This window comes from Streptomyces sp. NPDC058796 (genome assembly GCF_042745235.1).
In the GTDB taxonomy this organism is placed as follows: domain Bacteria; phylum Actinomycetota; class Actinomycetes; order Streptomycetales; family Streptomycetaceae; genus Streptomyces.
On record NZ_JBHYOP010000002.1, the window covers coordinates 443,919 to 500,309 of the forward strand.

Genomic DNA, 56,391 nt, shown 5'->3' on the forward strand with positions numbered 1-56,391 from the left:
CACGAATCGCTCAACGCGTCCGGGCTGGCACTGTCCGTATCGCGCAGGCGGGCCGGGGCTCAGGACGCCCGCAGGAAGGCGGAGTGAGCCGCCTTGCCCAGAAAGGTGAAGCGCGTGCCGCCCTTCAGGTGCTCGTCGAGGGCCTCCTTGATACCCGGCCAGGCGGGGTCGCCGAAGTCGTCCAGGACGACCACCGCGCCGGGTGCGGCGATCTCCTCGGCCCACTCGAGGTCCCGGCCAACGCCCTTGGCCGAGTGGTCGCCGTCGACGACGATCACGCCGTACGCGCGGTCGGAGACCGCCGCCCGGGTCTCGGGGTCCTCCGAGTAGCCGCGGCGGACGCGGGCCGCCGCGCCCGCCGGACCGGCGAGGGCGAGGTTGGTGCGCACGGCCTGCTCGTCGACGGGGGTGCCCGTCGGGTCGGGGCGCGGGTTGGTGCCCGGCTGGAGCTGTACGCCGGCGAAGGGGTCGACGATGGTCAGGCTCGGGCTGCGGCCGGCGCGCTCCATCATCCGGACGAGGCCGGCGGAGAACATGCCGTACAGCGTGCCTATCTCCAGGACCTCGTCGTTCGGCGGGTCGAGGAGCGGGATCGTGCCGAGTTTGCCGCAGATGTTCATGGTGCCGCCCGCGACCCGGCCCACGCCCAGCGACTCCAGCGCCACGAGCAGCCGGTAGGCGGTGGCCACGTTGCGGACCGCCGCGTCACGGTCGCCGGCCAGGGCGGCCACCTCGGCGTGCAGGCGCTTCAGCGGGCCGTCGGCCACCACGCGGCTCAGGCCTCGCCCGGGGGAGCCGAGCAGCAGTTCGTTGCTGAGCCGGTGCGCGGAGGCCTCCCGGACCGCCGAGCGGACCTGTTGCTCGACGCGCCGGTCGATGCGCTGGTCGACGAGGTCGGCGACGGGGCGCAGCAGACGCCGGGAGACCGGATTGCGGAGCAGGGGGCGGCTGTTCATGGGCAACGACCTCAATCCGTCACGGAGGTGAACGTGTGGGTACGCGGAACGCCAGTGGGGTGGACGGGGCCAGACTAGGGAGGTCGGCGTCCGGAAACGGAGCCGTCGAACATGCCGCCGGTCGAACTTCTGCCGAACGCCGCATGACGGAACGGTGGCGGCACCCCCGGTTCACCGGAACGTCACGCGCGCGTGGCCGATGTTCACGCGGGACGGCTTCCGGCCGTGCGCGGCGCCCTCATAGCCTGCACCGATGTGCGCCGCGCGGGCGCCCGGCAGCGGGAGCGCGCGGCGCGGACCTCCGTCCCCCCGGCCCCGCCGCAGACCGGCGGGCCCGCGCGTCCAATCCGGGAGTGACCACCCATCGCCGCCGAGCCCCTGACCGCCACCGAGTCCCCGCGCACCCCCGCCCCCGCCTCCGTCACGGCGGGGACACCGGCCCCGCGCCCCCGGGGCGGGCACCGGTACGACATCGACCTCGTCCGGGTCCTGGCCTCGGTCGGGGTCATCGTCTGCCACGCCGCGGGCGAACTGATGAAGGCCGTGGACCGCACCCCGGCCGAGGGCGGGCCCGTCTACTGGACCGCGCTCGCCGGGGACGCGCTGAGCCGGTGCGCCGTGCCGCTGTTCTTCGCGATCGCCGGCTGGGTCGTGCTGAGCGGCGCGCCGCCGCGGGACGGCGGGCAGATCCGCAAGCGGCTGACCCGGATCGTCGTCCCGATGGCCGTGTGGACCGCCGCCTACCTCGCCTGGGACCGGGTGCGCGACACCAACACCGACCCCACCCGCGACCTCGCGTGGGACGCGCTGTTCGGCTCGGTGCGGCCCGCCTTCCACCTCTGGTACCTGTACGCGTACGTCCCGGTGATCCTGCTGCTGTCGGTGGCCGTCCTCGTCCGGGCCGGCAAGCGGCCGTGGGGCGCGGGGGCCGCCCTGCTCGCCCTGGCGCTGGCCCCGACCCTCCTCGGCGACCTCGGCCGCCTCCTCGACGTCCGTCTCCCGCCCTTCGCCTGGCAGTTCGGCGTCTACCAGATCGTCTACGCGGTCGTCGGCGCCGTCCTGCTGTCGCTGCCGGGCTCCGCCGTCGCGGGCCGTCGCAGGCGCGTGCTGTGGCTGGCCGGCGGGCTGTGCGCGTGGGCGGCGGTGGCGGTGTACGAGCACCGGGTGCACTTCCCGAGCCCGTACGCCTCGCTGGTGGTGGCGCTGCTGGCGGGGACGCTGCTGATGGCCCTCAACCGGATCAGGGTGCCCGAACGGTTCCGCCCGCTGCTGGGCAGGCTCGCCGGGGCCTCCTTCGGCGCCTACCTGGTGCACCTGCTGTTCCTGGAGGCCGTCGCCCCGCGCCTGGTCTCGGCGGAAGCCGGGTGGCCGGCGGCCGTGGCCGGGCTCGCCGGGCTCACGGCGGTCACGGTCGTGCTGTCGTTCGCCGCCGCCCTGTTGTGGACGCGGCTGCGGCTGGGCCGCTGGCTGGGCTGAGCCGGACGGGGCGCGGCCCCGCGCCCCGTCCCGGTCCTACCGGGTCACTTCTTCCCGGCGCCGCGCCGCACCGCCCTGCGCACCACGCGCCGGGCCCGCCGCACCTGGAGCTTCGCGCGCAGCTGCGGGCGGCTGCCGGGCAGCCCGAGCTCGGTCAGCCGCAGCTCGGGGAAGTAGTGGCCGGGGGTGGCCGCCAGGTTGGCCCGCAGCCAGGTCTCCGTCGGCTCGCGCAGTTCCGCGTACGTCTTGGGCTGCATGCAGAAGCCGATCGCCCGCATCAGCGGGGAGAGCGTCCCGGGGGCCGTGCCGACGAGGGCCGGGGTCTGCCCGCGCTCCAGGTCGGGCACGAGGTGGTCGACGACGGCCAGCGGCACCCGGTTGCTGTTCGGGTAGGGCGTGAGCCGCTCCATCACCAGCGCGGTCCCCACCCGGGCGACGGGCACGCCGTAGTACACCGAGGCGGTCACCATCGCCGTCGAGAAACAGCCGACGACGAGTTCGGGCGCGCAGTGGTCGTACAGCGTCTCCGCGAGCAGGGGCGCGTCCAGGACGGTGAGCCGCACGCCCGCGTCCGCCGCCGCCTTGCTCAGCGCCGCGGTGTAACCGGCGGGGGCGGTCGGGTGGGGCTTGAAGACCACGGACCGGTGCCCGGCGCGCGCGGCACCGGTCAGCATGCGGACGTGGAGGTCCTCTTCCTCCTCCGCGCTCAGGATGTTGATCGCCGCCAGGTACTGGCCGAGCAGGACGGCCGTCGGCTTCTCCCGCACCACGGACGGCAGGCGGGGGTCGTCGGCCGCGTCCCGGGAGATCTCGTCGAGCACCGCGCGGAAGGCGTCGTCGGGGACGATCTCCGGCTCGACCCCGAACTCGGAGAGCAGCAAGGGCCTCAGACCGGGTATCAGGTCGAGATGGAGCAGCCGCCGGATGCGGCGGGCGAGGGTCAGGGGCAGCTTCTCGCGGGTCGGTCCGTAGCTCATCAGGCCGTCGGCGTAGACGTGCAGGGCCGCCTCGGAGAAGATCGCCGCCAGCGCGCGGGCCGGGTTGACCTGGATGGACTCGACGGCGAGCTCGATCAGGTCCCGCTCGCCGATGCCCCAGGCGAGCCGGAAGGCCTTCTGCCACAGCACCGTGTCGTTGCCGCGCGGGCCCCAGGCGCTGGGGTGGTGCGGCCGGATCGCCTCGTTCCAGCTGACGACGGAGTCGAACCGGCCGGATATTCGCTCGTACCCGTGCATCTCGTCGAGACGCAGCGCGGTCTCGGGTATGGCGGCGTTGTTGGAGACCAGCAGGACGCGGTGGACCCCGTCGCGCGGTCCGAACAGGCCCGCGTCGAGCGCCGCGGCGAGGGTGGCCGCCCCGTACAGGGTGGAGACCTGGAAGATCTGGGTCTTGTGAGGCATGGGTCAGGCAGCCTTCCGCCCGTCACGCAGGCGGCCGAGCAACCTGCTCCGAGTCTTGTCGATGGTGCGCAGGGTCTCCTCCAGCACGTGCTGGGGCATGCGGTGCAGCGCGTCCCGCGCCTCCCGCCGCAGCCGGTGGGCCGCCGAACTCTCGTACTCGCTCACCTTGCCGAGGTGGAAGGCGATCATCGCGCAGTACGTCCGTACGGCCTTCGGGAGGAAGCGCTCGGCCTCCGGGTCCGCCAGCAGGTCCTTCAGCAGCATGTCGTAGGCCGGGATGAAGTCGAGCTGGCGGGCGTCCTTGATCTGGGTGAGGGAGGTGGCCACGCCCCGGCGGTAGAAGACCCCGTGCAGACCGACGGACGCGTACGACGTCGCCTTCAGGTGCAGGCGCCAGATCCACAACCGGTCCTCTGCCGTGCGCAGTTCGGTCGCGAAGCGCATCCCGCCGTCGTCGAAGAGGTGCCGGCGGTAGATCCCCGCCCAGACGAAGGGATAGTCGACCATCGTCTCCATGTGGGGCGGCGCTATGCCGTCGCGCGGGTCCATCACCGTGTTGCGCGCCGGGGCCGGGGGCCGTCGGATCACCCGCTCGGTCCCGGTGGCCTGCACGTGGTCGGTGCGCGCGAAGTCGCAGCCCAGCTCCTCCACACAGGACACCAGGTCGGCGAGGTACCCCGGCCCGTACCAGTCGTCCCCGTCGAGGAACGTGACGAAGTCGCCCCGGGCCGCGTCGATCCCGCTGTTGCGGGCCTGGGCGATGCCCATGTTCCGCTCGTGCCGGATCACCCTGGCGTCGGCGCGTCCCTCCGCCCAGCGGTCGACCGCCCATGACGTGGCGTCCGTGGAGCAGTCGTCGACGAGCAGGAACTCGAAGTCCGGGTCCGCGTTGTTGGCGAGACTTCGCAGAGTGCTCTCGGCGAATGCCTCCACATTGTGCATGGGGACGACGACGGACAGTTTCGGCACGCGGGCCTCTCACGCTCGAAGGTCGGGGATTGGAACAGGCTAACTACGCGCCCGGAGCCGGCGGTGACGCACGAGTCGCGGGGAGGCGAAATCCATTCGCAGCGGAAATGAATTCTTGGTGTCCCTTGTCGAATTCGTGAGTCGCGCCGGGCTCCCGGTGTTCTGCGCTCACCCTCCGATCGACCGCCGCAGGGACCGCGCCCGCCGTACCACCTTGCGCGCGGCGGCGTTGTGCGGCAGGAAGCCCAGGCGCGCCGGGATGCCGCCCGGCAGACCCAGCGAGGTCAGCCTCCGCTTCTTGAAGTACCGCCAGGTCCGGGCGTCCAGGTGCTCGCGCAGGTACTCCTCGGCCGCCGGCCGCAGCTCCGGCAGCACCTTCGGCTGCATCGCGAACCCGACGGCCCGCACCAGCGCGGCGAGGGCGTCCACGTCCATGCCCGGCCGGCCGTCGGCCACGGCCGCCGCGTCGGCCAGGTCGGGGAGCAGCGCGTCCACGACGGTCGCGGGCACGCGGTTGCTGTTCTCGTACGGCGTCAGCCGGTCCAGCAGCGTCTCGGTGCCGGCCCGGGCGACCGGCAGCCCGTACAGCGCGGACGCGGTGAGCAGTGCCGTGGAGAAGCAGCCGGCCACCAGCGCGGGGCGCATCCGCTGGAACAGCACCTCCGCGAGCACCGGCGTGTCCACCACCGTGAGGTCGACACCGAGCCGGGCGGCCTCCCCCTCCAGGGTGCGGGTGAAGCGGGCCGGGGCCGTGGGGTGCGGCTTGAACACCACGCGGGTGTGCCCGAGGGCGGCGACGCCCGTCAGCATCCGCACGTGCAGGTCTTCCTCCTCCTCGGGGGAGAGGATGCCCAGCGCCGACAGGTACTGGCCGAGCAGGACGGCGGGCTCCTCGACGTCGGGCAGCCCGGCGCCGGTGCCCGCCACCTGCGCCAGCACCTTCGTGAACGCCGCGGCCGGCACCACCTCCCGCGCCACGCCGAACTCCGAGAGCAGCAGCGGCGTCAGCCCCGGCACCAGGTCGAGGTGGAGCAGCCGCTCCACGCGCGTGCCGACCAGCGGGGCGAGCTTGGTGCGGGTGGGCCCGTAGCTCATCAGGCCGTCCGCGTAGACGGTCAGCGGCGCGTCGGTGAAGATCTGCGCCACGCCGAGCGCCGGGTGCACCTGGATCGACTCCACGGCCAGCGCCACGTCGTCGTCGCCCAGCGACCAGGCCCGCCGCAGGTGCCGCTCCCACAGGGGCACGTCGCCGGAGCGCGGCGACCAGTCGGAGGGGTGGAAGGGGAAGACGGCCTCGTTCCACGACACCACGTCGTCGAACCGGCCCCGCAGCTGCTCGAAGCCCGGCATCGCGTCCACGGCCGGCGTCGTCTCGGGCGTCGCCGCGTTGTTCGAGACCAGCAGGATCCGCCGGTCGGCCGCGTCGAAGCAGCCGGAGTCCAGGGCCGCGGCGAGCGTGGCCGTGCCGTACAGCGTCGAGGCCAGGAAGATCTGCGTGGTCACGCCGCCGCCTCCGCTTCCCGCCGGGCCGCCCCCGCACGGCGCCGCAGCCGCCGCAGCCGCGTGGCGCGCTCGGCGTCCATCGAGTCCAGCACCTCGTCGAGCGCCTGCTGCGGCATCCGTCCGAGCGCCGCCGCGCTCATCACCTTCAGTTTCCGGGCCACGGCGGGCTCGAACCTTTCGATCGCACCGAGATGGTGGGAGATGATCGCGCAGTACGTGCGTACCGCCTTCGGCACCAGCCGCCCGGCGTCCGGGTCGCCGGCGGCCCCGGCGAGCACCTCGTCGAAGGCGGGGATGAAGTCGAGCTGACGGACGTCACCGATCTGGGTGAGCGAGGACGCCACCCCGCGCCGGTAGAAGACGCCGAGCAGTCCGGTCACGGCGAAGGACTCCGCCTCCCGGTGCAGCTTCCAGATCCACGGCCGGTCCTCGGCCGTGCGCAGCCCGTCGGTGAAGTGCAGCAGACCGCGCTCGGCCAGCCTGCGGTGGTAGACGCCCGCCCACGCGTAGGCGTAGTCGACGGAGGTGGTCCGGTGCGCGGGCAGGATCGCGTCGCGGGGCCGCAGCGCCGTGTTGCGGCGGCCGTGCGGCACCCGGTGCAGGGTGCGGGACCGTCCCGTGCACTGCACGTGGTCGGTGCGTACGAAGTCGACGTCCAGCCGTTCGATCGCGTCCACCAGCCGGGCGCAGTGGCCCGGCGCCAGCCAGTCGTCGCCGTCCAGGAAGGTGAGGTACTCGCCGCGCGCCCGGTCGATGCCGGTGTTGCGGGCGGTGGCCAGGCCGCCGTTCCGCTCGTGTATGACCAGCACCGCCCCCGGCAGCTCCCGCTCGGCGCGGGCCAGGAGGTCCACGGTCCCGTCGGTGGAGCAGTCGTCGACGAGAATGAACTCGAAGTCGTCCCGCGCGTTGGCGAGCAGACTCCGCAGGGTGTCTGGTGCGTATTGCCGCACGTTGTAGAACGGCACGATGACGGAGAGCTTGGGCACGTCACCGACGTTATGCGGCGGCCCGGCATTCAGCTTTACTCGCACCTTGATATGAGGTGAACGCGGCGTGGCGAAGCAGTGAAGCGAACATTTTTCCGGGCGCCGGGCAGGCCGATTCCCCGTTCGGCGATGTGCTGTTCACCATTTGTTGGATTCCGGTTGGGCGGTTCCTAGAAATGGATTCCTAGCGTCTACGGCGTGCCAGCAAGTACGACGAAGGCCCTGCGAGTCGCCGTCCTGGCGGACTCCGACACCCGGTGGAAATGGGGCGCGCTCACCGCGAGCCGCATCAGCCCCGAATCCCCCGAGGACACGGACATCCGCCTCGACGGCTACCTCCTGCGCGGCCGAGCCACCCCGACCCCCCGCCAGCTGACGGAAGTCGGCGTCACCGCGGACTCGCTCCGCGAGGTGACCGCCGTCGAGTTCCTGCGCGCCATGGGCGACGCGACCGGCGAGGACTCCTACGACGTCCTCGTCCTCGCCCTGGTCGGCGGCGGCGTCCAGGCGATGCTGCACGGCCTGGGACGGGTCTGGCAGGACCGCGCCGAGCGGCCCGTGGTCGTCACCGGTTACGTCGGCGTCGTCTACGAGAAGCTCGCCGACGGCCTGCTGCTGCGCCACGGTGCCGACGTCGTCCTCGCCAACTCCCGCCAGGACGCGGACCGTTTCCGGGCCGTGTACGAGGGGGTCGGCGCCGACGCCTCCGCGGTGACCGAGGTCGCCCTGCCCTTCCTCGGCGGAGCCGCCTACGCGGGGGAGCCCGGGGCCGGTGAACGTCCCTACACGGTCGTCTTCGCCGCCCAGCCCTCCGTGCCGGACAACCGCAGGGACCGTACGTACCTCCTCGAACGGCTGATCCGGCACGCCCGCCGGCACCCCGGGCGGGAAGTCGTGCTCAAGCTGCGCTCCAAGCCCGGCGAGCACACCACGCACATCGAGGAACTGCCGTACCAGAAGCTGGTGCAGCGGGCCGACCCACCGCCCAACTTCCGCCTGATGTACGGCCACATGGGCGAGGTCCTGGACCGCACCGACCTCCTGGTCACCATCAGCTCCACGGCGGCCCTGGAGTCCCTGCACCGCCGCATCCCCACGGTCGTCCTGACCGACCTCGGTGTGCGCGAGGCGCTCGGCAACCACCACTTCGTCGGCTCCGGCTGCCTCGCCTCCTGGGACCAGCTCGACGAGGGCCACCGCCCGGTGCCCGACGCGGAGTGGGTCGCCCGGCAGGGCGTGGCGGCCGACGGCGGCGCCTACGAGACCGCCTTCGACCGGGCCAGGGAGCGCATCGCCGCCCTGCGCGGCCGCCCCGGCGGCCTGCCCCCGCTCGCCCCGTACTACACGACCGCCACCGCCCCCGGTTACCTCCCCGGCATCCTCGCCCGCCACCACCTCGCCCCCGACGGCACCCCGCTGCCGGGCGCCCCCGCCGCCGACAAGGCCCCCGGCCCGGTCCGCCAGGTCGTACGCCGCGCCGCCCGCGGCGCCTACCGCCACGGCGTCCAGCGCGTCGCCCCGGTGATCCGCCGGATGGGGGAGCTGTGACCGGGCCGACGACCGGGACCGCCGGGGTTCCGCGGTCTTCCTCGGTCCTGCGGTCCACATCGATACCGCAGCCCCTTGCTGGACCTGCTGGGCCTGCTGGGCTCGCAACGCCGGGGGCTTCTCCGAACCCGCGACCCCGCGCGGCCGTACCGACGGCCCCCTCCACCCCCGTGTCCCTCCCGCAAGGAGCAGACCCCATGTCCAACCCGGAAGCGGGACGAGGCGCTTCGATGCGCCGAGTGCTCGCGGTGATTCCCGCGCGCGGCGGCTCCAAGGGCGTGCCCGCGAAGAACCTCGCCCCGGTCGGCGGCGTGCCCCTGGTGGCCCGCGCCGTCCGCGAGTGCCGGGCCACCCGTCTCGTGACGGACGTCGTGGTCTCCACCGACGACCAGACCATCGCCGCCGCGGCCCGCCAGGCCGGCGCCGAGGTCGTGCTGCGGCCCGCCGCCATCGCCGGGGACACCGCCACTTCCGAGGCCGCCGTACTGCACGCCATGGACGCCCACGAGGCCCTGCACGGCGCCGCCGTCGACGTGGTGCTGCTCGTGCAGTGCACCAGCCCCTTCATCGTCCGCGAGGACATCGACGGGGTGGCCGGCGCGGTCGCCGAGAAGGGCGCCGACACCGCGGTGACCGTCGCGCCGTTCCACGGCTTCGTCTGGCGCGACGGCGACGGCGAGGAAGGTCCGGAGGAGGGCGGCTACGGCGTCAACCACGACAAGACCTACCGCCCCCGCCGCCAGGACCGCCCCCAGGACCTGCTGGAGACCGGCGCCGCCTACGCCATGGCCGCCCCCGGCTTCCGCGAGCACCGGCACCGCTTCTTCGGCCGCACCGAACTGGTCCGCACCGACCCCGCCCGGGTCCTGGAGATCGACGACCCGCACGACCTGGCCCGCGCCCGCGCGCTGGCGCCCCTCTTCGACGCCGCGCGGCCCGGCGCCCTCGCTGTGGAGCCTCCCACCCGCCTCCCCGCAGCCGCCGACATCGACGCGGTGGTCCTCGACTTCGACGGCACCCAGACCGACGACCGGGTGCTGATCGACTCCGACGGACGGGAGTTCGTCTCCGTGCACCGCGGCGACGGACTCGGCATCGCCGCCCTGCGCCGCAGCGGCCTGACGATGCTCATCCTGTCCACGGAACAGAACCCGGTCGTCGCCGCCCGCGCACGCAAGCTCAAGCTCCCCGTGCTGCACGGCATCGACCGCAAGGACCTCGCCCTCAAGCAGTGGTGCGAGGAACAGGGCATCGCGCCCGAACGCGTGCTCTACGTCGGCAACGACGTCAACGACCTCCCGTGCTTCTCCCTCGTCGGCTGGCCCGTGGCGGTCGCCAGTGCCCACGACGCCGTACGCGGCGCGGCCCGCGCGGTCACCACCGTCCCCGGCGGTGACGGCGCCATCCGGGAGATCGCGAGCTGGATCCTCGGCCCCTCACTCGACGTACCCGACTTCCCCGACGTACCCGACTCCCTCGAATCCCCCACGATCACCCAGTCCAAGTAAGGAAATCCCCGCCATGAGCACCAACTCCCGCATCCGCACCTTCGGTACGCGCGAGGCCGGCCCCGGCCGCCCCGTCTACATCACCGGCGAGATCGGCATCAACCACAACGGCGACCTCGAGAACGCCTTCAAGCTGATCGACGTGGCCGCCGAGGCCGGCTGCGACGCCGTCAAGTTCCAGAAGCGCACCCCGGAGATCTGCACCCCGCGCGACCAGTGGGACATCGAGCGCGACACCCCGTGGGGCCGGATGACGTACATCGACTACCGCCACCGCGTCGAGTTCGGCGAGGACGAGTACCGCCAGATCGACGACTACTGCAAGACCAAGAACATCGACTGGTTCGCCTCCCCGTGGGACACCGAGGCCGTCGCCTTCCTGGAGAAGTTCGACGTCCCCGCCCACAAGGTCGCCTCCGCCTCCCTCACCGACGACGAACTGCTGCGCGCCCTGCGCGCGACGGGCCGCACGGTCATCCTCTCGACCGGCATGTCCACCCCGAAGCAGATCCGCCACGCGGTCGAGGTCCTCGGCTCCGACAACATCCTCATGTGCCACGCCACGTCGACGTACCCGGCGCAGGCCGAGGAGCTGAACCTCCGCGTCATCAACACCCTCCAGCAGGAGTACCCGAACGTCCCGATCGGCTACTCCGGTCACGAGACCGGCCTGCAGACCACCCTCGCCGCCGTCGCCCTCGGTGCCACCTTCGTCGAGCGCCACATCACCCTCGACCGCGCCATGTGGGGCTCCGACCAGGCCGCCTCCGTCGAGCCGCAGGGCCTGACCCGCCTGGTCCGCGACATCCGCACCATCGAGGCCTCCCTCGGCGACGGCGTGAAGAAGGTCTACGACTCCGAGCTCGGCCCGATGAAGAAGCTGCGCCGCGTCCCCGGCGTCGTCGCCGAGGCGGAGATCGCCGACGCCGCGGGCGAGCCGGTCACCGTCTGACCGCCCGGCCCGACACCCCACCACGCCCTCACCACGGGACGGTCCCACACCGATGAGCCCCCGCGCCGGGAACGCCGGCCCCCGCACTCTCGCCTTCGTCGAGAGCCCGGTACAACTGCTGAACGTGCTGGAGTGGGCGCACACCCGCGCACCCGGCGCGGAGCTCACCCTCGTGGTCCTGTCCCCGGTCGATCCGATGACCCGGGGCCAGCTGCGCCGCATGGCGGAACTGGCCCGGCAGGAAGGGCACGAGATCCGCTGGGAGGAGGCCCGCGGCGGCGCCACGGCCCCCTTCCGCACGGTGGGCGGCCTGGCCGGCGCGCTGCGCCGGGCCGACCGGATCGTCATGGGCGACCCGTTCTCCCGCTACGTACAACTGCTCCTGACCATCACGCGCGCCCACGACCTCGTCGTGGTCGACGACGGCACGGCCACCATGGAGTTCGTCACCCAGCTGGCGCACGGCGAGCGCCTGGTCCGCTGGCACCGCAAGGGCAGCCGGCCCGGCCCCCGCGACCTCCTCTTCGCCCCCGTGTCACGCTCCGCCCGCCACCGCCTGACCCCGACCCCCGACCGCCAGGTCTCCGTCTTCTCCTCCATGCCGATCGAGGACATCCCCGACGGCGTCACCGTCACCGCCAACGACTTCGCCTGGACCCGCGCCCGCTTCGGCCCGCCCCGCATCACCAAGGGTGCCGACATGGTCGGCACGTCGCTGGTGGAGACCGGTGTCGTGGACGCCGACCGCTACCTGGACGCCGTACGCGCCCTGGCGAGGACCCACGGCGCGGCCCGCTACTTCGCCCACCGCCGCGAGGGCACGGAGAAGCTCCACCGGCTGGCCGTGGAGACCGGCCTGGAGATCGTCCGCCCCGACCTCCCCCTGGAGCTGATCGCCCGCCGCGGCCCGATCGGCCGCACCATCCTCAGCTTCCCCTCCACGGTCGTCCACACCCTGCCCCTCGCCCTGGCCGGCACCGAGGCCCGCGTCGCCGTCTGCGACATCGACCCCGCCTGGCTCACCGAGTCGGCCTCCCCCCGGGCCCGCGGCTTCCTGAACGGCGTGACCGGCTCGGCCCGGGGCGCGCACCGGCTGTCGGCGGTGGTGGGGTAGTTCCGGGTGTCGGCGGCGGACGGGGCGGATGAGTAGCCGCGCTCATGCCGTCGTCCGGCCGCCGGCCGGAGGCTGGTTCCATGAACGTGACACGGAACGTCGAACCCCGCGACCTCGCCGACTGGCCGGTGTGTCGATTCCTCGCCCTGTTCTTCTGGAGCTGCTGGGACCCCTCGCCGGAGCCGCCACCCTGACGGTGTTCCTCTGCCTCGACCGCTCCCGTACATGACCTCCGACGCCGACAGCCGGGGCTCGGGGGAGCGTGGAGGGGGCCCGGCGTGGTAACCGTGAGGGAGAGGACTGATCCCTCATGATCGGCTCGGTCGGAAAGGCGGCCGAGCTTACCCAGGCAAGATGATGGCTATGCGTAGGGCGGCCCAGTTTTCTTCCCCTGAGGGGCTGAATTTTTGTTGATCGTGGGTCCACCGGTCGCTCGGGCGCCCTACGCTGCAAAGGGTGAACGTGTTGATGTCCCCAGAGACCGAGGCCGACACTCCCGGTGAATCCGTGCTGCCCGGCACTTTGCCGGACGTGCTCCGTGCGGAGCTCGTCGCCTTCCGCCGCGACCTGCACATGCACCCCGAGCTGGGCAACCAGGAGTTCCGCACCACCGCGGCGATCAAGGAACGGCTGGAGCGGGCCGGCCTCAAGCCGCGGGTGCTCCCCGTCGGGACCGGGCTCGTCTGCGACATCGGCACCAACACCGACTCGGGGCGGTGGACCGGCGGCCCCCGCATGCTCGCCCTGCGGGCCGACATCGACGCCCTGCCCATCCCGGACACCAAGAGCGAGTGCGAATACCGCTCGCGCGTCCCCGACCGAGCCCACGCCTGCGGACACGACGTGCACACCACCGTCGTCCTCGGCACCGGGCTCGTCCTCGCCGCCCTGCACGAGCGCGGTCTGCTGCCCCGGCCCGTGCGGCTGGTCTTCCAGCCGGCCGAGGAGGTGCTGCCCGGCGGCGCCGCCGACGCCATCGAGGGCGGCGCGCTCGACGGGGTGCGCCGCATCCTGGCCGTGCACTGCGACCCCCGGGTGGACGCCGGCCGGATCGGTCTCAGGGTCGGCCCCATCACCTCCGCCTGCGACCGGCTGGAGGTCTCCCTCGACGGCCCCGGCGGACACACCGCCCGCCCGCACCTCACCACCGACCTGGTCACCGCGGCCGCCCGCGTCGTCACCGACGTACCGCCACTCGTCGCCCGGCGCGTGGACAGCCGCAGCGGCCTCGCCCTGACCTGGGGACGGATGGAGTCCGGCCACGCGCCGAACGTCATCCCGCAGCACGCCGAACTCGCCGGGACCGTCCGCTGCCTCGACCTCGACGCCTGGCGGCAGGCCCCCGACCTGGTGGTCGGCGCCATCGACGAGATCGCCAACCTCTACCGTGCCAAGTCCGAGATCACCTACGTCCGCGGCGTGCCCCCGGTCGTCAACGAGGTCACCAGCACCGAACTGCTCCAGGCCGCCATGGTCGCGCGGCGCGGTACGGACTCCGTCGAGTCCACGGAGCAGAGCCTCGGCGGCGAGGACTTCTCCTGGTACCTGGAGCACGTGCCCGGCGCCATGGCCCGCCTCGGCGTCCGCCCGCCCGGCGAGCGCGTGATCCGCGACCTCCACCAGGGCGACTTCGACGTGGACGAGGCGGCCATCACCGTCGGCGTGGAGATGTTCACCGCGGCGGCGCTGATCGACGCCGTGCAGTGAACCCCCGGGGCCCGGCACCCGCCCCCCGAGGTTGCGGCCCCGGCGGGCCGGGGGCAGCCTGATGCACAAGCGCACGAGGCCGCGCCGCACGCTCCTGGCACGCGCGAAGCACACCCCTGGCACCCCGCGGCACGAATGGATAACGGCGCCGCGCAACCCCGTTCCCAGGAGTTTCTACGCGCGTTAATCTGCGCCGAACCGAGCACCCGCTGCGGGGCTTTGGAGAATGGGGAACTTCAGATGCGTCGGACATCGAGACTGACCCGCGCCGCGGTGGGGGTCGCGTCGCTCGCACTCGCCGCCACGGCCTGCGGCGGCACCAGCAGCGAAAGCAACAGCGGTGACGAGGGAGGCAAGGACGACAAGGGCCTCGCCATCGCCTACGACATCGGCGGCGAGGGCGACCAGTCCTTCAACGACGCCGCCCACGCGGGCCTGGAGAGGGCGGAGAAGGAGTTCGGCTACAAGACGGCCGCCGTCGAGCCCACCGAGGGCGAGACCGACGCCGACAAGGAGCAGCGGCTCTCCTCGCTGGCGAAGCAGGGCTACAACCCCGTCATCGGCGTCGGCTTCGCCTACGCCCCGGCGATGAAGACGGTCGCCGAGAAGTACCCGGACACCACCTTCGGCATCGTGGACTCGGTGGTCGAGGCCAAGAACGTCGCCTCCCTCGTCTTCGCCGAGAACGAGGCCTCCTACCTCGCGGGCGTCGCCGCGGCCAAGGCCACCAAGACGAACGTCGTCGGGTTCGTCGGCGGCGTGGACGTCCCGCTGATCCACAAGTTCGAGGCCGGTTACGAGCAGGGCGTCAAGGACACCGACCCCAAGGTCGAGGTCGTCTCGCAGTACCTGACGCAGACCGCGGAGGAGGGTGGCTTCTCCAGCCCCGACAAGGGCCGCGCCGCCGCCGAGGGCCAGATCGAGAAGAAGGCCGACGTCGTCTACCAGGCCGCCGGCCTCTCCGGGCAGGGCGTGATCGAGGCCGCCGCGAAGGCGAAGGTCTGGGCGATCGGCGTCGACTCCGACCAGTACGAGCAGGAAGCCCTCGCGGCGTACAAGGACTACATCCTGACCTCCGCGCTCAAGGACATCGACGGCGCGGTGTACGCGCTGGCGAAGTCGGTCGAGGACGGCAAGCCGCTGACCGGCGTCCAGACCTTCGACCTGAAGTCGGACGGTGTGGGCCTGTCCGACGCCAACCCGAAGTACGCCGAGGTCCCGGGCCTGACGGACGCCGTGGCGAAGGCCAAGGAAGGCATCATCTCCGGCTCCATCAAGGTGAGGACGGAGTAGCCCCGCGCGGCAGCGCACAGCAGCACGCCGAAGCGGGCGGGCGTCCCCCGGCGCCCGCCCGCTTCGGCGTGCCGCGACCGGTCGTCCCGCCCGCCCCGGCGTCACTCTCCGCCGTCCCCCGTTTGCGTCCGGCAAGCCCCGCACGCCCGCCCGGACCCCCTTGCTCACGGGCGGATAACAAGAAGGACAGAAGGGGTTTTCAGGCAGGTCTACGCGCGTTAATCTGCGGCGAAGCCAGCGCCGTACCCGAACCGTCCCCGGCGCTTGTACGACAGGAGCACCAGACATGCGCCGGATTTCCCGGATCACGGTCGCAGGCGCAGCGACCGCCTCCCTGGCCCTCGCCCTGACCGCCTGCGGCGGCACCTCGACTTCCTCCGGGTCGTCGGAGTCCAAGGGCGACAAGGGTCTCGCCATCGCCTACGACGTCGGCGGTGAGGGCGACCAGTCCTTCAACGACGCCGCTCACGCCGGCCTGCTGCAGGCGGAGAAGGAGTTCGGCTACAAGACGGCCGCCATCGAGCCCACCGACGGCGAGACCAACGCCGACAAGGAGCAGCGCCTGGTCTCCCTGGCCAAGCAGGGCTACAACCCGGTCGTCGGCGTCGGCTACGCGTACGCCGCCGCGCTGAAGAGCGCCGCCGAGAAGTACCCGGACACCACCTTCGGCATCGTGGACGACGCCACGATCGAGGCCGACAACGTGGCCGACCTGGTCTTCAACGAGGAGCAGGCCTCCTACCTCGCCGGTGTCGCCGCCGCCAAGAGCACCAAGACCAACACGGTCGGCTTCGTGGGCGGTGTGGACATCCCGCTGATCCACAAGTTCCAGGCCGGCTACGAGCAGGGCGTCAAGGACACCAACCCCAAGGTCAAGGTCATCTCGCAGTACCTGACGCAGACCGCGGAGGAGGGCGGCTTCTCCAGCCCCGACAAGGGCAAGACCGCCGCCGAGGGCCAGATCGAGAAGAAGGCCGACGTCGTGTTCGCGGCGGCCGGTCTCTCCGGCCAGGGCGTGATCGAGGCCGCCGCCGCCAACAAGGTGTGGGCGATCGGCGTCGACTCCGACCAGTACAAGCAGGACGCCCTCGCGAAGTACAAGGACTGGATCCTGACTTCGGCCACCAAGGACGTCGCCAAGGCGGTCTACAACCTCGCGAAGTCGGTCGAGGACGGCAAGCCCGAGACCGGTATCGTTCGGGGCGATCTGAAGTCCGGCGAGGTCGGCCTCTCGAACTCCAACCCGAAGTTCGCGGACAACGCCGAACTCCAGGAAGCCATCAAGACGGCCAAGGAGAAGATCGTCAGCGGCGAGATCAAGGTCAAGAGCAGCTGATCACCAGCAGTACCTCGAACAGCGTGTAACCGCGGTGGTCGCACCGCTCGACGGGGTACGGGGAGGCCGCCCCCCGGGTCCCTCCCCGTACCCCGTCGTGTCGATGTGCCGCCGCCGCTTTTAGATGCCGTAGGGGCGCTACGCGCGTAGACGGCCCCCGTCCCCAGGAGAGTGCGCCATCAACGCGTCCAGCAGCCCTCCGGCCAAAGCGGCGGTCAACGAATCGGTGACCGCCGTCGAGCTCGCCGGGATCACCAAGCGGTTCCCCGGTGTCGTGGCCAACCACGACATCCACCTCACCGTCCGCAAGGGCACCGTCCACGCCCTCGTCGGCGAGAACGGCGCCGGCAAGTCGACCCTGATGAAGATCCTCTACGGCATGCAGAAGCCGGACGAGGGCACCATCACGGTCGACGGCGAGCAGGTGAGCTTCTCCTCGCCCGCCGACGCCATCGTCCGCGGCATCGGCATGGTCCACCAGCACTTCATGCTCGCCGACAACCTCACGGTCCTCGAGAACGTGGTCCTCGGCAGCGAGAGGCTGTACGGCATCGGCGCCAAGGCCCGCCGCAAGATCAAGGAGATCTCCGAGCGCTACGGCCTCGGCGTGGAGCCCGACCGCCTGGTCGAGGAGCTCGGCGTCGCCGCCCGCCAGCGCGTGGAGATCCTCAAGGTCCTCTACCGCGGCGCCCGCACGCTGATCCTCGACGAGCCCACCGCCGTCCTCGTGCCCCAGGAGGTCGACGCGCTCTTCGACAACCTGCGCGAGCTGAAGGCCGAGGGCCTGTCGGTCATCTTCATCTCCCACAAGCTGGGCGAGGTCCTCTCCGTCGCCGACGACATCACCGTCATCCGGCGCGGCACGACGGTCGGCACCGCCGTCCCGTCCGAGACCACCCCGCGCCAGCTCGCCGAGCTGATGGTCGGCAGCGAGCTGCCCACCCCCGAGACCGCCGAGTCCACGGTCACCGACCGCGAGGTCCTCGCCGTCGACAAGCTGCGCCTGGCGGCCCCCGGCGGCAAGGCCCTCCTCGACGACATCACCTTCACCATCCACGCCGGTGAGGTGCTGGGCATCGCCGGCGTGGAGGGCAACGGCCAGACCGAGCTGGTGGACGCCCTCATCGGCCTGCGACACGCCGACTCCGGCACCATCCGCTTCCTCGACGAGGACATCACGGCGCTGCCCACCCGGGGGCGCCGCGAACAGGGCGTCGGCTACATCCCCGAGGACCGACACCGCCACGGCCTGCTCCTGGAGGCCCCCCTCTGGGAGAACCGCATCCTCGGCCACGTCACCGAGAAGCCCAACAGCAAGGGCGTCTGGCTCGACCTCAAGGGCGCCCAGGACGACACCCGCCGCATCGTCGAGACGTACGACGTCCGCACCCCCGGCATCGACGTCACCGCCGCCTCCCTGTCCGGCGGCAACCAGCAGAAGCTGATCGTCGGCCGCGAGATGAGCCACAAGCCGCGCTTCCTCATCGCCGCCCACCCCACCCGCGGTGTGGACGTCGGCGCGCAGGCCGCCATCTGGGACCACATCCGCGAGGCCCGCCGCGAGGGCCTGGCCGTCCTGCTGATCTCCGCCGACCTGGACGAGCTGATCGGCCTGTCCGACACCCTCCGGGTGATCTACGACGGCAGGCTGGTCGCCGACGCCGACCCGGCCACCATCACCCCCGAGGAGCTGGGCTCGGCGATGACCGGCGCCGCCTCCGGACACCTCGAACACGAAGAGACCCCGACCGACGCCGGTCAGGGCGCGGAAGACGAGGCCCGCTGATGAAGAAGTTCGACAAGGAGCGCGTGCTCCTCGCGGTGGCCGGCCCGGTCATCGCGCTCGCCGTGGCCTTCGTGCTCAGCGCGATCGTCCTGATCGCCTCGGGCAAGAACCCGGTCGAACCGTTCGCCCTGATGTTCGAGCAGGCCGGATTCTCCGACATCCAGGTCCTGATCATCAACCAGGCGTCGATGTACTACATCGCGGCCCTCGCGGTGGCCATCGGCTTCCGGATGAACCTGTTCAACATCGGCGTCGACGGCCAGTACCAGCTCGCCGCCATGATGGCCGCGATCGTCGGCGCCCACGCCAACCTCCCGGCCTTCCTCCAGATCCCGCTGCTCCTGCTGACCGCCGTCCTCACCGGCGCCTTCTGGTCCGGCATCGCCGGCGTCCTCAAGGTGACCCGGGGCGTCAGCGAGGTGGTCGCGACGATCATGCTGAACGCCATCGCCACCTCGGTCATCGGCTACCTCTGGCTGCCCGACGTCTTCGGCGTCAAGATCGGCAACAACAACACCACCGGCGAGATGCACGAGTCCGGCTGGATCCCCGGCATCGACATGGGCGCGGCCGGCGAGATCTACGGCCTGGTGATCCTCGCCGTCCTCCTCGGCATCGGCTACTGGGTCGTCCTCAACCGCACCCGCTTCGGCTTCGACCTGCGCGCCTCCGGCGCCTCCGAGTCCGCCGCCGCGGCCAGCGGCGTCAACCCCAGGCGCATGGTGCTCACCGCGATGCTGCTCTCCGGCGGTCTGGCCGGCCTCGCGGGCCTGCCGATCCTCCTCGGCGACACCCACACCTACAGCCTCAACTTCCCCACCGGCATCGGCTTCCTCGGCATCGGCATCGCCCTGCTCGGCCGCAACAGCCCCGTCGGCATCGCCTTCGCCGCCCTGCTGTGGGCCTGGCTCGACAAGGCCAGCCCCGAGCTGGACTTCCACGGCTACGACAAGGAGATCGCGGTCATCATGCAGGGCCTGATCGTGCTCTCGGTCGTCGTCTCCTACGAGGCCGTCCGCGAGTGGGGCCTGCGCCGCCAGCAGCGCCGCGTCGGCGCGGAGCTGGCCGCCGGCCACGTCCTCGGCGCCACCGACAACACCAAGAAGGAGGTGGCTGGCCGATGACCACCGCAACCGACCTCAACCAGCCCACGCTGGAGCACGGGGCCCCGGCCGGCCGCCGGATCTCGCTGCCCGTCCTGCTGCTGATCATCGCCGGTGCCCTGGCACTGACCTCCATCGTCCGCCTGATCACCGGCGCCAACGGCATCACCAACGTCAGCCAGATGTCCACCGCGCTCCAGCTCGCGGTGCCGATCGGCCTGGCCGGTCTCGGCGGCCTGTGGGCCGAACGCGCGGGCGTCATCAACATCGGCCTCGAGGGCATGCTGATCCTCGGCACCTGGTTCGGTGCCTGGGCCGGCTTCCAGTGGGGCCCGTGGACCGGCGTCCTGATGGGCATCGTCGGCGGCGCGCTCGGCGGCCTCCTGCACGCCATCGTGACGATCACCTTCAACGTCAACCACATCGTCTCCGGCGTGGCCATCAACATCCTCGCCCTCGGCGCCACCCGCTACCTCGCCCCGCTCGCCTTCGAGGGCCACCAGGGCGGCTCCGCCAAGCAGTCCCCGCCGGTCGACTCGCTGGGCCACTTCTCGGTGCCAGGGCTCTCCGACGGCCTGGAGAGCCTCAACGACCAGCACTGGTTCTTCGTCTCGGACATCGCCGGCCTGCTCGGCGGCCTGGTCACCGACGTCTCCTGGCTCACCCTGATCGCCGTCGCCCTGATCCCGGCCAGCTGGTACATCCTGTGGCGCACCCCGTTCGGCCTCCGCCTGCGCTCCTGCGGCGAGAACCCGGTCGCCGCCGAGTCCCTCGGCGTCAATGTCTACAAGTACAAGTACCTCGCCGTGATCATCTCCGGTGGTCTGGCCGGCCTCGGCGGCGTCTTCCTCTCCATCGTCGCCAACCCCTTCTACCTGGAGGGCCAGACCAGCGGCCGCGGCTACATCGGCCTGGCGGCGATGATCTTCGGCAACTGGATGCCTGGCGGCCTCGCCATCGGCGCCGGCCTCTTCGGCTACACCGACAGCCTCAACCTGCGCGGCGGCTCCGCCAACGTCCACGCCCTGCTGCTGCTCGGCGCGCTGCTGCTGGTCGCCGGCGCCATCTGGCTCGCGGTCCGCAAGAAGTACGTCAAGGCCGCGATCACCGTGGTGATCGGCGCCCTGGTCTTCGCCTGGTACGCCACCACCGACGACGTCCCCAACCAGGTCGTCTCCGCCACGCCGTACGTCATCACCCTCGTCGTCCTCGCCCTCTCCGCCCAGCGGCTGCGGATGCCGAAGGCGAACGGCATGCAGTACCGGAAGGGACAGGGCAAATGACCGACGTCGACTGGGGCGCGCTGCGCACGGCGGCCCGCGAGGCGATGGACCGCGCCTACGCCCCCTACTCCGGGTACGCCGTCGGCGCCGCGGCCCTGGTCGACGACGGCCGCACCGTCACCGGCTGCAACGTCGAGAACGCCAGCTACGGCATCGGCCTGTGCGCCGAGTGCGGTCTCGTCTCCCAGCTCCAGCTCACCGGCGGCGGCCGGCTGACGCACTTCGTCTGCGTCGACGGCCACGGCGAGATCCTCGTCCCGTGCGGCCGCTGCCGGCAGCTGCTGTACGAGTTCGGCGGCCCGGAGATGCTGCTGGAGACCCCGGCGGGGATCGTCCCCCTCTCGGAGATGCTCCCGCAGGCCTTCGGCCCCGACCACCTCACCACGTAAGGAAGCGAGCCTCCATGGCCATGGACGTCATCTCCGTCATCCGCACCAAGCGGGACCGCGGCGAACTCAGTGCCGAGCAGATCGACTGGGTCATCGACGCCTACACGCGCGGCGAGGTGGCCGACGAGCAGATGTCCTCGCTCGCGATGGCGATCCTGCTCAACGGCATGAACCGCGGCGAGATCGCCCGCTGGACGGCCGCGATGATCGCCTCCGGCGAGCGCATGGACTTCTCCTCCCTGTCCCGCCCGACCGCCGACAAGCACTCCACGGGCGGCGTCGGCGACAAGATCACCCTGCCGCTCGCCCCGCTGGTCGCGGCCTGCGGCGCGGCCGTCCCGCAGCTCTCCGGCCGGGGCCTCGGCCACACCGGCGGCACCCTGGACAAGCTGGAGTCCATCCCCGGCTGGCGCGCCCTGCTCTCCAACGAGGAGATGATGGACGTCCTCGACGGAGTGGGCGCGGTGATCTGCGCGGCCGGTGACGGCCTCGCCCCCGCCGACAAGAAGCTGTACGCCCTCCGGGACGTCACGGGCACGGTCGAGGCGATCCCGCTGATCGCCTCCTCCATCATGTCCAAGAAGATCGCCGAGGGCACCGGCTCCCTGGTCCTTGACGTGAAGGTGGGCAGCGGCGCCTTCATGAAGACCGTCGAGGACGCGCGCGAGCTGGCCTCCACGATGGTCGGCCTCGGCACCGACCACGGCGTGAAGACGGTCGCGCTCCTCACGGACATGGCGACCCCCCTCGGCCTCACCGCGGGCAACGCCCTGGAGGTCCGCGAGTCGGTCGAGGTCCTGGCGGGCGGCGGCCCGGCGGACGTGGTCGAGCTGACGTTGGCCCTGGCCCGCGAAATGCTGGACGCGGCGGGGCTGCCGGACGCCGATCCGGCGAAGGCCCTCGCCGACGGCTCCGCGATGGACGTCTGGCGCCGCATGATCGCGGCCCAGGGCGGCGACCCGGACGCCCCGCTGCCCACGGCGAAGGAACAGCACGTGGTGAAGGCGGGTGCCTCCGGCGTCCTGACCCGCCTCGACGCCTACGGCATCGGCGTCGCCGCCTGGCGCCTGGGCGCCGGCCGCGCCCGCAAGGAGGACCCGGTGCAGGCCGCCGCGGGCGTCGAACTCCACGCCAAGCCCGGCGACACGGTCACCGAGGGCCAGCCCCTCCTGACCCTCCACACCGACACCCCGGACCGCTTCGAGTACGCGCTCGCGGCGGTGGAGGGTTCCTACGACGTGGCTCCGGCGGGCACGGACTTCACGGCGACGCCGGTGGTGCGGGAACGTATCGCCTGACCAGGGGTTTCCTCGATCGGGTGAACGGGACCGGCGGATGTCCGCCGGTCCCGTTCGGCATGTTGACTGACGGGATGCGGGAATTCGAGGGCGACTGCATCCTGGCCGACAACGCGTGGGACGAGATCGTCTGGGTCCGGCGTCAGACGGAGGCGCCGAAAGGGTGCAAGGCGGAGATCGTCGAAGGGCTCATCACGGTCACGCCCCTCTCATCCGTCGCGCACAACGGCGTCGCCGAACGCGTGCAACGACGCCTCTACGACGTCATCCCGGAAGACGGGGGCATCTACCAGCGGCTCCCGCTCGCCGCGCCCGGTCGACTCGGTCTCTTCGAGCCGGACCTGGCTGTGGTGCCGGAGGCGTTGCTGCGCGAGGGAGACGAGCACCTGATCCCCGCGTCCGAGGCCGAACTCGTCGTGGAGATCGTCTCCTATCGGGTTCTGTACGCAGGGAAAGTCGGCGATCCCGTCGTGCTGCCGGCGCCCTTCCAAAGCGCGCTGGCCACCAGCGAGTTTCCTGGACGCTGACTCACCCCAGAACCGCCGCCACCCCCACCAGCACCGGCACCGAAACCACCGTCGACACGAGAATCGCGTCCCGCGCCAGCCGCTCGCCCACCCCGTACGTCGACGCGTACGTGTACAGGTTCTGTGCCGCCGGAAGCGCCGACGTCACCACCACGTCGAGCAGTTGGGCGCCCCGCAGCCCGAACACTCCGGACGCCAGCGCCCAGGCCACCGTCGGCTGCCCCACCGTCTTCAGCGCCACCGCCAGCAGCACCGGCCGCCGTTCCACGCCACGCAGCGGCACAGTGGAGCCGCACAGGCCGATGCCGAAGGCCAGCAGGACCGCCGGGACCGACATGTTGCCGATCAAGGTCACCGGATCCATCACCGCGTCCGGCACGCGGACACCACTCGCGGCTACCGCGACTCCCGCGAGCGAGCCCAGCGCTATCGGATTGCGCAGCGGCGTCAGCAGCACCCGCCACAACGGGCCCGTCCCGCCCCCTCTCGACAGGTCCAGGATCGTCACCGCCACCGGTGTCACCAGCACCAGCTGGAACAGCAGCACCGGCGCCACCAGCGAGGCGTCGCCCAGGACGTACACGGCGATCGGGATGCCGAGGTTGCCGGAGTTGACGTAGCCGGAGCAGAGCGCGCCGATCGTCGTCCGGCCCCCGCCCCAGCGCCGCGCGACGCCCACGGCGACGAAGACCCCGGCCACCACCACCGTCGACAGCGCCGTGACCAGCAGCCGGCTGGAGAAGATCACCGACAGGTCGGCCGTCGCGAGGGTCGTGAACAGCAGGGCGGGGGAAGCCACGTGGAAGGCGAGCTTCGTCAGGACCTCGCGTCCCTGGGGGCCGAGGTGGCCCCGCAGGCCGAGCACATAGCCGACGGCGATGACGACCGCGATCACGGCGAAGCCGGTCAGTACCCCTTGCACGGCACCTCCCCGCCGCGCGGACGGGCCTGGGACGGCAGGGCACGGGGCGGAGATACGTGGGGCATGCAGCAAACCCTCCGGCGGAGGCTGTGCGCACGTCAATGTGATCTCTGCCGGCGGCCACCGATGAGTTCCCGGCCCGCCCGGGGTCTACCGCACGTGGACGCCGTGACACCCGCCGTACTCGTGCTGCCGGGGCCTGTCTCCCGAGGGGAGACACCCCGGCTCTGCGACGAGGTGCGCGCGCTGATGGAAAGCACCCGGGCCGGGGTGGTCGTCTGCGACGTGGGCGGGCTGGGACCCCCGGGGCTCGCCGTCGTCGATCTGCTGGCCCGCCTGGAACTCGCCGCCCGGCGGGCCGGGGGCCGGATCCGGCTGCGCGACCCGGATCCCGCGCTACACGCCCTCCTCGACCTCGTCGGCCTCCGCTTCGAGACGGAGCGGCAGGTCGAACAGCGGGAACCACCGCTTGGTGTCGAGGAAGCAGTGGAACCCGGTGATGCGGCCGTCTGAGATCTCCAGCACCTGGACCGCCCACGGCGCGTAGCCGCCCGCCTCCGGGTCCGGCTTGTAGTGCGCGAACGCGGGCAGCCCGTTGGCGTTGACCGGCAGCAGCCGCGAGTTCGCGCACGCGGCGCCGAGGGTGGTCATGAAGCCGGTGATGTCCGCCGAGCCGGACAGCCACAGGTCGAACGGCGGCATCGTCATGATGGCGTCCTCGTGCAGCAGCGCTGTCAGCGCCGTCATGTCGTAGCCCTCGAAGGCCGCGACATAGCGCTCCAGGAGCTTCTGCTGCTCCTCGTCCAGCGGGTCCGAGACCGCCGCCCCCTCGCCGTGCTCCGCCCGCTCGGCGAGGGTGGCGCGGGCCCGCTGCAGGGCGCTGTTGACCGACGCGACCGACGTGCCGAGCAGCTCGGCGACCTCACTCGCCTTCCACGCCAGCACCTCGCGCAGGATCAGCACCGCCCGCTGCTTGGGCGGCAGCTGCTGGAGCGCGGCCATGAAGGCCAGCCGCACCGATTCCTTGGCGACCGCGGCCTCGGCCGGGTCGGCGGTCGTGGGCAGTACGCGGGCGTCCGGCATCGGCTCCAGCCAGGTGTTGTCCGGGCGGGGGGAGAGGGCGGCCTGCGCGAGGGGCGTGGAGTCGGTCAGGTCCATCGGGCGGGCCCGCTTGTTGCCCGCGGTCAGCATGTCCAGGCAGACGTTGGTCGCGATGCGGTAGAGCCAGGAGCGGAGGCTGGAGCGGCCCTCGAACTTGTCGTAGCTCCGCCAGGCGCGGACCAGGGTGTCCTGGACCGCGTCCTCGGCCTCGAAGGAGGAGCCGAGCATCCGGTAGCAGTACCCCGTCAGCTCGACCCGGTGCTTCTCCAGCGCGGCATCCAGTTCCGTCGTCACGGTGCCGTTGGTCATCGTCCACCCACCCCTGTGGCCTTCCCGTCGTGCGCGTCTTCGCGCCTCGCACTTCGGAAGCTACCGCAGGGGACTGACAATGGCCTGTGCAGTCAGGAAAACCGCAGGTGGACGAGGTGTGCCTGACGGCGTGCCCGGAGCGCTCAGGCCCGCGCCGGCACGCCCCCGCCCGTGCGCCGTGCCGCCAGCGACCCGGCCACCGTGATCGCCACGACGCCCAGCACCGCCAGCAGCCCGACGCCGACCGTTCCGGCCCAGCCACTGGAGTGGAAGGCCATCGCGCCGACCGTGCTGCCCGCGCTGGAGCCGATGTAGTAGGCGGACTGGTACAGCGCCGAGGCCTGCGCGCGGCCGTGCGTGGCCGTCCGGCTCACCGCCGAGGAGGCCACCGCGTGCCCGGCGAAGAAGCCCGCCGTGATCAGCACCAGGCCCAGCAGGACCAGCGGGAGGGAGGGGGCGAGGGAGAGCAGCAGGCCCGCCGCCGTCGTGCCGCCGCCCAGGTACAGCGCCCCGCGCCGGCCGAGGCGGCCCACCAGGCGGCCCGCCGTGGACGCCGAGACCGTGCCCACCAGGTACACCAGGAAGATCGACCCGATGAGGCCCTGCGGCAGTGAGAACGGCGCCTCCGCCAGGCGGTAGCCGATCACCGTGTAGACGCCGCCGAACACCGTCATGAACAGCGCGCCGATCGCGTACAGGCGGCGCAGCAGCGGGTCGGCGAGGTGGTCGCGGACCGTGCGGGCCAGCACCCGCGGGCGCAGCGAGCCGGCGGTGAAGTGCCTGGGCGCCGGCAGCAGCATCCGGAAGGCCACGGCGCACGCCACGGCCACCACGCCGATCACGCCGACGGCGACCCGCCAGCCCCACTCCTGGGCGACCCAGCCGGTGATGACCCGGCCGCTCATCCCGCCGACGCTGTTGCCCGCCACGAACAGGCCGATCGCCGTGACCAGCGCCCGGGGGGTGACCTCCTCCGCCAGGTACGCGGTCGCCGAGGCGGGCAGCCCCGCCAGCGCCGCACCCTGCACCGCCCGCAGCGCGACCAGCGCCGGCAGCGACGGGGCGAAGGGGACCAGCAGCCCGACGGTCACCGCGACCGCCAGGGACGCCGTCATGACCGTACGCCGTCCGAACCGCTCCGACAGCGCGCTCATCGGCAGGACGAACACCGCCAGGCCACCGGTCGCCGCCGCCACCGTCCAGCTCGCGTCGCCCGCCGTGACACCCATGTCGCCGGAGATCAGCGGCAGCAGCGCCTGGGTGGAGTAGAGCAGCGCGAAGGTCGCGACGCCCGCGAGGAAGAGGGCGAGGCTCATCCGGCGGTAGCCGGGGCCGCCGGGGGCCATGCGCGATGCGTGGACGTCGGGTGCGGAGACGGAAGCGGAGGCGCCCACGGTGGTGGACGCCCCGGTATCGGCGGGAGTCATACCGGGACCGTACGGAGGCCGCGACTCATCCGTCCAATGCATGGAATGGTCATAATCGTTCCCATGGTGCATCAGCAAAGCTCACAGGCGCGCCTGTCACCTTCCGGTGACACAGAAGACATCGTCGCGCTGCTCGCGCCCCGCCTGGCGCACTTCGCCGGCGTGGCACGTACCGAGCACGTCACCCGCGCCGCGCAGGAGATGAACGTCCCCCAGTCGACGCTCTCCCGGGCCCTCGTCCGGCTCGAAGCGGACCTGGGCGTCGACCTGTTCGTCCGCCGCGGGCGCACCCTCGCGCTGACCGTCGCCGGGCGCACCTTCCTCGGCTCGGTCGAGCGCGCCCTCGCCGAGGTCGAGCGGGCCGCCGAGGAGGTCCGCGCGGACGCCGACCCGGCCACCGGCAAGGTCGCCTTCGGGTTCCTGCACACCATGGGCGCCGAGACCGTCCCCGGTCTGCTGCACGCCTTCCGCGCCGACCACCCCCGGGTCCGCTTCAGCCTCGTCCAGAACTACGGCGAGGCGATGCTGGAACGCCTGCGCGCCGGGGAACTCGACCTGTGCCTGACCTCCCCGGTGCCGGACGCCCCCGACCTGGTCGCCCGCCGCCTGGACGAGCAGAAGCTGCGCCTGGTGGTCCCCGCCGACCACCCGCTGGCCGGCCGCCGGCGCATCCGCCTCGCCGAGGCCGCCGACGAGAACTTCGTGACCCTGGAGCCCGGCTACGGCCTGCGCCGCATCACCGACGCCCTGTGCAAGGAGGCGGGTTTCCGGCCCCGGGTCGCCTTCGAGGGGGAGGAGGCGGAGACCCTGCGGGGCCTGGTCGCCGCCGGCCTCGGCGTCGCGCTCCTGCCGCCGCCCGCGGTGCCCCGGCCCGGCGTGGTGGAACTGACGGTCACTGCGCCGCGCGCGGCCCGGGAGATCGGCGTGGCCTGGCTGGCGGGGCGCACGGACACGCCCCCGGTGGCGGCGTTCAAGAAGTTCCTGCTGTCGAGGAGGGGCCACCTCCTCCCGGACTGACCGCGGCGTACGGCTATCGCCGCAACGACTTCCCGAACCCCACCGCCAACGGCATCCGCAGTCCCAGCGGCGGGGGAGCGGCCAGCGCGTCCTCCAGTGGGCGGGAGAAGGACTGCCCGAAGAGCGCGCCCAGCACGAAGTCCTCCGCCAGCGCGGCCACTTCCTCCCGGTAGTGGCGCAAGCCGTGGCCGTCGGAGTGGACTTCGAACCGGCACACGGCGCGGTTGGCCTTCTTTGCCCGGGAGGCCAGCCGGAACGACAGCTCGGGGTCGCTGCGTTCGTCGTTGGTGCCGTGCACGATCAGCACCTGCCGCCCGGTGAGCTGCTTCACCGGCTCGGGGGACGCGGCCATGTCCTCGTCGGGCAGCCAAGGGGCGATCGCCAGCACGGAGTTGACGGCCTCGTGCCCGGCCGCCCGCAGCGCGGCCCGCCCGCCCATGCCGAGGCCGGCCAGGCAGACGGGCACGTCGCCGTAGCGCCGCACGGCCTCGCCGGCGGCCCACTCGGCGTCGCGGGCCAGGTGGGCCTCCGCACCGTTCCAGCCCCGGTAGCGGTAGTGCACGACATGCGTGGCCAGGCCCTCGTCCCGCCCCGCGCGCGCGAGCCGGCGCCCGAGCGTGCGCACGGAGGCCGCCGCCAGCAGCGGAGACGGTTTGCGGCTGGACACCTCGTCCCCGGCGGGGAGCAGCAGCACCACCCCGCTCACCGCCGTCCCCTCCGGACCGAGCGTTCGCCCCAGCCGGGCCCGACGGGCCGGCGTCGCTTGCTGTGCCATGGCAGAACATTCTCAGAAGACCGGGTGTACGCCACCCGTCATCGCAGTCACCGTTACATATCGACCGATCCGTAAAGCCCGCCCTCGTCGCCGCGTTCGACCGGGTCCGGGCGTTCGCCCGGTGCTCTACGCGCGTAGGAGTTAGAGTGCGGAAATGACGAGCCAGAGCACCGCGAAGACCAGCGCGAGGACACCGACGCCGGACCACATCCGCCGGGCGCCGAAGGTTCTGCTGCACGATCACCTCGACGGCGGGCTGCGCCCCGGCACGGTCGTCGAACTCGCCCACGCCACGGGCTACTCGAACCTCCCGGAGACCGACGCCGACCGGCTCGGCACCTGGTTCCGCCAGGCGGCGGACTCCGGTTCGCTGGAGCGTTACCTGGAGACCTTCTCCCACACCGTGGGCGTCATGCAGACCCGCGACGCCCTGGTCCGGGTCGCCGCCGAGTGCGCCGAGGACCTCGCCGAGGACGGCGTCGTCTACGCCGAGGTGCGCTACGCCCCCGAGCAGCACCTGGAGGGCGGTCTCAGCCTCGAAGAGGTCGTCGAGGCCGTCAACGAGGGCTTCCGGGAGGGCGAGCGGCGGGCCCGGGAGGGCGGCCACCGCATCCGCGTCGGCGCCCTGCTCACCGCCATGCGGCACGCCGCCCGCGCCCTGGAGATCGCCGAGCTCGCCAACCGCTACCGCGACCTCGGCGTCGTCGGCTTCGACATCGCGGGCGCCGAGGCCGGCTACCCGCCCACCCGGCACCTGGACGCCTTCGAGTACCTCAAGCGGGAGAACAACCACTTCACCATTCACGCGGGTGAGGCCTTCGGCCTGCCGTCCATCTGGCAGGCCCTCCAGTGGTGCGGCGCCGACCGGCTCGGGCACGGCGTGCGCATCATCGACGACATCCAGGTCCACGAGGACGGCACGGTCAAGCTCGGCCGGCTCGCCTCGTACGTACGGGACAAGCGCATCCCCCTGGAGCTGTGCCCCAGTTCCAACCTCCAGACCGGCGCGGCGGACTCGTACGCCGAGCATCCGATCGGCCTGCTGCGACGGCTGCACTTCCGTGCCACGGTGAACACGGACAACCGGCTGATGTCCCACACCAGCATGAGCCGCGAATTCGAGCACCTTGTCGACGCGTTCGGTTACACGCTCGACGACATGCAGTGGTTCTCCGTCAATGCGATGAAATCAGCGTTCATTCCTTTCGATGAACGACTGGCCATGATCAATGACGTCATCAAACCCGGATATGCGGAGCTGAAGTCCGAATGGCTGTTCCAGCAGACTGCTTCCACCAGGGCGTTTGTCGAGGGCGAGGGCTGATCGACGGGGGACGGTAATACGGAAATGCGGACGGGCTTTCACAATCCGTCCGCATTTCGATGTTTGCCGCGGGGGGTGATGCGTGTTTACGGTCAAGGACCGCTCACATCCCCGTCATCCCATTCGAGGACGCATTTCATGAAGCAGTCTGCTGCCAAGACCCTCGGCGTCGCCGCCCTCGGTGCCGCCTTCGCCGCCGCCGGCGCGGGTGCGGCCACCGCGGCCCCCGCACTCCCGGACACCGCCCAGACGGTGGACTCCGTCGCCCGGACGCTCCCGGCGGAGACCGTCTCCCAGGTGGTGCCCGGCGCCGGCAACATCGTGGAGCAGGGCCGCCAGGTCTCCGCCACGGGTCTGACCGCCGCGCAGCCGGTCGTCGAGCAGGTCGTCGAGCAGCAGCTCTCCGAGGGTCCGACCAAGCCGGTCGCCGGGCTCCTCGGCGGTCTGCCTGCCAAGGGCCTGCCCACCCAGGGCCTGCCGGTCAACGGCCTTCCGATCGGCGGCTGACCCACAGCTCCAGACGCGCCGGAAGGGGCGCACCCGGTGTTCCCGGGTGCGCCCCTTCGGTGTACCAGAGGGGAGGTACGTCAGTCGGGCGCCGTCACTTTCGACGCGGGCCGGTCACCAGGCCGTCCGCGCGGCCTTCTCTTCGGACGGCAGCAGGATCCACAGCGCCAGGTAGAGCAGGAACTGCGGGCCGGGCAGCAGGCAGGAGGCCACGAAGATCACCCGCATCGTGGTGGTGGAGGTGCCGAAGCGCCGGGCCAGCGCGGCGCACACTCCGCCGATCATGCGGCCGTGGGTGGGGCGGGCGAGGCGGGACATCGCGGCTCCTTCGTCAGCGTGTGGCGGGGTCTGCCTGTCGGCTTCCCCTTCATCTGCCCTCCACGCTACGGAGACGAACGGAACAAAGCGTCGCTCTACGGGGCGATACCGACCCTGGGAATCGTCGGGGTCCGTCCCTGAGCGGGCTCCTCCTGGGGGAGGTCCTCCCGCGGCGCCCGCTCGGACCAGCGACGGATCCGGGCGCGGCCCGCGGGTACGACGGCGAGGTGTACGAGGGCCACGCCCGCCGTGTTCAGCAGCAGCGAGTCGACGTCGACGACCTGGCCGGGCACCCCGGTCTGCAGCAGCTCGATGCCCAGTGACAGCAGCGCCGCCGCGGCCGTGGTGCGCAGCAGCGAGCCCAGCGGAGAGACGCCCAGCCGGCCGCCCGCCACCGGCAGCAGCACGCCCAGCGGCGCCAGCAGTGCCAGCGACCCGCCGATGGCCCGGGCGGCCGCGGGCCAGCCCAGCTCCAGATCGGCGCGGATCCCTTCGAAGGGGTGCAGGTTCGGCGGCAGCACCCAGGGCACGTCCAGCGGCCGCAGCGTGTACCAGGCGACGAACGCGAGATGTGCGACCAGGAGGACACTTCCTGTCACACGGATGCGGAGCGCGGCGCTGCCGCCGAGGAACCCATGACGCTGCACGCCCCCCTAGACGCGGCCGCCGCCGCGCGCGGTTCCGGCCCCTCCCACGCAAGGGTGAGGCTTGCGCCACACGGCCCACGTCGCACGGTCCTTGCGTTCGGTGCCGCACGGTCCTCGCGGGCGGTGTCGGCCGGTCCCGTGGTCCCGGGGTCGGTGTCGGCTGCTCCCGCGGTTCAGGTCGTACGGTCCCTGCTGGGCCGTGCCGTGCAGGGCAGTCAGGCGGCTCGCGCGGCCCGGTGCACGCCTCCGCTGCCCTGGGGGGCAGCAGCCTCCCCAGCCCCGGTCACGGGCACCGCGCTCCACAAGGCGGCCCCGCGTCTCACGGGACACCGCCGGCCTCCACGGAACGGCCCGGCGCCCCCGCAGCCCCTCCGGCCCGTCAGCCGCCGGTGACCTCGGTGGACGGGGGCTCGTTGCTGCCCGGCCGGGCGCGGACCTCGTCCGTGCAGGAGTAGCGGCGGGCGGGCGCGTCGGAGGGGCCGGCCAGGATCACGGAGCCGTCGCCCTCGGCCGCCGCCGAGTCGGAGAAGGTGCACACCACCTGGGCGAGCGCGTACGGGGTGAGGTCGTCGGGGGCGGTGCCCAGGCGCAGCGTGTCCTCGGGGTCTCCCGGCCGTGGGCCGCTCACGGTGATCCCGTCGCGCACGTCCGTCGTGTACCCCGCCTGCTTCTCCGCGGCCGACGGCGACTGAGCCAGCTCGTCGAGCAGCCCCTGGGCAACCCGCGCCCGCCGTCCGGAGTCCGCCGCGGCCTCCGGAACGCGTACCGTCCGGTCCACGGCCACCAGAGACGAGCCGCACAGCAGGAACACCCGCACCGGCATCCCGGGCGCGGCCTGCTCCGCCGCGTCCGGACCGGCGAGCGAGCAACGCGCCCGCGAGGGCGCCGGACCGAAGTCCGTGGGCACCTCGGTGGCGCGGATGCCGCACCCGGTGAGCAGCAGGGCCGGCACGGCCCACAGAACCGCCCCGCGCAGTGCCGGCCGACGGCGTACGGTCATCAGACCTGTCCCTTCGGGTCCTCGCCCTTGCTCTCGTCCTCCGGGGAGCTGTCGTCACCGTCCGCCGGCGGCGACGGGTCCTGCGGCAGCCGCAGCACGAACACCGCACCCCCCTCGGGATGGTTCTCGGCGCTGATCTCACCGCCGTGGATGTGCGCGTTCTCCAGGGCGATGGACAGGCCGAGCCCGCTGCCCTCGGAGCGGGGCCGGGACGCGCTCGCCTTGTAGAAGCGGTCGAAGACGTGCGGCAGGACGTCCTCGGGGATGCCGGGCCCGTGGTCCCGTACCCGGATGACGATCTCGTCGTCCGCCCGCGCCACCGACACCCTCACCGGCGACCCGCCGTGCTTGAGCGCGTTGCCGATCAGGTTGGCCAGGATGACGTCCAGCCGGCGCGGGTCGAGCCGCGCGTGGATGCCGCGCTCGGCGTCCAGGTCGACGGCGTCCAGCCAGGCGCGGGCGTCGACGCAGGCGGTGATCTGGTCGGCCACGTCGACGTCGTCGAGGACCAGCCGGGCGGTGCCCGCGTCGAAGCGGGTGACCTCCATCAGGTTCTCCACGAGGTCGTTCAGCCGCCGCGTCTCGCTGACCACCAGCCGTACGGCGGGCTCGACCATCGGGTCGAAACTCCCGCCCTCGCCCTCACCCTCGTACTCCAGCTCCTCCTCCAGCACTTCCGTCACCGCGGTGAGCGCCGTCAGCGGGGTGCGCAGCTCATGACTCATGTCCGCCACGAAGCGCCGCGACGCCTGCTCCCGGCCGGCCATGTCCGCGACCCGCTTCTCCAGGTTCTCGGCGGCACTGTTGAACGTCCGGGACAGATCGGCCAGTTCGTCGGTGCCGGAGACCCGCAGCCGGGTGTCCAGCTTGCCCTCGCCGAGCCGCCGCGCCGCGACCCCCAGCCGGTGCACCGGCTTGAGCACGGTCGTCGCCAGCGCCTGGGCGAGCAGCGCGGAGCCGAGCAGCGCGAGCCCGGTGGCGATCCCCAGCGACCAGGCCAGCGAGTTCAGGTCCTTGGCCTCCGGCTCCAGCGACTTGAGCATGTAGCCCGTCGGCCCGCCGCCGATCACCTTCGTGCCGGCCACGAGGTACGGGGTGTCGTCCTCGGTGGTCCGCTGCCAGTACAGGTGGTACGGGTGCTTGTTGGCCGAGGTGAGCTTCTGCTCCTTGTTCACCGCGGTGCGCAGCGACTCGGGCACGTCGGCCAGCGAGAAGCCGCCCAGCCCGCCGGAACTGCCGTACACGGTCTTCCCGTCGGAGTTCTCGGCGACCAGCAGCACGCTGAACCGCTGACTGCTGTTCGCCATCTGCTCCGCCGTGTGCTGCAACTCGTCCTGCGAGGGGTGCTCCGGCAGCGCGCCCGCGCGGTTCTGCATCTCCTGCTCGAAGCCCCGCAGCACGGCGTCCTGGGCACGGGTCAGCACCGCCTCCCGGTTCAGCCAGTAGGCGATGCCGGACGCGGAGACGGCCGCGGTGAGCGCGACCAGACCGAAGACGAGGACGAGCCTGAGACGCAGACTGGTGAAGCGCAGCCCGGACCAGACTCCCTTGCGAGCCGCGGCCCAGCCGCGTGAACCCCCCTGGTGTTCCTGTGTCACTGAGGCGGATCCAGCCGGTAGCCGACACCCCGCACGGTACGGATCAGGGTCGGGGACGACGGCACGTCCTCGACCTTGGCGCGCAGCCGCTGCACGCAGGCGTCCACCAGCCGGGAGTCGCCGAGGTAGTCGTGCTCCCACACCAGCCGCAGCAACTGCTGGCGGGACAGCGCCTGTCCGGGCCGCCGGCTCAGTTCGAGCAGGAGCCGCAGCTCGGTCGGCGTGAGCTGGAGGTCCTCCCCGTTCTTCGTCACGGTCATCGCGGAACGGTCGATGACCAGGCTGCCGAAGCTCGCCGAGTCGCTGGACTCCCGCTCCCCGCGCCGCAGCACGGCCCGGATACGGGCGTCCAGCACCCGGCCCTGGACCGGTTTGACCACGTAGTCATCGGCGCCCGACTCGAGACCGACGACCACGTCGATGTCGTCGTTGCGCGCGGTCAGCAGGATGATCGGCAGCTGGTCGGTGCGCCGGATGCGCCGGCACACCTCGAACCCGTCGATGCCGGGCAGCATCACGTCCAGCACGATCAGGTCCGGCCGCTGCTCGCGCAACAGCTTCAGACCGTCCTCACCGCTGGCAGCGGTGGCCACCCGGTGACCCTGGCGCGTCAGTGAGAGCTCCAGGGCCGTGCGGATGGCGTCGTCGTCCTCGATCAGCAACAGGGAAGGCACGGGCTCATTCTGGCCCATGGAGGGGGTGCGGTTCGACCTGTGGGTCCACAACGGCGCCCGCCCTGCCGCCGGAGCCTGTGAAGGAACCGTGCGGTACCGGTGACGGACCCCTGTGACAGGTCTGTGACAGTCGGCGGACACGGCCATGAAGTCGCCCCGGCAAGATTTTCGGCACAGGCAACACCGGAAGTCCACGACGGGAGGCGCGAGATGAACACGCTGCACGGCACCAGCACCAGCGCAGTGGTCACGCGTCTGCACGACGTGCACACACACCGGTCTTCGGAGAAGTCCGGTGCCGTGAGCGGGCGGGGGTGCGCTCGCGGCACCGGGCGGCAGCACGCCACCTACATGACGGTGGTGGACGCCGCCAAGGGGGGGACCCAGGGGGGATCGCACGGGGGAACGGCGTACGGGGAGGCCGAGGGGGAGCGCCGCTCGCTGTCGGAGGCGGAGTTCACCGCCTACGTCCAGGAGCGCCGAGCCTCCCTGTACGCCACCGCCTACCACCTGACCGGCGACCGCTTCGAGGCCGAGGACCTGCTGCAGAGCGCGCTGTTCTCGACCTACCGGGCGTGGGACCGGATCAGCGACAAGGCCGCGGTCGGCGGATACCTCCGCCGCACCATGACGAACCTGCACATCAGCGCCTGGCGGCGCCGCAAGCTCAACGAGTACCCGACCGAGGAACTGCCGGAGGCGCCCGGCGACACGGACGCGATGCGCGGCACCGAACTGCGCACGGTCCTGTGGCAGGCGCTGGCCCGGCTGCCCGAGCTCCAGCGCACCATGCTGGTCCTGCGCTACTACGAGGGCCGCACGGACCCGGAGATCGCGGACATCCTCGGCATCAGTGTCGGCACGGTGAAGTCCAGCATCTGGCGGTCGCTCCGCCGGCTGCGCGACGACGAGGTCCTCAGCTTCGGCCGTGACCGGGAGGACGCCTTCGGCGAACTCGTCGCCTGAAGGCCGGGGGTCCGGGGGGACCCCCGCTAGGACCCGTGAAAAAAAGTTCGAGCCGGGGTGTATCAGGGGGAGGGGGCCGGGCTCTTACTCACGGGGAAGCACCACGGGGGAACAACGGGGGGACGGGGGACACGGGGGACACGGGGGAAGAGAGCGGGACTGGAGGGCCGGGGGGTCCGTCCAGTCCCGCTCTCGCGTGTGCGGGGTACGGAGTACGGGGATGCGGGGGGGGGCGCGCTACACCGCCGTACGCGCTGTGGCGCACCGCCCCGCCGCCGCAGCCGCCAGCCGGCCCATCGCCTCGTCCCGGTCGCAGGCGTACGCGCCCAGGGCCGTCTGCCGCGCGATGAGCGACCGTTCCTGCCGCATCAGCCGCCAGCCGCGGCGCAGCAGGAACGGCACCGACTTGCGGCTCTCCCGCAGGTCCCGCACGAAGCGGCGGCGGAAGGTTGTCACCGGACCGCGGCTCAGACACAGCGCGTCGGCCAGGACACCCAGCTCCCGGCAGCGCGCCACGAGTTCGGCGGCGAAGATCCCCTCCGCGAGGAACAGCGGGCCGCGCCCGATGTCGACGGCCTCCTCGCCGGTGCGCGCGCTGAGCGAGATGTCGTAGACGGGCACCCGCGTACGGCCCGACCGGCACAGCTCCGTGATCGCGGCGACGGCCGCGTCCGCGTCCCACGAGCCCGGGTGGTCCCAGTCGATGTCGGAGCTGTGCGGCACCAGCGGCAGCGTCGGGTCGGTGCCCTCCTTGTAGAAGTCGTCGAGCCGCAGCACCGGAAGGCCGGAGTGGGCGGCGAGGAGGGACTTGCCGGAGCCGGAAGGGCCGCAGAGCAGCACGACTCGCGTCGGTATGGGCGGATGGGAGCTCACGGGACACCAGTCTGAGGCATCGAACGGCCGCCGTACGACCCCGCGGGCGGACTTTGCCGCACGCGTCACATCCCGATCGCACTGCGCGGTGACCTGATCACGGTGTGCGCTGTTATCAGGGCAGTCCGTAGCAATCCACACCAAGAGGTGGCTCACCGATGGCCCGACACGCATCCCCCTGCACCACCACCGTCCACCGTGCCCTGGTTCTGCTCGCGACCGCAGGGGCCGCCCTGGGGGCGGGTGCGGCCACGGCCTCCGCGGCGGAAGGCGGCGGCGAGACGATCGCCGGCCTGGCCCACACCCGCCCCACCTCGATGGGCAACATCGACCCGCAGGCGGGCGTCCAGGCCGTGACCGGCATCGTCGGCTACGTCACCGGCCCGGTCGCCGACCTCAAGCCCAACCCGTTGGCCGGTACCGGCGTCGACCCGCTGGACAACGGCGTCGGCACGAAGGTCGCCGACTTCCAGCCGCTGGCCTCGACGGCCCTGACGGGGCCGGTCGCCCAGGCGCAGTCGTTGGGCGCCGTGCCGGTGGTGGGGCAGGCGACGGAACTGCTGCGCTGACGCCACCGGCCCGGCGAGGGGTCAGGCGGTTCGGCCGCGGTGGGTTACGACAATGCGGATCACGCCGTCCTGGGCGGGGCTGCGTACCGGCGATGGACTGAAACGAAGAGCCGCGCCCTCCCCGGACGGTGGGAGGGCGCGGCTCGGTCGCGGTGACGTGGCGGCTCAGTACGACGAACCCGACGCGCCCAGCGAGCCCGTCGGGTGCCAGACCGTCTTCGTCTCCAGGAACGCCGTCATGCGGTCGGTGCCCGGTGTCGCCGACCAGCCCGCGTCGTCCACAGGCTGTGGACGCAGGACGCGCTTGAGGTTGTCGGCCGCCGCGATCTCCAGCTCCTTCGCCAGCGTCTCGTCGGCGCCCGCGAGGTCGATCGCGTTGACGTCCTGGTGGGCGGCGAGGGGCGTGGCGATCTCCGCCGTACGGCCGGAGAGGATGTTGACCACGCCGCCGGGGAGGTCGGAGGTGGCCAGGACCTCGCCCAGGGAGAGGGCGGGGAGGGGCGACTTCTCCGACGCCACCACGACCGCCGTGTTGCCGGTCGCGATGACCGGGGCGACGACCGAGACCAGACCCAGGAACGACGACTCCTGCGGGGCCAGGACGGCGACGACGCCGGTCGGCTCCGGGGAGGAGAGGTTGAAGAAGGGACCCGCGACCGGGTTGCCGCCGCCGACCACCTGGGCGATCTTGTCGGTCCAGCCCGCGTACCAGACCCAACGGTCGATCGCGGCGTCCACCTGCGCCGCCGCCTTCGACTTCGACAGGCCCTCGGCGTCGGCGACCTCCGCGACGTACTGGTCGCGGCGGCCCTCCAGCATCTCGGCGATGCGGTAGAGGATCTGGCCGCGGTTGTACGCCGTCGCGCCGGACCAGCCGCCGAACGCCTTGCGCGCGGCGACCACCGCGTCGCGGGCGTCCTTGCGGGAGGAGAGCGGGGCGTTCGCCAGCCACTTGCCCTTTGCGTCGGTCACCTCGTACACCCGGCCGCTCTCGGAACGCGGGAACTTCCCGCCGACGTACAGCTTGTAGGTCTTCAGCACGCTGAGTCGGTCAGACATCGAGGTACGCCTCCAGGCCGTGGCGGCCGCCCTCGCGGCCGAAGCCCGACTCCTTGTAGCCGCCGAACGGCGAGGTCGGGTCGAACTTGTTGAACGTGTTGGACCAGATCACGCCCGCGCGGAGCTTGTTCGCGACCGCCAGGATGCGCGAGCCCTTCTCCGTCCAGATGCCGGCCGACAGGCCGTACGGCGTGTTGTTGGCCTTGGCGACCGCCTCGTCCGGCGTACGGAAGGTGAGGACGGACAGGACCGGGCCGAAGATCTCGTCGCGGGCGACCGTGTGCGCCTGGGTGACGTTCGTGAAGAGCGTCGGGGCGAACCAGTAGCCGGTCGAAGGGAGTTCGCAGGCCGGGGACCAGCGCTCGGCGCCCTCGGCCTCGCCCTGGTCGGCGAGCGCGGTGATCCGGGCCAGCTGCTCGGCGGAGTTGATCGCGCCGATGTCGGTGTTCTTGTCCAGCGGGTCGCCGAGGCGGAGGGTGGAGAGCCTGCGCTTGAGGGAGTCGAGGAGTTCGTCGTGGATCGACTCCTGGACCAGGAGACGGGAGCCCGCGCAGCAGACCTGGCCCTGGTTGAAGAAGATGCCGTTGACGATGCCCTCGACGGCCTGGTCGATCGGGGCGTCGTCGAAGACGATGTTCGCGCCCTTGCCGCCCAGTTCGAGCGTCAGCTTCTTGCGGGTGCCCGCGACCGTGCGCGCGATCTCCTTGCCGACGGCCGTGGAGCCGGTGAAGGCGACCTTGTTCACGTCCGGGTGGGCGATCAGCGCCGCTCCGGCGCGGCCGTCACCGGTGATGATGTTGACGACGCCCTTGGGGAGACCGGCCTGGCGGCAGATGTCCGCGAAGAACAGGGCGGACAGCGGGGTCGTCTCGGCGGGCTTGAGGACGACCGTGTTGCCCGTCGCGAGCGCCGGGGCGATCTTCCACGCCAGCATCAGGAGCGGGAAGTTCCAGGGGATGACCTGGCCGGCGACGCCGAGCGGGCGCGGGTTCGCGCCGTAGCCGGCGTGGTCGAGCTTGTCGGCCCAGCCCGCGTAGTAGAAGAAGTGCGCGGCGACCAGGGGGAGGTCCGCGTCGCGGGTCTCCCTGATCGGCTTGCCGTTGTCCAGGGTCTCCAGGACGGCCAGCTCGCGGCTGCGCTCCTGGATGATCCGGGCGATGCGGAAGAGGTACTTCGCGCGCTCGGAGCCGGGCAGCGCCGACCACTTCTCGAAGGCCTTGCGGGCGGCCTTTACGGCACGGTCGACGTCCGCCTCACCCGCCTCGGCGACCTCGGAGAGAACCTCCTCGGTCGAGGGGGAGACCGTCTTGAAGACCTTGCCGTCGGCGGCCTCGGTGAACTCGCCGTCGATGAACAGGCCGTACGAGGGCGCGATGTCGACGACCGCGCGCGACTCGGGCGCCGGTGCGTACTCGAAAACAGGTGCCATGGTGATCAGTCCACCGTCACGTAGTCGGGGCCGGAGTAGCGGCCGGTGGCCAGCTTCTGGCGCTGCATCAGCAGGTCGTTCAGAAGCGAGGAGGCGCCGAAGCGGAACCAGTGGTTGTCCAGCCAGTCCTCGCCCGCGGTCTCGTTGACCAGGACCAGGAACTTGATCGCGTCCTTGGCGGTACGGATGCCGCCGGCCGGTTTCACACCGACCTGGACGCCGGTCTGGGCGCGGAAGTCGCGGACCGCCTCCAGCATGAGGAGGGTGTTGGCGGGCGTGGCGTTCACCGCGACCTTGCCGGTGGAGGTCTTGATGAAGTCGGCCCCGGCCAGCATGCCGAGCCAGCTCGCGCGGCGGATGTTGTCGTACGTCGACAGTTCGCCGGTCTCGAAGATGACCTTCAGACGGGCGGACGTGCCGCAGGCCTCGCGCACGGCGCTGATCTCGTCGTACACCTTCATGTAGTTCCCCGCGAGGAAGGCGCCGCGGTCGATGACCATGTCGACCTCGTCGGCGCCCGCCGCCACGGCCTCGCGCACGTCGGCCAGCTTGACGGCGAGCGAGGCGCGGCCCGCCGGGAACGCCGTGGCGACCGAGGCGACCTTCACGCCCGAGCCGGCGACGGCCTCCTTGGCGGCGGGCACCATGTCGGGGTAGACGCAGACGGCAGCCGTGGTGGGGGCGGTGCGGTCGGTCGGGTCGGGGTGGGCCGCCTTCGCGCCGAGCGCCCGGACCTTGCCCGGGGTGTCCGCGCCTTCCAGCGTCGTCAGGTCGACCATCGAGATGGCGAGGTCGAGGGCGTACGCCTTCGCGGTGGTCTTGATCGAACGGGTGCCGAGCGAGGCGGCGCGCGCCTCCAGGCCGACCGCGTCGACGCCGGGCAGCCCGTGGAGGAAGCGGCGCAGCGTGCTGTCGGACGCGGTGACGTCGGCGAGTCCGTGTGCGGGAGCAGCGGATGCAGTGGTGGGCATGGTCACCAGGCGAGCATATCTACGCGCGTAGCGGCTGTACAGTCCCGTGCGGTTGTTCCGCGGTCGTCCCGTGGTTGTCCAAGGGGCGGCACGGCCGGTGAGCGCGGTCCGGCACCGCCTGCCAGCCCCGTGCGTCAGCCCCGTGCGTGGCGTCGGGCACAATCGGCTGCATGACGACCCCGGAGCCCCAGTCACCGTCGCCGCAGCCTCCGGTACCCGTGTCCAAGGACCGGGTCTACCGCTCGCCCGCAGGCATCGCCGGTGGCGTTCTGCTGCTCGCCCTCGCCCTCTGGCTCGGTATCGACGCCGTGGTCGCCGGGGAGGGGCGCACCCCTTGGCTGGCGCTCGCGGCGCTGCTGTTCCTCGTGCCGCTCATCGCCACCTACACCGTGCGGCCCGCCGTCTTCGCCAACGACGACCGGCTGCGCGTGCGCAATCCGTTCCGCGTGATCGTGGTGCCCTGGGGGCAGGTCGCCTCGTTCCGGTCGGCGTACTCAAACGAGGTCCTCACGGAGAGCGGCGACAAGTACCAGCTGTGGTCCATCCCCGTCTCGCTGCGCGGCCGCAAGAAGGCGGCACGGCAGGAGGCACGGCGGGCCGCCGGGGCCGGCCGGGGGCGGGGGCGCGTGCTCGGCGGCTTCGGGCAGTTCGGGGCCAAGGCCGACATCGACGGCGCGGAGCCGGACGCGGCGGTGGACCGGCCGGTGCGCGCCGAGGCCGACAAGATCATGGACGAGCTGCGCGACCTGTTGGAGGCACGCAAGCCGGCCAAGACCTCGCAGGGCGAGGTGACGGTGCGGTGGGCCTACGAGATCGTCGCGCCGGTGGTGGTCGGGGCGGTGCTGTTGGCGGTGCTGATGGCCGTCGGATGATGGTTGTCGGTTGTCGGTTGTTGATTGATGGTTGCGGTGGTGGTCGGGGCGGGCTCGGGCGCGGGGTGACCCTGGCCGGGTGCGTCAAGGCGCCGCCGACCAGACCAGGAGCATGTACGCACCGCAGTAGGCCGAGCCCAGGACCGCTGCCGTCAGCACTAGCGCGCGGTGGCGCCGGGAGGCGCGGGACAGGTGCAGGGCCAGCGGCAGGAGCAGTGGGAAGGCCGGGAGCAGGAACCGGGCGCGCGGGAAGTAGACGCCCCCGCTGCCCAGCACGATCACCAGCATCACGCCCGTGTAGACCAGCAGCGCGGGCGGCTGGCGGTCCCACGCCGACAGGCCGAACAGCACCACCGCCCCGACCAGCGTGAGCGTCACCATCACCAGGAACAGCTGCGGGGTCGGGTCGCGCCACAGCAGCCACCGGAACTGGTGCAGGGTGCGCAGGCCGCCGTCCAGCTCGTTGTACCAGAGCCGCTGTACCGCGAAGTAGCCGTCCCAGCGGCCCAGCCGCAGCCCCACCCAGGCGAGGTACGCGCACCAGCCGAGCGGCGCCAGGACCGCGGCCGCGACGACGCGCGGGGTCAGGGCCCGGTGCCGGGCGAGGTGCAGCAGGGCCGTCACCGTGACCGCGGCCGCCACCGCGATGCCGGTCGGGCGGGTCAGACCCGCCAGCGCGGCGCAGCCGGCCGCCCACAGCCAGCGGCCCGTCAGCACCGCGTACAGCGACCACGCCGCGCACGCCGTGAACAGTGACTCGGTGTAGCCCATCCACTGCACCGCGCCGACCGGGAACGCCGCCCACAGCGTGGTCAGCAGCACGCCGACGCGGCGGCCGTGCAGGCGGTCGCCCACGGCGAAGATGCCCCAGGCCGCGACGAGCGAGGCGACGACCGCCAGGCCGAGGCCCGTGGAGGCGCGGGAGCCGGGCGTCAGGACCGCCACCGCCTTCACCAGGACGGGATAGAGCGGGAAGAACGCCAGGTTGTTGGCGTTGGGGGTGGTGCCGAGCTCGTCGGTGTAGCCGTGTTCGGCGATGCCCAGGTACCAGTCCGAGTCCCACTGCGCGGCCAGGTTGACCCACAGGTCCTGGTGACGGCGGGGGGCCCAGAAGGCGAGTACCGCGAGACCCGTCAGGCGTACGGCGAGGTAGGCGGCGAGGGCGGGGGCGGCGTACCGGGCGGCTTCGCGCGCGGTGTGCAGGAGGTGCCGGGCGCGGGCCTGCTGGGCGTGGGGCGGCGTGGAGGTGGGCGGGGTCCGAGGGCGTCGGGTGCCGGGGATGTGTCCGTTTGGGGTGGTCTTGGGCGCGGTCGAGGACACGGCGGCGGCTCCCTGGCTCTCGGCGGTGCTGTTCCGGTCCACCGTTGCCCGGAGGGCGTCCAGGTAAGGCGAGGGTGCGTCAAAGAGCCGCGGGATGTCACCCGATGGGGTGCCGCCGGGTGGGGCACCCCGTGGGGATCGGGTGACGTACGGGGGGGGGGGAGGGGACGTGCGGTCGGTGAGGTCAGATGCCCGCGGCCGTCGACAGGTCCTGCTTGAGCGCCGTCAGCCGGTCCCTGGCCGTCGCGCGGGCCTCCGGGAGGTCGGCGTGCGCCGAGACCGGGACCACCACCTCCAGGTAGCACTTCAGCTTCGGCTCCGTACCGCTCGGGCGGACGATCACCCGGGCGCCGTCGAGCGTGTAGCGCAGGCCGTCCGTGGGCGGAAGCGTGCCCGTGCCCCGGGTGAGGTCCTCCGCGTTCGTGACGGGCAGGCCGGCCAGGTGGGTCGGGGGCTGTTCGCGAAGGCGGCGCATGGCGGCGGCGATCAGGGAGAGGTCCTCGACCCGTACCGAGAGCTGGTCGGTGGCGTGCAGGCCGTGCTCGACGGCGATGTCGTCGAGGAGGTCGAGGAGGGTGCGGTTCTCGGCCTTGAGGGCGGAGGCCAGCTCCGTGATCAGGAGGGCCGCCGTGATGCCGTCCTTGTCGCGGACACCCTCCGGGTCGACGCAGTAGCCGAGGGCTTCCTCGTAGCCGTAGCGGAGGCCGTCGACCCGGGCGATCCACTTGAAGCCGGTGAGGGTCTCCTCGTACGGGAGGCGCGCCTTCTCGGCGATGCGGCCGAGGAGGGAGGAGGACACGATCGACTCGGCGAACGTGCCGTGCGCTCCGCGGGTGACCAGGTGGGCGGCGAGGAGGGCGCCGACCTCGTCGCCGCGGAGCATGCGCCAGTCGCCACCGGTCCCTTCGGGGACGGCGACCGCCAGGCGGTCGGCGTCGGGATCGTTGGCGATGACCAGGTCGGGGGCCGGGGTCGTCTCGCGGGCCTTCGCGAAGGCGAGGTCCATCGCGCCGGGCTCTTCCGGGTTGGGGAAGGCGACGGTCGGGAAGTCCGGGTCGGGGTCGGCCTGCTCGGTGACGAGGGTGGGGGTGGGGAAGCCGGCCCGGGCGAAGGCGGCGAGGAGGGTGTCCTTGCCGACGCCGTGCATCGCCGTGTAGACGGTGCGGGCGGTACGGGGGGAGTCGGGGGCGAGGACGGCGTCCGTGCGGGCGAGGTAGGCGTCGAGGACGTCGTCGCCGAGGGTCTGCCAGCCGGTGGTGGGGCGGGGGACGTCGTTCAGGGAGCGTACGGCGTCGATCTCGGCGGCGATGTCGGCGTCGGCCGGGGGCACGATCTGGGAGCCGTCGCCGAGGTACACCTTGTAGCCGTTGTCGCGGGGCGGGTTGTGGCTGGCGGTGACCTCAACGCCGGCGACGGCGCCGAGGTGGCGGATGGCGAAGGCGAGGACGGGGGTGGGCAGGGGGCGGGGGAGGACGGCCGCGCGCAGGCCGGCGCCGGTCATGACGGCGGCGGTGTCGCGGGCGAAGTCCTCGGACTTGTGGCGGGCGTCGTAGCCGATGACGACGAGGCCGGCTGTGCCGTCCCCGTGGGGGGTCCCCTGCTTCTTCAGGTACCCGGCGAGGCCGGCGGCGGCGCGGATGACGACGGCGCGGTTCATGCGCATGGGGCCGGCACCGAGTTCGCCGCGCAGGCCGGCGGTGCCGAACTGGAGGGTGCCGGCGAAGCGCGCGGTGAGCTCGGTGTGGTCCTCGGCGTCGATGAGCGTGGCGAGCTCGGCGCGGGTGTCCGCGTCGGGGTCCTCGGCCAGCCATGCCTTGGCCCGGGCGAGGAGGTCGTCGTCGTGCACGTCGGTCAGCCTCTCGTGGTGTGGGTGTGGGTGCCTGCGGCGCCTGTGCGGGTTCGGTGGGGGTGCGGGTAGCGCGGTGGTGGGGTTGTGGGTCGGGGCGGCGCCGGGGGGTGTCCGTCCTCGGAACGGCGCGGAATCGGTCGGCTACGGGGGTGGACGGCGTTGACGCGCCAACCGCTGCGGGCGGACACCCCCGTACACGTCCCCTTCCCGCCGTACGCGGCCTTCCGTCCGCGCGGCGCCGCCGGGCTGCGGGCCGCCGTCCCGGCCCAGCTGCGGGCAGTCGTGCCTCCCCCAGTGCCTGGACGGTCTGGGAGGTGCCCCCAGGGCGGCACGGGTGGGCGGTGGGGGCACCTCCCGTTCGAGCGAAGCCGAGAGTGGGGAGGCACCCCGTCAGCGCCGGGTCGCGCGACCCACCCCGACGGCCACACCCGCGCTGGGGGCGAAGTGACCCCCGGGGTGACGTCGCCGGACGCGAAGGCGACGCCGGGTGACGTCACCCGTCCCGCGCCCCCCCGCGAGGGCAACGCCCCCAGGACTACAGGCGCCCCAGTACCTGCGTGAGCAGCGAACCCATCCGTGCGGCGGAATCACGCCCCGCCTGCAGAACTTCCTCGTGGTTCAGCGGCTCCCCCGTCATGCCCGCCGCGAGGTTGGTCACCAGGGAGATGCCCAGCACCTCCGCGCCGGCCTCGCGGGCCGCGATCGCCTCCAGGACCGTCGACATGCCCACCAGGTCGGCCCCGATGACGCGGGCCATGCGGATCTCGGCCGGCGTCTCGTAGTGCGGGCCGGGGAACTGGGCGTAGACGCCCTCCTCCAGCGTGGGGTCGACCTCCTTGCACAGGGCCCGCAGGCGGGGGGAGTAGAGGTCGGTGAGGTCGACGAAGTTGGCGCCGATGATGGGGGAGGTGGCGGTGAGGTTGATGTGGTCGCTGATCAGGACCGGCTGGCCGGGGCGCATGCCCTCGCGCAGGCCGCCGCAGCCGTTGGTCAGAACCACGGTCTTGGCACCGGCGGCGACGGCGGTGCGGACGCCGTGGGAGACGGCGGCCACGCCGTGGCCCTCGTAGTAGTGGGTGCGGCCCAGGAAGACCAGCGCGCGCTTGTCGCCGAGGGCGTACGAGCGGATCTTGCCGCCGTGCCCCTCCACCGCGGGCTTGGGGAAGCCCGGCAGGTCGGTGACCTGGAACTCGGCCTCGGGGGCGCCCAGGGCGTCCACGGCCGGTGCCCAGCCGGAGCCCATCACGAGGGCTACGTCGTGGGACTCGGCGCCGGTGAGTTCGCGCAGGCGGGCCGCGGCGGCGTCGGCGGCGGCGTAGGGGTCGCCCTGGATGTCGTCCGGAAGAAGAGATGCGTTCACGCCGAAGAGGGTAGCCGGTTTACGCCTACGCGCGTAGATGACGGAGCTCACGGGATTGTGATTGTTGTTTTGTTGTTTCTGACGAGAGGCTCGTCCGGCAGGGGTCAGCAGGGGCGTTTGCGGAGTTCCATGACGTAGTCGTGGGGTGCGCCGGCCGATTCGGCCGCGTCCGCCACCTCGCCCAGGTACCGGGCGGAGGGCAGGCCGCCCTCGTAGGCGTTCAGGACGTAGGTCCAGGCTTGCTCCTCGCCGTCCAGGGTGTGGACGCGGACGCGGGTGCGGCGGTAGATGTCCAGGCCCACGCCCTCCCAGCGGTCCAGGGAGTCCTCGTCCATCGGGGCGATGTCGTAGAGGGAGACGAAGACCTGGGAGATCGGGTCCTCCACGAGGGTGGCCAGCGCGCCCTCCCAGCCCATGTGCTCGCCCCCGAAGGTCAGCCGCCACCCGTTCAGCCAGCCGGTCGCGCGCAGCGGCGAGTGCGGGGCGCGGCGGGTCATCAACCGCGCGTCGAGGTTGCCGGCGTACGCGGCGTAGAGCGACATGGGGAGAGGGTACGCGCCGTTCTTGTAACGACTGCGCCCCCGGGCGGCCCGACGTTGAAGGGTGCGGGACAATGGAGTACGTGACTCGGATCGTGATCATTGGCGGCGGACCCGGCGGATACGAAGCGGCGCTCGTGGCCGCTCAGCTCGGCGCGGAGGTGACCGTCGTCGACTGCGACGGTCTGGGCGGGGCGTCGGTGCTGACCGACTGCGTGCCGTCCAAGACCCTCATCGCCACGGCTGAGGTGATGACCACCTTCGACTCGTCCTACGAGGAGCTGGGGATCATCGTCGCCGACGACACCCCGCCCATGGAGCAGGCCGCCCGGGTGGTGGGCGTCGACCTGGGGAAGGTCAACCGGCGGGTGAAGCGGCTCGCGCTGGCGCAGTCGCACGACATCACCGCCTCCGTGACGCGCGCGGGGGCGCGGGTCATGCGCGGGCGCGGGCGGCTGGAGGGCATGCAGGCCCTCGACGGGTCGCGGAAGGTCGTGGTAGCGGCCGCCGACGGGAGTGAGGAGACGCTGACCGCCGACGCGGTGCTCATCGCCACCGGTGGGCATCCGCGGGAGCTGCCGGACGCGCGGCCCGACGGTGAGCGGATTCTGAACTGGACCCAGGTGTACGACCTGGATGAGCTGCCCGAGGAGCTCATCGTGGTCGGGTCGGGTGTGACCGGTGCCGAGTTCGCCGGTGCCTATCAGGCGCTCGGGTCGCGGGTCACGCTCGTGTCGTCGCGGGACCGGGTGCTGCCCGGAGAGGACCCGGACGCGGCGGCTGTGCTGGAGGACGTGTTCCGGCGGCGGGGCATGAACGTCATGTCGCGGTCCCGGGCCCAGTCGGTCAAGCGGGTGGGGGACCGGGTGGAGGTGACGCTCGCCGACGGGCGCGTCATCACCGGGTCGCACTGTCTCATGGCCGTCGGTGCCATTCCCAACACGGAGGGGATGGGGCTGGAGGAGGCCGGGGTCAGGCTCAAGGACTCCGGGCACATCCGTACCGACCGGGTGTCGCGGACCTCGGCTCCCGGCGTGTACGCCGCCGGTGACGTCACGGGCGTCTTCGCGCTGGCTTCGGTGGCCGCCATGCAGGGGCGGATCGCCATGTACCACTTCCTGGGCGACGCGGTCACTCCGCTGAACCTGAAGACCGTGTCCGCCAACGTCTTCACCGACCCCGAGATCGCCACCGTCGGGTACTCGCAGGCCGACGTCGACTCCGGCAAGATCGACGCCCGCGTGGTGAAGCTGCCCCTGCTGCGCAACCCGCGCGCCAAGATGCAGGGCATCCGGGACGGCTTCGTCAAGATCTTCTGCCGGCCCGGTACCGAGATCGTGGTGGGCGGCGTCGTGGTGGCGCCGCGGGCCTCGGAGCTCATTCATCCGATCTCGATCGCGGTCGACAACAACCTGACGGTCGAACAGATCGCGAACGCCTTCACCGTGTACCCGTCTCTTTCGGGGTCGATCGCGGAGGTCGCGCGGCAGCTGCACACGCGGAAGGCCGGCGGGGAGGGCTGAGCGGCGGTCGTCGCGGCCGGAATCGAATCCCCGCCGGTCACGGGGAGTTGCGGCGCTTGCGGACGGCATAGGCGGCTCGGGTAGGCACGTATACCACTTCCGCCTCTGCCGTGCGAACAACTTCTGTTATTCGGCGCATACTGCTGAAAGCAGACGGTCGTTGGGGTTACTGTCAGTTTCGTGTTCGCTGCAGAACGTCGCCAATTGATCCTCGAAATGGTGCGAGCGAACGGGGCCGTGTCGCTCCGTGAGCTCGCCCGCGTCGTCCAGACCTCCGAAGTGACCGTACGGCGGGACGTGCGCGCACTGGAGGCAGAAGGACTCCTCGACCGCCGGCACGGCGGTGCGGTATTGCCGGGCGGGTTCACGCGGGAATCCGGCTTTCCGCAGAAGTCACATCTCGCGACCGCCGAGAAGACGGCCATCGCCGACCTCGCCGCGGGCTTCGTCGAAGAGGGCGAGGCCATCGTGGTGGGGGCGGGGACCACGACGCAGGAGCTGGCGCGCCGGCTCGCGCGGGTGCCCGGGCTGACCGTCGTCACCAACTCGCTGCTGGTGGCCCAGGCCCTCGCCCACGCCAACCGGGTCGAGGTGGTGATGACCGGAGGCACGCTCCGGGGATCCAACTACGCCCTGGTCGGGTCGGGCGCCGAGCAGTCCCTCCAGGGGCTGCGGGTGTCCAAGGCCTTCCTGTCCGGGAGCGGGCTGACGGCGGAGCGGGGGCTGTCCACGTCCAACATGCTGTCGGCCTCCGTCGACCGCGCGCTGGTGCAGGCCGCCGCCGAGGTGGTGGTGCTCGCCGACCACTCCAAGCTGGGCACGGACACCATGTTCCAGACCGTGCCGACGGACGTCATCACCCGCCTGGTCACGGACGAACCGCCCGCCCACGACGACCGCTGCGCCACCGAGCTGCAGGCCCTGGCGGACCAGGGCGTGCAGATCGCCGTGGCGGGGGCGGGCGCGGCGGGGGGCCCCGGTGCCTCGGGGGGTGAATCCGCCCCGGCACGTCAGCAGCAGCGCCGGGACGTGCCGCTTCCGGGGCCACGCCGTCAGGTCCCGGGCGCCGCCGCGGGGCTTCGGCCGGCCGCGGCCATGGGTGAGCAGAACGCCGGGGCGGAACGGGCACGCGTCGCGGACCTGCGCCGACGCTGACCCCCCGTACGGTCCGTCGCGTCCCCGTCATGTGGCGCGGTGCGGGTGATCAGTCCTTGATCTCGCAGATCGCTGCGCCGGAGGTGACCGAGGCGCCGACCTCGGCGCCCAGACCCTTGATGGTGCCGGCCTTGTGGGCGTTGATGGGCTGTTCCATCTTCATGGCCTCCAGGACGACGATCAGGTCGCCCTCCTGGACCTCCTGGCCCTCTTCCACGGCGATCTTGACGATGGTGCCCTGCATGGGCGAGGCGAGGGTGTCGCCGGAGGCGGCGGGGCCGGACTTCTTGGCCGCGCGGCGCTTGGGCTTGGCGCCTGCCGCCAGTCCGGTGCGGGCCAGGCTCATGCCGAGCGAGGACGGGAGGGACACCTCCAGGCGCTTGCCGCCGACCTCGACGACCACCGTCTCGCGGCCCGCCTCCTCGTCCGTCTCCGCGTCGGCGGGAGAGGTGAAGGGCTTGATCTCGTTGACGAACTCCGTCTCGATCCAGCGGGTGTGGACCGTGAACGGGTCGGAGGAGCCGGTCAGCTCGGGGGCGAAGGCCGGGTCGGTGACGACCGCGCGGTGGAAGGGGATGGCGGTGGCCATGCCCTCGACGGTGAACTCCTCCAGGGCGCGGGCGGCGCGCTGCAGGGCCTCCTTGCGGGTGCGGCCGGTGACGACGAGCTTGGCGAGCAGGGAGTCCCAGGCCGGGCCGATGACGCTGCCGGACTCGACGCCGGCGTCCAGGCGGACACCCGGGCCGGTCGGCGGGGCGAAGGTGGTCACGGTGCCGGGGGCGGGGAGGAAGCCCCGGCCGGGGTCCTCGCCGTTGATGCGGAACTCGAAGGAGTGGCCGCGCAGCACCGGGTCGTCGTAGCCGAGCTTCTCACCGTCGGCGATGCGGAACATCTCGCGCACCAGGTCGATGCCGGCGACTTCCTCGGTGACCGGGTGCTCGACCTGGAGGCGGGTGTTGACCTCCAGGAAGGAGATCGTGCCGTCGAGGCCGACGAGGAACTCCACCGTGCCGGCGCCGACGTAGCCGGCCTCCTTGAGGATCGCCTTGGAGGCGGAGTACAGCTCGGCCACCTGGGCGTCGGAGAGGAAGGGCGCGGGGGCCTCCTCGACGAGCTTCTGGTGGCGGCGCTGGAGCGAGCAGTCACGGGTGGAGACGACGACCACGTTGCCGTGCTGGTCGGCCAGGCACTGTGTCTCCACGTGCCGGGGCTTGTCGAGGTAGCGCTCGACGAAGCACTCCCCGCGTCCGAAGGCGGCCACGGCCTCGCGCACGGCGGAGTCGTAGAGCTCGGGGACCTCTTCGAGGGTGCGGGCGACCTTCAGACCGCGTCCGCCGCCGCCGAAGGCGGCCTTGATCGCGATCGGCAGGCCGTGCTCCTTCGCGAACGCCACGACCTCGTCGGCGCCGGAGACGGGGTCGGGGGTGCCCGCGACCAGCGGGGCGCCGGCGCGCTGGGCGATGTGCCGGGCGGCGACCTTGTCGCCCAGGTCGCGGATGGCCTGCGGCGGCGGGCCGATCCAGATCAGGCCCGCGTCCAGGACCGCCTGCGCGAACTCGGCGTTCTCCGAGAGGAAGCCGTAGCCGGGGTGGACGGCGTCCGCGCCGGACTCCCGCGCGGCCTTGAGGACCTTGGAGATGTCCAGATAGCTGGCGGCAGGGGTGTCACCACCCAGGGCGAACGCCTCATCAGCGACGCGGACATGCAGAGCGTCCCGGTCCGGGTCCGCGTAGACGGCCACGCTCGCGATCCCGGCGTCCCGGCAGGCCCGGGCCACGCGGACAGCGATTTCGCCACGGTTGGCGATGAGCACCTTGCGCACGATTGAGGCTCCCTCCTTGAAACAAGCCGAGTTTAGGGACTGCCGACACGACACATCGACCCGTCCCCAATGGTGAGCTTGCCCACACGGAGCGTGATTCGAGGCTCGCTCGACCCGCGAAAGTCCTTGTCGTACCGCGATACGCAGGACTCTTCGGGGAAACCCTAGCCCCCCGATGTGGGCAAGGTCTCTGTAAGAGGGTGCTGCGGGCCACTCTGTTTCTTTGTGGAGTCCCTACGAATGGCCCAATGATTCTTTGCTCGCGGCAGAACCCTTGTCGCGGGGTTTACCCGTTAGTAGCGTTCCGGATGTCTCGAACGTACTTGGGGTAACAGCTGCCGTGTGCGGCAGCGGTCGAAAGTGGGTGGGGACCGGTGGCAGTGCGCAGGCCGGTGGCGTGGACCGTGGCGGTCGTGCTCTTCGCGGAGGCGGTCGGCGTCGCGGGGCTGAACTGGTTCCTCGGGGTCGTCGTCGACCGCCAGGACATGTCCCTGGCCGGTCTCGACCCGGACGTGATGTCCGTGTCCTCGAAGATCGGCGGGATCGTCTTCGGGCTCTACTTCGCGCTGTGCGGGCTGGTGGCCCTGCTGGTGGCGGTGCGCGACCGGTCGCCCGCGGGCCTCGGCCGGATCCTGCTGATCAGCGCGGCCGTGGTGCACGGCCTGCTCGGCGCGTTCTCCTGGGGCCTGGTCGGCCGGCACGCCTTCCTGGCCATGATCCTCGTCCTCGGCCTCATCGTGCTGCTGCTGATGACCTACGACGCCCGGGACGGGGCCGCGGCCGGACGGACCGGCGACGGCAAGGGGGACGGCGGCTCCCCGGTCAGCCCTCCGCCGGCGCCCACAACTCAGTGATGCCCACCCCGAGCTGGGCCAGCAGGCGCCGGAGCAGGGGCAGGCTGAGGCCGATCACGTTCCCGTGGTCGCCCTCGATGCCGTCGATGAACGGGGCCGAGCGGCCGTCCAGGGTGAACGCCCCGGCGACGTACAGGGGCTCGCCGGAGGCCACGTAGGCGGCGATCTCCTCGTCGGTCGGCTCGCCGAAACGGACGACGGTGGAGGCGGTGGCCGAGACGTGGCGGCCGGATGCGGTGTCCCAGACGCAGTGGCCGGTCTGGAGGGTGCCCGCGCGGCCGCGCATCGCCTTCCAGCGGGCGGTGGCCTCCTCGGCGTCCGCGGGCTTGCCGAGAGCCTGCCCGTCCAGGTCCAGCACCGAGTCGCAGCCGATCACCAGCGCGCCGTGCACCTCGGGCTTGGCGGCCACGACGGAGGCCTTCGCCTCGGCGAGGGCCAGGGCGAGCTCGGCCGGGGTGGGCGCGGTGACGGCGTCCTCGTCGACGCCGCTGACGAGGACCTCGGGGACGAGTCCGGCCTGACGGAGGAGGCCGAGGCGGGCCGGGGACTGGGAGGCGAGGACGAGTCGCCTGCGGCGCTGAGCGGTCATGGGGTCAGGTTAGCCACCGGTGCCGGTGCGGCTCACCTCAGGCCGAGCACGATCATCGCCAGCAGCATGGCCGTGGCCAGGAGGACGCTCAGCCGCCGCAGCATGTGCTGCATGTCGCGCAGCTCTTCGGGCGGCTCGTTCTCGGGGTCGGACCACAGCATGCCACCAGCGTGGGGCCTGAGCGGCAGGGGGCGCCTGAGTAGCGGTACTCAAATGGGCGCCCCCCCGTTGTCCCACTGTGCGCGGTTCCCCGCGTCCCTGGGGGTCGTTCCGCCTCAGCCCGGCCAGTAAGTGCGGCCCCATGACGCCGGGCCCGGGTGGGGCAGGCGGGCGGCCGCGATCCGGGACGGGTCGGACCACGCGTCGCGCGGGGGCTCGGCGCCGGACGGCTCGGCGGTCGCCGTCGCGGCGCGGGCGCGGACCACCGCCAGGGCGGCGGCCAGCTCCTCGGGGGTGGGGTTGCCCCGTACGACCTTGATCGTCACAGCGGCTCCTTACAGGGGGATGTTGCCGTGCTTCTTCGGGGGGAGGGATTCCCGCTTGGTACGCAGCTGACGCAGGCCGCGCACGATGTGGCGGCGGGTGTCGGACGGCATGACCACCGCGTCGACGTAACCGCGCTCGGCCGCGACGTAGGGGTTGAGGAGGGTGTCCTCGTACTCCTGGATCAGGCGGGCCCGGGTGGCCTCGGCGTCGTCACCCGCCTCGGCGATGGTGCGGCGGTGCAGGATGTTGACCGCGCCCTGGGCGCCCATGACGGCGATCTGGGCGGTGGGCCAGGCCAGGTTGAGGTCGGCGCCCAGGTGCTTGGAGCCCATGACGTCGTAGGCGCCGCCGAAGGCCTTGCGGGTGATGACCGTGATGAGCGGGACGGTGGCCTCGGCGTAGGCGAAGATCAGCTTGGCGCCGCGCCGGATGATGCCGTCGTGCTCCTGGTCCACGCCCGGGAGGAAGCCGGGAACGTCCACGAAGGTCAGGACCGGGACGTTGAAGGCGTCGCAGGTGCGCACGAATCGGGCCGCCTTCTCCGAGGCGGTGATGTCCAGGCAGCCGGCGAACTGCATCGGCTGGTTGGCGACGATGCCGACCGGACGGCCCTCGACCCGGCCGAAACCGGTGACGATGTTCGGCGCGAACAGCGGCTGCGTCTCGAAGAACTCGCCGTCGTCGAGGACGTGCTCGATGACGGTGTGCATGTCGTAGGGCTGGTTCGCGGAGTCCGGGACGATCGTGTCCAGCTCGCGGTCCTCGTCGGTGACCTCGAGGTCCGCCTCCTCCGGGAAGGCCGGGGGCTCGGAGAGGTTGTTGGAGGGCAGGTACGACAGCAGCTGCTTGACGTACTCGATGGCGTCCTTCTCGTCGCCCGCCATGTGGTGCGCCACGCCGGAGGTGGAGTTGTGGGTGCGGGCACCGCCCAGCTCCTCGAAGCCGACGTCCTCGCCGGTGACCGTCTTGATGACGTCGGGGCCGGTGATGAACATGTGGCTGGTCTGGTCGACCATCACCGTGAAGTCGGTGATCGCGGGGGAGTAGACCGCGCCGCCCGCGCACGGGCCGACGACCAGGCTGATCTGCGGGATCACACCGGAGGCGTGGGTGTTGCGGCGGAAGATCTCGCCGTACGCGCCCAGCGAGGCCACGCCCTCCTGGATGCGGGCGCCGCCGGAGTCGTTGATGCCGATGACCGGGCAGCCGGTCTTCAGCGCGAAGTCCATCACCTTGACGATCTTCTGGCCGTAGACCTCGCCCAACGCCCCGCCGAAGACGGTGAAGTCCTGCGAGAAGACGGCGACCGGGCGGCCGTCGACGGTGCCGTAGCCGGTGACGACGCCGTCTCCGTAGGGGCGGTTGGCGTCGAGGCCGAAGTTGGTGGAGCGGTGCCGGGCGAATTCGTCCAGCTCGACGAAGGACCCCTCGTCGAGGAGGAGGCCGATGCGCTCACGGGCCGTCAGCTTGCCCTTGGCGTGCTGCTTCTCGACGGCGCGTTCCGAACCGGCGTGCGTCGCTTCCTCGATACGGCGCCTCAGGTCCGCGAGCTTGCCCGCGGTCGTGTGGATGTCGGGCTGCTGCTCTTCCGGCTCGGACATCGGGATGCGGCTCCCTGCCTGCTCAAAAGGGGGGACGGTTACTCGTTCGTAGAGTAGTAGGGGGCCTTCCGTTCGGCAGTGCGGTCTTTCCCACACCTAGGGTGGGTTGCATGACGCCCCGAGATGCCTCTGGCCCCTCCAGCAACCGGTGGTCCGACCTGAGCCGGCCGCCCCTGAGCACCACGGCCCTGCGCCGGGGACTGGTGCGCGAGGGCGGGCTGTGGCGGCGGGTGGACGTCGTGCAGCGCACCGGGTCCACCAACACCGACCTCGTGGCAAGGGCCGCGGAGGGGGACCTGGCCGAAGGGGCGGTCCTCGTCGCGGAGGAGCAGACCGCCGCGCGGGGGCGGCTGGACCGGCAGTGGTCGGCGCCGCCGCGCTCCGGTCTCTTCTTCTCCGTACTGCTGCGGCCCGCCGAGGTGCCCGTGCAGCGCTGGGGCTGGCTGCCGCTGCTCACCGGCGTCGCGGTGGCGACCGGGCTGTCCCGGGTCGCGGGCGTCGACACGGCCCTGAAGTGGCCCAACGACCTCCTCGTCACCGTCGGCGACGAGGAGCGCAAGGCGGGCGGCATCCTCGCCGAGCGGGCCGGCGACGACGGGGTCGTCATCGGCGTCGGCATCAACGTCAGCCTCCAGGCGGACGAGCTGCCGGTCGCGCGGGCCGGGTCGCTCGTGCTGGCCGGTGCCGTGAACACCGACCGGGACCCGCTGCTGCGGGGCGTGCTGCGGTCCTTGGAGGACTGGTACGGGCGGTGGCGGGAGGCCGGGGGCGACCCGGCGGCCAGCGGGCTCCAGGAGACCTACGCCGCCGGGTGCGCGACGCTCGGGCGGATGGTGCGGGCGGAGCTCCCGGGCGACCGGTCGCTGGTGGGGGAGGCGGTCGCCGTGGACGGGGACGGCAGGCTGGTGCTGGCCACGGGGGCCGGTGTGCAGGAGCCGGTGGGGGCGGGGGACATCGTGCATCTGCGGTTGGCGTGAGCGCTGCCGGGGCGGGGCCGCGGGAGGGCGGCCGGCGGGGGCGGGCTTCGGGAGTGTGGTCGGGGCGGGTTGCCGGGCACGGTCCGGGCGGGTTTCGGGTGCGTGGTCGGGGTGAGCTGCGTGAGTGTGGTCCGGCGGGCCGCGCGACGGTGGTCGGCGTCGGCTTCCGGGTGTGGTCCGGGCCGGCTCCGCGAGTGTGGCCGGGGCGGGTCCGGCGGACGGGCAGAGCGGGAGTGAGCTGGGGCACACCTGACGTAAAGTTGGGGCCGGTCGAACCTGACCGCGGCAGATCGGAAGGGCAGCAGGCGTGACCGTCGACGACACGGGCTCCGGCGCGGACGGGGACGGCCGGGTGGACCCCGAGCCCGCCCCGGACTCCGCCGACTCCGGCGAGGACCCGCTCGCGCTGCGCCTGGAAGGGCTCATCCTGGGCGCCGAGCGCCGCTACACCCCGTTCCAGGCCGCCCGCAGCGCGGGCGTCTCCATGGAGCTGGCCTCCCGGTTCTGGCGGGCCATGGGCTTCGCCGACATCGGCCAGGCCAAGGCGCTCACGGAGGCGGACGTCCTCGCCCTGCGGCGGCTGGCCGGTCTGGTCGAGGCGGGGCTGCTCAGCGAGGCGATGGCCGTGCAGGTGGCGCGGTCCACCGGGCAGACCACCGCCCGGTTGGCCGAGTGGCAGATCGACTCCTTCCTGGAGGGGCTGACCGAGCCGCCCGAGCCCGGGATGACGCGCACCGAGGTGACGTACCCGATCGTCGAGCTGCTCCTGCCCGAGCTGCAGGAGTTCCTGGTCTACGTCTGGCGGCGCCAGCTCGCCGCCTCGG

At 72.1% G+C, this 56,391-nt stretch carries 53 protein-coding genes (1 of these 53 cut by a window edge); 26 read left to right on the forward strand and 27 right to left on the reverse strand.

The annotated features are described in order from the left end of the window. Window positions 1-59: 59 nt before the first annotated feature. The gene (locus ACFW47_RS07340; RefSeq protein ID WP_386287188.1) at window positions 60-956 is read right to left on the reverse strand and encodes a class I SAM-dependent methyltransferase; all 897 of its coding nucleotides are present in this window, start codon (window positions 954-956) and stop codon (window positions 60-62) included. A 378-nt stretch (window positions 957-1,334) separates the two neighbouring features. Here ACFW47_RS07340 and ACFW47_RS07345 point away from each other — a divergent pair, with 378 nt between their 5' ends. Then, window positions 1,335-2,432, forward strand: coding sequence for an acyltransferase (locus tag ACFW47_RS07345; protein ID WP_386305238.1), 1,098 nt, complete (start codon window positions 1,335-1,337; stop codon window positions 2,430-2,432). 44 nt (window positions 2,433-2,476) lie between these two features. Here the strand turns inward: ACFW47_RS07345 and ACFW47_RS07350 are convergent, their stop codons facing one another. The 4 genes from ACFW47_RS07350 to ACFW47_RS07365 all read right to left on the reverse strand — a co-directional run bounded on the left by ACFW47_RS07350 (window position 2,477) and on the right by ACFW47_RS07365 (window position 7,290). Further along, complete coding sequence (locus tag ACFW47_RS07350; protein ID WP_386287186.1) at window positions 2,477-3,832, reverse strand: polysialyltransferase family glycosyltransferase; 1,356 nt, start codon at window positions 3,830-3,832, stop codon at window positions 2,477-2,479. 3 nt (window positions 3,833-3,835) lie between these two features. Continuing rightward, window positions 3,836-4,801: a glycosyltransferase family 2 protein gene (locus ACFW47_RS07355; protein WP_386305093.1), complete on the reverse strand. Its 966-nt coding sequence runs from the start codon at window positions 4,799-4,801 to the stop codon at window positions 3,836-3,838. A gap of 168 nt (window positions 4,802-4,969) precedes the next feature. After that, a complete protein-coding gene (locus tag ACFW47_RS07360) occupies window positions 4,970-6,304 on the reverse strand; it encodes a polysialyltransferase family glycosyltransferase (protein WP_386305094.1) in 1,335 nt (444 codons plus the stop codon). Continuing rightward, window positions 6,301-7,290, reverse strand: coding sequence for a glycosyltransferase family 2 protein (locus ACFW47_RS07365; RefSeq protein ID WP_386305096.1), 990 nt, complete (start codon window positions 7,288-7,290; stop codon window positions 6,301-6,303). Before ACFW47_RS07365 ends, ACFW47_RS07360 begins: the two co-directional genes overlap by 4 nt. A gap of 198 nt (window positions 7,291-7,488) precedes the next feature. Between ACFW47_RS07365 and ACFW47_RS07370 the strand changes: the two genes are divergently transcribed. The 13 genes from ACFW47_RS07370 (at window position 7,489) to ACFW47_RS07430 (ending at window position 23,134) form a co-directional block, all read left to right on the forward strand. Further along, a complete protein-coding gene (locus tag ACFW47_RS07370; protein WP_386287181.1) occupies window positions 7,489-8,838 on the forward strand; it encodes a DUF6716 putative glycosyltransferase in 1,350 nt (449 codons plus the stop codon). Between the two features lie 197 nt (window positions 8,839-9,035). Next, complete coding sequence (locus tag ACFW47_RS07375) at window positions 9,036-10,346, forward strand: cytidylyltransferase domain-containing protein (protein WP_386287180.1); 1,311 nt, start codon at window positions 9,036-9,038, stop codon at window positions 10,344-10,346. A 13-nt stretch (window positions 10,347-10,359) separates the two neighbouring features. Then, on the forward strand, window positions 10,360-11,298 hold the full coding sequence (locus tag ACFW47_RS07380) for an N-acetylneuraminate synthase family protein (protein ID WP_386287179.1): 939 nt from the start codon (window positions 10,360-10,362) through the stop codon (window positions 11,296-11,298). Between the two features lie 52 nt (window positions 11,299-11,350). Beyond that, entirely contained in the window at window positions 11,351-12,412 is a 1,062-nt protein-coding gene (locus ACFW47_RS07385; RefSeq protein WP_386287178.1) for a hypothetical protein, read from the forward strand. Between the two features lie 468 nt (window positions 12,413-12,880). Further along, window positions 12,881-14,119, forward strand: coding sequence for a M20 family metallopeptidase (locus ACFW47_RS07390; protein WP_386305097.1), 1,239 nt, complete (start codon window positions 12,881-12,883; stop codon window positions 14,117-14,119). Between the two features lie 240 nt (window positions 14,120-14,359). After that, entirely contained in the window at window positions 14,360-15,412 is a 1,053-nt protein-coding gene (locus tag ACFW47_RS07395) for a BMP family protein (RefSeq protein ID WP_386287176.1), read from the forward strand. 286 nt (window positions 15,413-15,698) lie between these two features. Next, window positions 15,699-16,748 carry a BMP family protein gene (locus ACFW47_RS07400; protein ID WP_386287175.1) on the forward strand — a complete coding sequence of 350 codons (1,050 nt, stop codon included), beginning with the start codon at window positions 15,699-15,701 and terminating at the stop codon, window positions 16,746-16,748. A 226-nt stretch (window positions 16,749-16,974) separates the two neighbouring features. Then, on the forward strand, window positions 16,975-18,534 hold the full coding sequence (locus tag ACFW47_RS07405; RefSeq protein WP_386287173.1) for an ABC transporter ATP-binding protein: 1,560 nt from the start codon (window positions 16,975-16,977) through the stop codon (window positions 18,532-18,534). Then, window positions 18,534-19,658, forward strand: a complete 1,125-nt coding sequence (locus ACFW47_RS07410; RefSeq protein WP_386305099.1) for an ABC transporter permease — start codon at window positions 18,534-18,536, stop codon at window positions 19,656-19,658. Before ACFW47_RS07405 ends, ACFW47_RS07410 begins: the two co-directional genes overlap by 1 nt. Next, window positions 19,655-20,920 carry an ABC transporter permease gene (locus ACFW47_RS07415; RefSeq protein WP_386287169.1) on the forward strand — a complete coding sequence of 422 codons (1,266 nt, stop codon included), beginning with the start codon at window positions 19,655-19,657 and terminating at the stop codon, window positions 20,918-20,920. The genes ACFW47_RS07410 and ACFW47_RS07415 overlap by 4 nt, the downstream gene beginning before the upstream one ends. Further along, window positions 20,917-21,309, forward strand: coding sequence for a cytidine deaminase (locus ACFW47_RS07420; RefSeq protein ID WP_386287167.1), 393 nt, complete (start codon window positions 20,917-20,919; stop codon window positions 21,307-21,309). The genes ACFW47_RS07415 and ACFW47_RS07420 overlap by 4 nt, the downstream gene beginning before the upstream one ends. Before the next feature lie 20 nt (window positions 21,310-21,329). Continuing rightward, window positions 21,330-22,607: a thymidine phosphorylase gene (locus ACFW47_RS07425; protein ID WP_386287214.1), complete on the forward strand. Its 1,278-nt coding sequence runs from the start codon at window positions 21,330-21,332 to the stop codon at window positions 22,605-22,607. Between the two features lie 74 nt (window positions 22,608-22,681). Further along, complete coding sequence (locus ACFW47_RS07430) at window positions 22,682-23,134, forward strand: Uma2 family endonuclease (protein WP_386305100.1); 453 nt, start codon at window positions 22,682-22,684, stop codon at window positions 23,132-23,134. Window position 23,135: 1 nt separating this feature from the next. Here ACFW47_RS07430 and ACFW47_RS07435 read toward each other — a convergent pair whose 3' ends face one another. After that, entirely contained in the window at window positions 23,136-24,056 is a 921-nt protein-coding gene (locus tag ACFW47_RS07435; protein WP_386305102.1) for an AEC family transporter, read from the reverse strand. A gap of 126 nt (window positions 24,057-24,182) precedes the next feature. Here ACFW47_RS07435 and ACFW47_RS07440 point away from each other — a divergent pair, with 126 nt between their 5' ends. Beyond that, complete coding sequence (locus ACFW47_RS07440; protein ID WP_386287161.1) at window positions 24,183-24,569, forward strand: STAS domain-containing protein; 387 nt, start codon at window positions 24,183-24,185, stop codon at window positions 24,567-24,569. Here ACFW47_RS07440 and ACFW47_RS07445 read toward each other — a convergent pair. Next, on the reverse strand, window positions 24,453-25,466 hold the full coding sequence (locus ACFW47_RS07445; RefSeq protein ID WP_386287159.1) for a sigma-70 family RNA polymerase sigma factor: 1,014 nt from the start codon (window positions 25,464-25,466) through the stop codon (window positions 24,453-24,455). The two genes, ACFW47_RS07440 and ACFW47_RS07445, sit on opposite strands and share 117 nt — an antisense overlap. Window positions 25,467-25,609: 143 nt before the next feature. Next, window positions 25,610-26,893, reverse strand: coding sequence for an MFS transporter (locus tag ACFW47_RS07450; protein ID WP_386305103.1), 1,284 nt, complete (start codon window positions 26,891-26,893; stop codon window positions 25,610-25,612). A 63-nt stretch (window positions 26,894-26,956) separates the two neighbouring features. On the opposite strand from ACFW47_RS07450, the gene ACFW47_RS07455 reads away from it, so the two are divergent. Beyond that, entirely contained in the window at window positions 26,957-27,910 is a 954-nt protein-coding gene (locus ACFW47_RS07455) for a LysR family transcriptional regulator (RefSeq protein ID WP_217253259.1), read from the forward strand. Window positions 27,911-27,923: 13 nt separating this feature from the next. Here ACFW47_RS07455 and ACFW47_RS07460 read toward each other — a convergent pair whose 3' ends face one another. Continuing rightward, window positions 27,924-28,685, reverse strand: coding sequence for an alpha/beta hydrolase (locus ACFW47_RS07460; protein WP_386287155.1), 762 nt, complete (start codon window positions 28,683-28,685; stop codon window positions 27,924-27,926). 154 nt (window positions 28,686-28,839) lie between these two features. Here ACFW47_RS07460 and ACFW47_RS07465 point away from each other — a divergent pair, with 154 nt between their 5' ends. After that, complete coding sequence (locus ACFW47_RS07465; protein WP_386305105.1) at window positions 28,840-30,009, forward strand: adenosine deaminase; 1,170 nt, start codon at window positions 28,840-28,842, stop codon at window positions 30,007-30,009. 138 nt (window positions 30,010-30,147) lie between these two features. Continuing rightward, a complete protein-coding gene (locus ACFW47_RS07470; RefSeq protein ID WP_386287152.1) occupies window positions 30,148-30,516 on the forward strand; it encodes an ATP-binding protein in 369 nt (122 codons plus the stop codon). 114 nt (window positions 30,517-30,630) lie between these two features. On the opposite strand, the gene ACFW47_RS07475 is transcribed toward ACFW47_RS07470, so the two are convergent. The 5 genes from ACFW47_RS07475 to afsQ1 form a co-directional block, all read right to left on the reverse strand. Further along, window positions 30,631-30,834, reverse strand: coding sequence for a PspC domain-containing protein (locus tag ACFW47_RS07475; protein ID WP_073724783.1), 204 nt, complete (start codon window positions 30,832-30,834; stop codon window positions 30,631-30,633). Between the two features lie 95 nt (window positions 30,835-30,929). After that, on the reverse strand, window positions 30,930-31,481 hold the full coding sequence (locus tag ACFW47_RS07480; protein WP_386287151.1) for a VanZ family protein: 552 nt from the start codon (window positions 31,479-31,481) through the stop codon (window positions 30,930-30,932). 379 nt (window positions 31,482-31,860) lie between these two features. Further along, window positions 31,861-32,481 carry a hypothetical protein gene (locus ACFW47_RS07485; protein WP_386287149.1) on the reverse strand — a complete coding sequence of 207 codons (621 nt, stop codon included), beginning with the start codon at window positions 32,479-32,481 and terminating at the stop codon, window positions 31,861-31,863. Next, complete coding sequence (locus tag ACFW47_RS07490; RefSeq protein ID WP_386305107.1) at window positions 32,481-34,079, reverse strand: ATP-binding protein; 1,599 nt, start codon at window positions 34,077-34,079, stop codon at window positions 32,481-32,483. The genes ACFW47_RS07485 and ACFW47_RS07490 overlap by 1 nt, the downstream gene beginning before the upstream one ends. Then, a complete protein-coding gene (afsQ1, locus tag ACFW47_RS07495) occupies window positions 34,076-34,753 on the reverse strand; it encodes a two-component system response regulator AfsQ1 (protein WP_029394402.1) in 678 nt (225 codons plus the stop codon). Before afsQ1 ends, ACFW47_RS07490 begins: the two co-directional genes overlap by 4 nt. 210 nt (window positions 34,754-34,963) lie before the next feature. Here afsQ1 and ACFW47_RS07500 point away from each other — a divergent pair, with 210 nt between their 5' ends. Then, complete coding sequence (locus tag ACFW47_RS07500; RefSeq protein ID WP_386287145.1) at window positions 34,964-35,719, forward strand: SigE family RNA polymerase sigma factor; 756 nt, start codon at window positions 34,964-34,966, stop codon at window positions 35,717-35,719. 237 nt (window positions 35,720-35,956) lie between these two features. Here ACFW47_RS07500 and ACFW47_RS07505 read toward each other — a convergent pair whose 3' ends face one another. Further along, entirely contained in the window at window positions 35,957-36,559 is a 603-nt protein-coding gene (locus ACFW47_RS07505; RefSeq protein WP_386287212.1) for a uridine kinase, read from the reverse strand. Between the two features lie 191 nt (window positions 36,560-36,750). Between ACFW47_RS07505 and ACFW47_RS07510 the strand changes: the two genes are divergently transcribed. Then, window positions 36,751-37,161, forward strand: coding sequence for a hypothetical protein (locus ACFW47_RS07510; protein WP_386305109.1), 411 nt, complete (start codon window positions 36,751-36,753; stop codon window positions 37,159-37,161). A gap of 165 nt (window positions 37,162-37,326) precedes the next feature. On the opposite strand, the gene ACFW47_RS07515 is transcribed toward ACFW47_RS07510, so the two are convergent. Genes ACFW47_RS07515 through deoC form a run of 3 tightly spaced genes read right to left on the reverse strand, consistent with a single transcriptional unit; the run spans window position 37,327 to window position 40,620 of the window. After that, window positions 37,327-38,220 carry an aldehyde dehydrogenase family protein gene (locus ACFW47_RS07515; protein WP_386305111.1) on the reverse strand — a complete coding sequence of 298 codons (894 nt, stop codon included), beginning with the start codon at window positions 38,218-38,220 and terminating at the stop codon, window positions 37,327-37,329. Then, window positions 38,213-39,649, reverse strand: coding sequence for an aldehyde dehydrogenase family protein (locus ACFW47_RS07520; protein ID WP_386305112.1), 1,437 nt, complete (start codon window positions 39,647-39,649; stop codon window positions 38,213-38,215). Before ACFW47_RS07520 ends, ACFW47_RS07515 begins: the two co-directional genes overlap by 8 nt. A 5-nt stretch (window positions 39,650-39,654) precedes the next feature. Beyond that, on the reverse strand, window positions 39,655-40,620 hold the full coding sequence (gene deoC, locus ACFW47_RS07525; RefSeq protein ID WP_386287138.1) for a deoxyribose-phosphate aldolase: 966 nt from the start codon (window positions 40,618-40,620) through the stop codon (window positions 39,655-39,657). Window positions 40,621-40,790: 170 nt separating this feature from the next. Here deoC and ACFW47_RS07530 point away from each other — a divergent pair, with 170 nt between their 5' ends. After that, window positions 40,791-41,492: a PH domain-containing protein gene (locus ACFW47_RS07530; protein WP_386305114.1), complete on the forward strand. Its 702-nt coding sequence runs from the start codon at window positions 40,791-40,793 to the stop codon at window positions 41,490-41,492. 84 nt (window positions 41,493-41,576) lie between these two features. Here the strand turns inward: ACFW47_RS07530 and ACFW47_RS07535 are convergent, their stop codons facing one another. The 4 genes from ACFW47_RS07535 to ACFW47_RS07550 form a co-directional block, all read right to left on the reverse strand. Continuing rightward, window positions 41,577-42,812 (reverse strand): hypothetical protein, encoded by a 1,236-nt coding sequence (locus tag ACFW47_RS07535; RefSeq protein WP_386287134.1) that lies wholly within the window; start codon window positions 42,810-42,812, stop codon window positions 41,577-41,579. Window positions 42,813-42,996: 184 nt separating this feature from the next. Continuing rightward, the gene (locus ACFW47_RS07540) at window positions 42,997-44,667 is read right to left on the reverse strand and encodes a phospho-sugar mutase (RefSeq protein ID WP_386305239.1); all 1,671 of its coding nucleotides are present in this window, start codon (window positions 44,665-44,667) and stop codon (window positions 42,997-42,999) included. Window positions 44,668-45,196: 529 nt separating this feature from the next. After that, window positions 45,197-46,021, reverse strand: coding sequence for a purine-nucleoside phosphorylase (locus tag ACFW47_RS07545; RefSeq protein WP_382719093.1), 825 nt, complete (start codon window positions 46,019-46,021; stop codon window positions 45,197-45,199). 104 nt (window positions 46,022-46,125) lie between these two features. Continuing rightward, window positions 46,126-46,563 (reverse strand): gamma-glutamylcyclotransferase, encoded by a 438-nt coding sequence (locus ACFW47_RS07550; RefSeq protein WP_386287132.1) that lies wholly within the window; start codon window positions 46,561-46,563, stop codon window positions 46,126-46,128. Window positions 46,564-46,634: 71 nt separating this feature from the next. Between ACFW47_RS07550 and ACFW47_RS07555 the strand changes: the two genes are divergently transcribed. Together ACFW47_RS07555 and ACFW47_RS07560 are read left to right on the forward strand one after the other, a co-directional pair. Continuing rightward, window positions 46,635-48,083, forward strand: a complete 1,449-nt coding sequence (locus ACFW47_RS07555) for an NAD(P)H-quinone dehydrogenase (RefSeq protein ID WP_386287130.1) — start codon at window positions 46,635-46,637, stop codon at window positions 48,081-48,083. A 180-nt stretch (window positions 48,084-48,263) separates the two neighbouring features. Further along, window positions 48,264-49,238 (forward strand): DeoR/GlpR family DNA-binding transcription regulator, encoded by a 975-nt coding sequence (locus tag ACFW47_RS07560; protein WP_386287128.1) that lies wholly within the window; start codon window positions 48,264-48,266, stop codon window positions 49,236-49,238. A gap of 49 nt (window positions 49,239-49,287) precedes the next feature. On the opposite strand, the gene ACFW47_RS07565 is transcribed toward ACFW47_RS07560, so the two are convergent. Beyond that, a complete protein-coding gene (locus ACFW47_RS07565; protein ID WP_386287126.1) occupies window positions 49,288-51,060 on the reverse strand; it encodes an acetyl/propionyl/methylcrotonyl-CoA carboxylase subunit alpha in 1,773 nt (590 codons plus the stop codon). Between the two features lie 374 nt (window positions 51,061-51,434). Here ACFW47_RS07565 and ACFW47_RS07570 point away from each other — a divergent pair, with 374 nt between their 5' ends. After that, window positions 51,435-51,914, forward strand: a complete 480-nt coding sequence (locus ACFW47_RS07570; protein ID WP_386305116.1) for a hypothetical protein — start codon at window positions 51,435-51,437, stop codon at window positions 51,912-51,914. On the opposite strand, the gene ACFW47_RS07575 is transcribed toward ACFW47_RS07570, so the two are convergent. From ACFW47_RS07575 to ACFW47_RS07590, 4 genes are all read right to left on the reverse strand, one after another. Continuing rightward, complete coding sequence (locus tag ACFW47_RS07575; protein WP_386287122.1) at window positions 51,883-52,503, reverse strand: nucleoside triphosphate pyrophosphatase; 621 nt, start codon at window positions 52,501-52,503, stop codon at window positions 51,883-51,885. The two genes, ACFW47_RS07570 and ACFW47_RS07575, sit on opposite strands and share 32 nt — an antisense overlap. A gap of 32 nt (window positions 52,504-52,535) precedes the next feature. Next, a complete protein-coding gene (gene mmpB, locus ACFW47_RS07580; protein WP_079187310.1) occupies window positions 52,536-52,664 on the reverse strand; it encodes a morphogenic membrane protein MmpB in 129 nt (42 codons plus the stop codon). 114 nt (window positions 52,665-52,778) lie between these two features. Continuing rightward, window positions 52,779-52,988, reverse strand: a complete 210-nt coding sequence (locus tag ACFW47_RS07585) for an acyl-CoA carboxylase epsilon subunit (RefSeq protein WP_386287120.1) — start codon at window positions 52,986-52,988, stop codon at window positions 52,779-52,781. Between the two features lie 9 nt (window positions 52,989-52,997). Continuing rightward, window positions 52,998-54,590, reverse strand: coding sequence for an acyl-CoA carboxylase subunit beta (locus ACFW47_RS07590; protein WP_386287118.1), 1,593 nt, complete (start codon window positions 54,588-54,590; stop codon window positions 52,998-53,000). Window positions 54,591-54,700: 110 nt separating this feature from the next. Here ACFW47_RS07590 and ACFW47_RS07595 point away from each other — a divergent pair, with 110 nt between their 5' ends. Both ACFW47_RS07595 and ACFW47_RS07600 read left to right on the forward strand, forming a co-directional pair. Then, entirely contained in the window at window positions 54,701-55,567 is an 867-nt protein-coding gene (locus ACFW47_RS07595; protein ID WP_386287116.1) for a biotin--[acetyl-CoA-carboxylase] ligase, read from the forward strand. A gap of 307 nt (window positions 55,568-55,874) precedes the next feature. Further along, window positions 55,875-56,391, forward strand: partial view of an adenylate/guanylate cyclase domain-containing protein gene (locus ACFW47_RS07600; RefSeq protein ID WP_386287114.1) — the start only. 626 nt of this gene lie beyond the right edge of the window; only the first 517 of its 1,143 coding nucleotides appear in the window; the start codon lies at window positions 55,875-55,877; its stop codon lies beyond the right edge, outside the window.

Bases quoted from the DNA above. Each gene is read 5' to 3' on its own strand.
- ACFW47_RS07340 (WP_386287188.1), bottom strand. From the start codon at position 956: ATGAACAGCCGCCCCCTGCTCCGCAATCCGGTCTCCCGGCGTCTGCTG.
- ACFW47_RS07350 (WP_386287186.1), bottom strand. From the start codon at position 3,832: ATGCCTCACAAGACCCAGATCTTCCAGGTCTCCACCCTGTACGGGGCG.
- ACFW47_RS07375 (WP_386287180.1), top strand. From the start codon at position 9,036: ATGTCCAACCCGGAAGCGGGACGAGGCGCTTCGATGCGCCGAGTGCTC.
- ACFW47_RS07380 (WP_386287179.1), top strand. From the start codon at position 10,360: ATGAGCACCAACTCCCGCATCCGCACCTTCGGTACGCGCGAGGCCGGC.
- ACFW47_RS07385 (WP_386287178.1), top strand. From the start codon at position 11,351: ATGAGCCCCCGCGCCGGGAACGCCGGCCCCCGCACTCTCGCCTTCGTC.
- ACFW47_RS07390 (WP_386305097.1), top strand. From the start codon at position 12,881: ATGTCCCCAGAGACCGAGGCCGACACTCCCGGTGAATCCGTGCTGCCC.
- ACFW47_RS07395 (WP_386287176.1), top strand. From the start codon at position 14,360: ATGCGTCGGACATCGAGACTGACCCGCGCCGCGGTGGGGGTCGCGTCG.
- ACFW47_RS07400 (WP_386287175.1), top strand. From the start codon at position 15,699: ATGCGCCGGATTTCCCGGATCACGGTCGCAGGCGCAGCGACCGCCTCC.
- ACFW47_RS07410 (WP_386305099.1), top strand. From the start codon at position 18,534: ATGAAGAAGTTCGACAAGGAGCGCGTGCTCCTCGCGGTGGCCGGCCCG.
- ACFW47_RS07415 (WP_386287169.1), top strand. From the start codon at position 19,655: ATGACCACCGCAACCGACCTCAACCAGCCCACGCTGGAGCACGGGGCC.
- ACFW47_RS07420 (WP_386287167.1), top strand. From the start codon at position 20,917: ATGACCGACGTCGACTGGGGCGCGCTGCGCACGGCGGCCCGCGAGGCG.
- ACFW47_RS07425 (WP_386287214.1), top strand. From the start codon at position 21,330: ATGGACGTCATCTCCGTCATCCGCACCAAGCGGGACCGCGGCGAACTC.
- ACFW47_RS07430 (WP_386305100.1), top strand. From the start codon at position 22,682: ATGCGGGAATTCGAGGGCGACTGCATCCTGGCCGACAACGCGTGGGAC.
- ACFW47_RS07440 (WP_386287161.1), top strand. From the start codon at position 24,183: ATGAGTTCCCGGCCCGCCCGGGGTCTACCGCACGTGGACGCCGTGACA.
- ACFW47_RS07445 (WP_386287159.1), bottom strand. From the start codon at position 25,466: ATGACCAACGGCACCGTGACGACGGAACTGGATGCCGCGCTGGAGAAG.
- ACFW47_RS07450 (WP_386305103.1), bottom strand. From the start codon at position 26,893: ATGACTCCCGCCGATACCGGGGCGTCCACCACCGTGGGCGCCTCCGCT.
- ACFW47_RS07455 (WP_217253259.1), top strand. From the start codon at position 26,957: ATGGTGCATCAGCAAAGCTCACAGGCGCGCCTGTCACCTTCCGGTGAC.
- ACFW47_RS07460 (WP_386287155.1), bottom strand. From the start codon at position 28,685: ATGGCACAGCAAGCGACGCCGGCCCGTCGGGCCCGGCTGGGGCGAACG.
- ACFW47_RS07465 (WP_386305105.1), top strand. From the start codon at position 28,840: ATGACGAGCCAGAGCACCGCGAAGACCAGCGCGAGGACACCGACGCCG.
- ACFW47_RS07470 (WP_386287152.1), top strand. From the start codon at position 30,148: ATGAAGCAGTCTGCTGCCAAGACCCTCGGCGTCGCCGCCCTCGGTGCC.
- ACFW47_RS07475 (WP_073724783.1), bottom strand. From the start codon at position 30,834: ATGTCCCGCCTCGCCCGCCCCACCCACGGCCGCATGATCGGCGGAGTG.
- ACFW47_RS07485 (WP_386287149.1), bottom strand. From the start codon at position 32,481: ATGACCGTACGCCGTCGGCCGGCACTGCGCGGGGCGGTTCTGTGGGCC.
- ACFW47_RS07500 (WP_386287145.1), top strand. From the start codon at position 34,964: ATGAACACGCTGCACGGCACCAGCACCAGCGCAGTGGTCACGCGTCTG.
- ACFW47_RS07510 (WP_386305109.1), top strand. From the start codon at position 36,751: ATGGCCCGACACGCATCCCCCTGCACCACCACCGTCCACCGTGCCCTG.
- ACFW47_RS07515 (WP_386305111.1), bottom strand. From the start codon at position 38,220: ATGTCTGACCGACTCAGCGTGCTGAAGACCTACAAGCTGTACGTCGGC.
- ACFW47_RS07520 (WP_386305112.1), bottom strand. From the start codon at position 39,649: ATGGCACCTGTTTTCGAGTACGCACCGGCGCCCGAGTCGCGCGCGGTC.
- deoC (WP_386287138.1), bottom strand. From the start codon at position 40,620: ATGCCCACCACTGCATCCGCTGCTCCCGCACACGGACTCGCCGACGTC.
- ACFW47_RS07530 (WP_386305114.1), top strand. From the start codon at position 40,791: ATGACGACCCCGGAGCCCCAGTCACCGTCGCCGCAGCCTCCGGTACCC.
- ACFW47_RS07550 (WP_386287132.1), bottom strand. From the start codon at position 46,563: ATGTCGCTCTACGCCGCGTACGCCGGCAACCTCGACGCGCGGTTGATG.
- ACFW47_RS07555 (WP_386287130.1), top strand. From the start codon at position 46,635: ATGGAGTACGTGACTCGGATCGTGATCATTGGCGGCGGACCCGGCGGA.
- ACFW47_RS07575 (WP_386287122.1), bottom strand. From the start codon at position 52,503: ATGACCGCTCAGCGCCGCAGGCGACTCGTCCTCGCCTCCCAGTCCCCG.
- mmpB (WP_079187310.1), bottom strand. From the start codon at position 52,664: ATGCTGTGGTCCGACCCCGAGAACGAGCCGCCCGAAGAGCTGCGCGAC.
- ACFW47_RS07590 (WP_386287118.1), bottom strand. From the start codon at position 54,590: ATGTCCGAGCCGGAAGAGCAGCAGCCCGACATCCACACGACCGCGGGC.
- ACFW47_RS07595 (WP_386287116.1), top strand. From the start codon at position 54,701: ATGACGCCCCGAGATGCCTCTGGCCCCTCCAGCAACCGGTGGTCCGAC.